Origin of the sequence: Pseudomonas sp. Sample_16 (assembly GCF_004307665.1) — a bacterium.
Lineage (GTDB): Bacteria > Pseudomonadota > Gammaproteobacteria > Pseudomonadales > Pseudomonadaceae > Aquipseudomonas.
Genome location: NZ_RCOB01000161.1, coordinates 1 through 52,579 on the forward strand (window position 1 = coordinate 1; position 52,579 = coordinate 52,579).

49 protein-coding genes are annotated in these 52,579 nt (G+C 59.6%); 28 read left to right on the forward strand and 21 right to left on the reverse strand.

What is annotated here, in order from left to right:
* Positions 1-188 (reverse strand): peptide deformylase (locus D8U69_RS20900; protein ID WP_177434589.1); only part of this gene is annotated, 188 nt, incomplete at its 3' end.
* Positions 189-373: 185 nt separating this feature from the next.
* On the opposite strand from D8U69_RS20900, the gene D8U69_RS20905 reads away from it, so the two are divergent.
* From D8U69_RS20905 to D8U69_RS20915, 3 genes are all read left to right on the forward strand, one after another.
* Complete coding sequence (locus D8U69_RS20905; RefSeq protein ID WP_056854243.1) at positions 374-1,399, forward strand: LysM domain-containing protein; 1,026 nt, start codon at positions 374-376, stop codon at positions 1,397-1,399.
* Positions 1,400-1,480: 81 nt separating this feature from the next.
* On the forward strand, positions 1,481-2,587 hold the full coding sequence (dprA, locus tag D8U69_RS20910) for a DNA-processing protein DprA (protein WP_130908045.1): 1,107 nt from the start codon (positions 1,481-1,483) through the stop codon (positions 2,585-2,587).
* Positions 2,588-2,641: 54 nt separating this feature from the next.
* Positions 2,642-3,199 (forward strand): L-threonylcarbamoyladenylate synthase, encoded by a 558-nt coding sequence (locus tag D8U69_RS20915; RefSeq protein ID WP_056854241.1) that lies wholly within the window; start codon positions 2,642-2,644, stop codon positions 3,197-3,199.
* Between the two features lie 130 nt (positions 3,200-3,329).
* Here D8U69_RS20915 and D8U69_RS20920 read toward each other — a convergent pair whose 3' ends face one another.
* Positions 3,330-4,307 (reverse strand): NADPH:quinone reductase, encoded by a 978-nt coding sequence (locus tag D8U69_RS20920; protein WP_130908046.1) that lies wholly within the window; start codon positions 4,305-4,307, stop codon positions 3,330-3,332.
* 176 nt (positions 4,308-4,483) lie between these two features.
* Between D8U69_RS20920 and hemF the strand changes: the two genes are divergently transcribed.
* Together hemF and aroE are read left to right on the forward strand one after the other, a co-directional pair.
* Positions 4,484-5,398, forward strand: coding sequence for an oxygen-dependent coproporphyrinogen oxidase (gene hemF, locus D8U69_RS20925; protein ID WP_130908047.1), 915 nt, complete (start codon positions 4,484-4,486; stop codon positions 5,396-5,398).
* Positions 5,399-5,411: 13 nt separating this feature from the next.
* On the forward strand, positions 5,412-6,233 hold the full coding sequence (gene aroE / locus D8U69_RS20930; RefSeq protein ID WP_130908048.1) for a shikimate dehydrogenase: 822 nt from the start codon (positions 5,412-5,414) through the stop codon (positions 6,231-6,233).
* 127 nt (positions 6,234-6,360) lie between these two features.
* Here aroE and D8U69_RS20935 read toward each other — a convergent pair whose 3' ends face one another.
* From D8U69_RS20935 to betC, 3 genes are all read right to left on the reverse strand, one after another.
* Positions 6,361-7,929: a SulP family inorganic anion transporter gene (locus D8U69_RS20935; protein ID WP_130908049.1), complete on the reverse strand. Its 1,569-nt coding sequence runs from the start codon at positions 7,927-7,929 to the stop codon at positions 6,361-6,363.
* A 278-nt stretch (positions 7,930-8,207) separates the two neighbouring features.
* Entirely contained in the window at positions 8,208-9,125 is a 918-nt protein-coding gene (choX, locus tag D8U69_RS20940; protein WP_056854236.1) for a choline ABC transporter substrate-binding protein, read from the reverse strand.
* Between the two features lie 16 nt (positions 9,126-9,141).
* Positions 9,142-10,656 carry a choline-sulfatase gene (gene betC, locus D8U69_RS20945; protein ID WP_130908050.1) on the reverse strand — a complete coding sequence of 505 codons (1,515 nt, stop codon included), beginning with the start codon at positions 10,654-10,656 and terminating at the stop codon, positions 9,142-9,144.
* A gap of 114 nt (positions 10,657-10,770) precedes the next feature.
* Here betC and D8U69_RS20950 point away from each other — a divergent pair, with 114 nt between their 5' ends.
* Complete coding sequence (locus D8U69_RS20950; protein ID WP_056854234.1) at positions 10,771-11,721, forward strand: LysR family transcriptional regulator; 951 nt, start codon at positions 10,771-10,773, stop codon at positions 11,719-11,721.
* Here D8U69_RS20950 and D8U69_RS20955 read toward each other — a convergent pair.
* Positions 11,718-12,380 carry an NAD(P)H-binding protein gene (locus D8U69_RS20955; RefSeq protein ID WP_056854233.1) on the reverse strand — a complete coding sequence of 221 codons (663 nt, stop codon included), beginning with the start codon at positions 12,378-12,380 and terminating at the stop codon, positions 11,718-11,720. The genes D8U69_RS20950 and D8U69_RS20955 overlap by 4 nt on opposite strands.
* Positions 12,381-12,466: 86 nt before the next feature.
* Between D8U69_RS20955 and D8U69_RS20960 the strand changes: the two genes are divergently transcribed.
* The 10 genes from D8U69_RS20960 (at position 12,467) to D8U69_RS21005 (ending at position 23,447) form a co-directional block, all read left to right on the forward strand.
* Positions 12,467-12,793 carry a DOPA 4,5-dioxygenase family protein gene (locus D8U69_RS20960; protein WP_130908051.1) on the forward strand — a complete coding sequence of 109 codons (327 nt, stop codon included), beginning with the start codon at positions 12,467-12,469 and terminating at the stop codon, positions 12,791-12,793.
* A gap of 377 nt (positions 12,794-13,170) precedes the next feature.
* A complete protein-coding gene (locus tag D8U69_RS20965) occupies positions 13,171-14,478 on the forward strand; it encodes a CitMHS family transporter (protein WP_056854231.1) in 1,308 nt (435 codons plus the stop codon).
* 84 nt (positions 14,479-14,562) lie between these two features.
* Complete coding sequence (locus D8U69_RS20970) at positions 14,563-15,330, forward strand: TerC family protein (RefSeq protein ID WP_056854230.1); 768 nt, start codon at positions 14,563-14,565, stop codon at positions 15,328-15,330.
* 354 nt (positions 15,331-15,684) lie between these two features.
* On the forward strand, positions 15,685-17,343 hold the full coding sequence (locus D8U69_RS20975; RefSeq protein ID WP_056854229.1) for a Na/Pi cotransporter family protein: 1,659 nt from the start codon (positions 15,685-15,687) through the stop codon (positions 17,341-17,343).
* Between the two features lie 56 nt (positions 17,344-17,399).
* Positions 17,400-18,776: an insulinase family protein gene (locus D8U69_RS20980; protein WP_130908052.1), complete on the forward strand. Its 1,377-nt coding sequence runs from the start codon at positions 17,400-17,402 to the stop codon at positions 18,774-18,776.
* Between the two features lie 75 nt (positions 18,777-18,851).
* Positions 18,852-19,880: a DUF5924 family protein gene (locus tag D8U69_RS20985; protein ID WP_056854227.1), complete on the forward strand. Its 1,029-nt coding sequence runs from the start codon at positions 18,852-18,854 to the stop codon at positions 19,878-19,880.
* 55 nt (positions 19,881-19,935) lie between these two features.
* The gene (locus D8U69_RS20990; RefSeq protein ID WP_056854226.1) at positions 19,936-21,084 is read left to right on the forward strand and encodes an ABC transporter permease; all 1,149 of its coding nucleotides are present in this window, start codon (positions 19,936-19,938) and stop codon (positions 21,082-21,084) included.
* Complete coding sequence (locus D8U69_RS20995) at positions 21,081-21,884, forward strand: ATP-binding cassette domain-containing protein (RefSeq protein WP_056854225.1); 804 nt, start codon at positions 21,081-21,083, stop codon at positions 21,882-21,884. The genes D8U69_RS20990 and D8U69_RS20995 overlap by 4 nt, the downstream gene beginning before the upstream one ends.
* A 1-nt stretch (position 21,885) precedes the next feature.
* Positions 21,886-22,824, forward strand: coding sequence for an MlaD family protein (locus D8U69_RS21000; protein WP_056854224.1), 939 nt, complete (start codon positions 21,886-21,888; stop codon positions 22,822-22,824).
* Positions 22,821-23,447 (forward strand): ABC-type transport auxiliary lipoprotein family protein, encoded by a 627-nt coding sequence (locus D8U69_RS21005; protein WP_130903769.1) that lies wholly within the window; start codon positions 22,821-22,823, stop codon positions 23,445-23,447. The genes D8U69_RS21000 and D8U69_RS21005 overlap by 4 nt, the downstream gene beginning before the upstream one ends.
* 91 nt (positions 23,448-23,538) lie before the next feature.
* Here the strand turns inward: D8U69_RS21005 and D8U69_RS21010 are convergent, their stop codons facing one another.
* The 5 genes from D8U69_RS21010 to D8U69_RS21030 all read right to left on the reverse strand — a co-directional run bounded on the left by D8U69_RS21010 (position 23,539) and on the right by D8U69_RS21030 (position 27,996).
* Positions 23,539-24,768, reverse strand: a complete 1,230-nt coding sequence (locus D8U69_RS21010) for a spore maturation protein (RefSeq protein ID WP_130908053.1) — start codon at positions 24,766-24,768, stop codon at positions 23,539-23,541.
* A gap of 198 nt (positions 24,769-24,966) precedes the next feature.
* Positions 24,967-26,298 (reverse strand): glutamate/aspartate:proton symporter GltP, encoded by a 1,332-nt coding sequence (gltP, locus tag D8U69_RS21015; RefSeq protein ID WP_056854221.1) that lies wholly within the window; start codon positions 26,296-26,298, stop codon positions 24,967-24,969.
* Positions 26,299-27,006: 708 nt separating this feature from the next.
* On the reverse strand, positions 27,007-27,471 hold the full coding sequence (locus D8U69_RS21020) for an inhibitor of vertebrate lysozyme family protein (RefSeq protein WP_056854220.1): 465 nt from the start codon (positions 27,469-27,471) through the stop codon (positions 27,007-27,009).
* Between the two features lie 2 nt (positions 27,472-27,473).
* A complete protein-coding gene (locus tag D8U69_RS21025) occupies positions 27,474-27,638 on the reverse strand; it encodes a DUF1328 domain-containing protein (RefSeq protein ID WP_003170804.1) in 165 nt (54 codons plus the stop codon).
* Positions 27,639-27,708: 70 nt separating this feature from the next.
* Positions 27,709-27,996 (reverse strand): hypothetical protein, encoded by a 288-nt coding sequence (locus D8U69_RS21030; protein WP_056854219.1) that lies wholly within the window; start codon positions 27,994-27,996, stop codon positions 27,709-27,711.
* Between the two features lie 381 nt (positions 27,997-28,377).
* Between D8U69_RS21030 and algB the strand changes: the two genes are divergently transcribed.
* Both algB and D8U69_RS21040 read left to right on the forward strand, forming a co-directional pair.
* A complete protein-coding gene (gene algB, locus D8U69_RS21035) occupies positions 28,378-29,724 on the forward strand; it encodes a sigma-54-dependent response regulator transcription factor AlgB (RefSeq protein ID WP_056854218.1) in 1,347 nt (448 codons plus the stop codon).
* Between the two features lie 10 nt (positions 29,725-29,734).
* On the forward strand, positions 29,735-31,525 hold the full coding sequence (locus D8U69_RS21040; RefSeq protein WP_130908054.1) for a KinB sensor domain-containing domain: 1,791 nt from the start codon (positions 29,735-29,737) through the stop codon (positions 31,523-31,525).
* A gap of 3 nt (positions 31,526-31,528) precedes the next feature.
* Here the strand turns inward: D8U69_RS21040 and D8U69_RS21045 are convergent, their stop codons facing one another.
* The 7 genes from D8U69_RS21045 to D8U69_RS21080 all read right to left on the reverse strand — a co-directional run bounded on the left by D8U69_RS21045 (position 31,529) and on the right by D8U69_RS21080 (position 38,830).
* Positions 31,529-33,142, reverse strand: a complete 1,614-nt coding sequence (locus D8U69_RS21045) for an EAL domain-containing protein (RefSeq protein WP_130903774.1) — start codon at positions 33,140-33,142, stop codon at positions 31,529-31,531.
* Positions 33,143-33,218: 76 nt separating this feature from the next.
* On the reverse strand, positions 33,219-33,998 hold the full coding sequence (locus D8U69_RS21050) for an N-acetylmuramoyl-L-alanine amidase (RefSeq protein WP_130908055.1): 780 nt from the start codon (positions 33,996-33,998) through the stop codon (positions 33,219-33,221).
* Positions 33,999-34,095: 97 nt separating this feature from the next.
* On the reverse strand, positions 34,096-36,132 hold the full coding sequence (locus D8U69_RS21055; protein ID WP_130908056.1) for a GGDEF domain-containing protein: 2,037 nt from the start codon (positions 36,130-36,132) through the stop codon (positions 34,096-34,098).
* The gene (locus tag D8U69_RS21060) at positions 36,129-37,007 is read right to left on the reverse strand and encodes an endonuclease/exonuclease/phosphatase family protein (RefSeq protein WP_056854214.1); all 879 of its coding nucleotides are present in this window, start codon (positions 37,005-37,007) and stop codon (positions 36,129-36,131) included. Before D8U69_RS21060 ends, D8U69_RS21055 begins: the two co-directional genes overlap by 4 nt.
* A gap of 14 nt (positions 37,008-37,021) precedes the next feature.
* Entirely contained in the window at positions 37,022-37,663 is a 642-nt protein-coding gene (gene dsbA / locus D8U69_RS21065; RefSeq protein WP_056854213.1) for a thiol:disulfide interchange protein DsbA, read from the reverse strand.
* A gap of 201 nt (positions 37,664-37,864) precedes the next feature.
* Positions 37,865-38,494, reverse strand: coding sequence for a c-type cytochrome (locus D8U69_RS21075; protein ID WP_056854212.1), 630 nt, complete (start codon positions 38,492-38,494; stop codon positions 37,865-37,867).
* 45 nt (positions 38,495-38,539) lie between these two features.
* Complete coding sequence (locus D8U69_RS21080; RefSeq protein ID WP_046818664.1) at positions 38,540-38,830, reverse strand: c-type cytochrome; 291 nt, start codon at positions 38,828-38,830, stop codon at positions 38,540-38,542.
* Between the two features lie 191 nt (positions 38,831-39,021).
* Between D8U69_RS21080 and yihA the strand changes: the two genes are divergently transcribed.
* The gene (gene yihA, locus D8U69_RS21085; RefSeq protein ID WP_056854211.1) at positions 39,022-39,666 is read left to right on the forward strand and encodes a ribosome biogenesis GTP-binding protein YihA/YsxC; all 645 of its coding nucleotides are present in this window, start codon (positions 39,022-39,024) and stop codon (positions 39,664-39,666) included.
* Positions 39,667-39,988: 322 nt separating this feature from the next.
* Here yihA and polA read toward each other — a convergent pair whose 3' ends face one another.
* A complete protein-coding gene (gene polA, locus D8U69_RS21090; RefSeq protein WP_130908057.1) occupies positions 39,989-42,793 on the reverse strand; it encodes a DNA polymerase I in 2,805 nt (934 codons plus the stop codon).
* Between the two features lie 74 nt (positions 42,794-42,867).
* On the opposite strand from polA, the gene D8U69_RS21095 reads away from it, so the two are divergent.
* Together D8U69_RS21095 and D8U69_RS21100 are read left to right on the forward strand one after the other, a co-directional pair.
* The gene (locus D8U69_RS21095) at positions 42,868-43,158 is read left to right on the forward strand and encodes a DUF2782 domain-containing protein (protein ID WP_015092908.1); all 291 of its coding nucleotides are present in this window, start codon (positions 42,868-42,870) and stop codon (positions 43,156-43,158) included.
* A 50-nt stretch (positions 43,159-43,208) separates the two neighbouring features.
* The gene (locus D8U69_RS21100) at positions 43,209-44,162 is read left to right on the forward strand and encodes a homoserine kinase (RefSeq protein ID WP_056854209.1); all 954 of its coding nucleotides are present in this window, start codon (positions 43,209-43,211) and stop codon (positions 44,160-44,162) included.
* 109 nt (positions 44,163-44,271) lie between these two features.
* Here D8U69_RS21100 and D8U69_RS21105 read toward each other — a convergent pair whose 3' ends face one another.
* Positions 44,272-45,192 carry a zinc ABC transporter substrate-binding protein gene (locus D8U69_RS21105; protein WP_130908058.1) on the reverse strand — a complete coding sequence of 307 codons (921 nt, stop codon included), beginning with the start codon at positions 45,190-45,192 and terminating at the stop codon, positions 44,272-44,274.
* 66 nt (positions 45,193-45,258) lie between these two features.
* Between D8U69_RS21105 and zur the strand changes: the two genes are divergently transcribed.
* From zur to D8U69_RS21125, 4 genes are read left to right on the forward strand one after another with little or no spacing between them, the layout of a single operon-like run.
* Entirely contained in the window at positions 45,259-45,741 is a 483-nt protein-coding gene (gene zur / locus D8U69_RS21110; RefSeq protein ID WP_056854207.1) for a zinc uptake transcriptional repressor Zur, read from the forward strand.
* Entirely contained in the window at positions 45,741-46,526 is a 786-nt protein-coding gene (gene znuC, locus D8U69_RS21115) for a zinc ABC transporter ATP-binding protein ZnuC (RefSeq protein ID WP_056854206.1), read from the forward strand. The genes zur and znuC overlap by 1 nt, the downstream gene beginning before the upstream one ends.
* On the forward strand, positions 46,519-47,307 hold the full coding sequence (gene znuB / locus D8U69_RS21120; RefSeq protein ID WP_056854205.1) for a zinc ABC transporter permease subunit ZnuB: 789 nt from the start codon (positions 46,519-46,521) through the stop codon (positions 47,305-47,307). Before znuC ends, znuB begins: the two co-directional genes overlap by 8 nt.
* A gap of 37 nt (positions 47,308-47,344) precedes the next feature.
* Entirely contained in the window at positions 47,345-48,061 is a 717-nt protein-coding gene (locus tag D8U69_RS21125) for a PA5502 family lipoprotein (protein WP_056854204.1), read from the forward strand.
* Between the two features lie 98 nt (positions 48,062-48,159).
* Here D8U69_RS21125 and katE read toward each other — a convergent pair whose 3' ends face one another.
* Positions 48,160-50,298, reverse strand: a complete 2,139-nt coding sequence (katE, locus tag D8U69_RS21130) for a catalase HPII (protein ID WP_056854203.1) — start codon at positions 50,296-50,298, stop codon at positions 48,160-48,162.
* Between the two features lie 209 nt (positions 50,299-50,507).
* Here katE and D8U69_RS21135 point away from each other — a divergent pair, with 209 nt between their 5' ends.
* The 3 genes from D8U69_RS21135 to D8U69_RS21145 all read left to right on the forward strand — a co-directional run.
* Positions 50,508-51,515: a methionine ABC transporter ATP-binding protein gene (locus D8U69_RS21135; RefSeq protein ID WP_130903782.1), complete on the forward strand. Its 1,008-nt coding sequence runs from the start codon at positions 50,508-50,510 to the stop codon at positions 51,513-51,515.
* Positions 51,515-52,189 carry a methionine ABC transporter permease gene (locus D8U69_RS21140; protein ID WP_056854201.1) on the forward strand — a complete coding sequence of 225 codons (675 nt, stop codon included), beginning with the start codon at positions 51,515-51,517 and terminating at the stop codon, positions 52,187-52,189. The genes D8U69_RS21135 and D8U69_RS21140 overlap by 1 nt, the downstream gene beginning before the upstream one ends.
* Positions 52,190-52,249: 60 nt before the next feature.
* A partial coding sequence (locus D8U69_RS21145) for a MetQ/NlpA family ABC transporter substrate-binding protein (protein WP_241668680.1) occupies positions 52,250-52,579 on the forward strand: 330 nt, incomplete at its 3' end.

Below are 52,579 nucleotides of genomic sequence, written 5' to 3' on the forward strand. Positions count from 1 at the left end.
AGGTCCATCACGACGATACGTTTGTGCACGTTGACCTGGGTCGCGGCGAGGCCGATGCCTGGCGCTTCATACATTGTTTCAAACATGTCGTCGACCAACTGACGCACTTCGTCGTCCACTACGGCCACAGGTTTGGCGATAGTGCGCAGGCGCGAGTCGGGAAATTCGAGGATGTCTAAAATGGCCATAAGCTTGATTACTGCACGTGTGAAGTAAAGTCGGGTCGATGGCCTGGCAGGTCCGAAGATGCAGGCTACCGTTGTAAAACGTAGCTCCCTTCTGTCGACAAGCAAGTTTTGACAAGCCGGCCGGGAGCGAGCCACTGACGGCTCTGGCGTTTCACGCGAACGCACATAATAAAGGGATTCACCGCATGAGGAAATCACTACTCGCCCTGCTCCTTCTGGCTTCGGCCGGTTTCGCGCACGGGCAAGTGCAACTTCGGGAAGGTTTTCCGCAGCGATACACCGTGGTGACGGGGGACACACTCTGGGACATTTCCGCAAAGTATCTCCGTGAGCCATGGCAGTGGCCGCAGTTGTGGCAAGCCAATCCGCAGATCGAAAACCCCAATCTGATCTACCCCGGCGATTCGCTGTCGCTGGTCTACGTCAATGGCCAGCCGCGCCTGACCCTCAGCCGGGGCGAGTCGCGGGGCACCATCAAGCTTTCGCCGCGGGTACGCACCAGCCCGGTAGCCGATGCGATTCCGAGCATCCCGCTGAAATCGATCAACAGTTTTCTACTGAGCAACCGCATCGTCGACAAGGTCGAGGATTTCGACAAGGCGCCGTACATCGTGGCCGGTGATGCCGAACGCGTGCTCAGCGGCATGGGCGACAGAATCTTCGCCCGCGGTCAGTTCGACCTGGCGCAACCGGTCTACGGCATCTTCCGCCAGGGCAAGGTCTATACCGATCCACAAACCCAGGAGTTTTTGGGGATCAACGCCGATGACATTGGCGGTGGCGAAATCGTCGCCACCGAAGGTGACATCGCTACGCTGGCGCTGCAACGCACAACTCAGGAGGTACGCCTTGGCGACCGCCTGTTCAGTGGCGAGGAGCGCTCCATCAACTCGACCTTCATGCCCAGCGCCCCGAGCAGCAAGATCGAAGGCTTGATCATTGATGTGCCGCGCGGCGTGACGCAGATCGGTGCGTTGGATGTGGTCACGCTGAACAAGGGTCAACGCGATGGTCTGGCCGAAGGCAATGTATTGGTGGTGATGAAGACCGGGGAAACCGTGCGTGACCGAATCAGCGGCCAGCCCGTGAAAATTCCCGACGAACGCGCCGGTCTGCTGATGGTTTTCCGCACCTACGACAAGCTCAGCTACGGGCTGGTGCTCAACGCATCGCGTTCGCTGGCGGTGATGGACAAGGTGCGAAATCCATAAGCGTGCTTCACAAGTTACCAACAGAGTTATCCACAGCTTATTCCCGTTTGTACGGGTGCTCATAACGATCAAGGATGATCCATGTCATGGCCTACTGTTACACCGGTTTCCCCTGCGGAGCTGGAAGCTCGTTTGCGTCTGCACCGTTTGCCGGAACTCGGGCCGATGCGGTTCAAAAAGTTGCTCGAGGCGTTCGGTTCGGCATCGAAAGCGATCAGTGCACCGGCCAGTGCCTGGCGCGCGCTGGGTTTGCCATTGGCGTGTGCCGAGGCCAGGCGATGTCCTGAAATCCGCGATGGAGCAAGCCACGCATTGGCCTGGCTGGAGCGTCAGGGCCAGCATTTACTGATGTGGGACCAGGTTGACTACCCGGCGCTGCTGGCGCAAATCAGTGATGCTCCGCCCTTGTTATTCGTCGCGGGCGATCCTGGCATTCTGGAAAAACCGCAGCTGGCGATGGTCGGCAGTCGGCGCGCGTCTCGGCCGGGCATGGATACCGCGGCAGCGTTTTCCCGCAGCCTGGCCAGTGCCGGTTTCGTCATCACCAGCGGGTTGGCGCTGGGTATCGATGCCGCCGCGCATCAGGCTGCTTTGGATGTCGGCGGGCAAACGGTCGGTGTACTTGGCACGGGTCTTGAAAAGTTTTATCCACAGCGCAATCGGCGGCTGGCGGACGCCATGATGGCCTCGGGCAGCGCGGTGCTTTCGGAGTTTCCGCTGGATGCCGGCCCCAGCGCCAGCAACTTCCCGCGACGTAACCGCATCATCAGCGGTTTGTCCCTCGGTGTGCTGGTGGTCGAGGCCAGCGTGGCCAGCGGTTCGTTGATCACCGCACGGCTGGCGGCCGAACAAGGGCGTGAGGTTTACGCGATTCCCGGGTCGATCCATCACCCCGGCGCGCGGGGTTGCCACCAGTTGATCCGCGACGGCGCGGTGCTGGTGGAGACCATTGAACATATTCTCGAAGCCTTGCGAGGTTGGCAGCAACAGCCGTTGTTCCCGGAAACCTGCGAGGTGGCGACGAGTCATCCGCTGTTGAAGCTGCTGCATGCGGCCCCTCACACCAGTGAAGCGCTGGCCCTCGCCAGCGGCTGGGCGCTGCCCAACGTGTTGGCGGCGTTGACGGAACTGGAGATGGGCGGCAGCGCGGTGTGCGAAAACGGGCACTGGTTTGCGCGGGTGAGCTAGGTTTTATAAACAAGATCGGTAAACTGCGCAGAGCCTTATTCTGGAGAGTTTTTCATGGTCAACAGTTGGCGTGTGCAGCAAGCCGCACGAGCAGTTCGCGCAGGGGCGGTGATTGCCTACCCAACCGAAGCAGTCTGGGGCCTGGGTTGCGACCCGTGGGACGAAGAGGCCGTCGAGCGTTTGTTGCTGATCAAGGGCCGGGCAGTGGATAAAGGCCTGATCCTGGTGGCCGACAACATCCGTCAGTTCGATTTCCTGTTCGAAGACTTCCCTGAACTGTGGATGGACCGCATGGCCAGCACCTGGCCGGGGCCGAACACCTGGCTGGTGCCGCATCAGAACCTGTTGCCGCCATGGATCACCGGCGTGCATGAAACCGTGGCGCTGCGCGTGAGTGATCACCCGCTGGTACGGGATTTGTGTGCGTTGGTCGGGCCGTTGGTGTCGACCTCTGCCAACCCGCAAGGCCGGCCGGCAGCTCGTACGCGGCTTCGCGTCGAGCAGTATTTCCGCGGGCAGGTTGACCTGGTGCTCGGCGGGTTGCTGGGTGGGCGCAAGAACCCGAGCGTGATTCGCGATCTGGCGACGGGGCACGTTGTTCGCCCAGGCTGAGACCGAGGCGCCCCCCATCGCTGGCAAGCCAGCTCCCACGGGATTCTGGTCGTTCACATGATTTGTGACCGACCCTGTACGTGTGGGAGCTGGCTTGCCAGCGATGAGGCCTTGGCAGACGCTGAAAATCTTAAGGCAACAGAACCACCGATCCCGTGGTACGCCGTGCCGATAATTCAGTCTGCGCTTTCGCCGCATCCGCCAGTGAATACGTCTGACTGATATCCACCTTCAACTTGCCACTGATGATCATCTCGAACAGTTCATCGGCCATGCGCTGTAGGTTTTCGGCGTTGTTGGCGTAGGTGCCCAGCGTCGGCCGGGTTACGTACAGCGAACCTTTCGCCGCCAGAATCCCCAGGTTGACTCCGTCCACTGCGCCGGATGCGTTGCCGAAACTCACCACCAGGCCCCGAGGCGCGACGCTGTCCAGAGATGTCAGCCAAGTGTCCTTGCCCACGCCGTCGTACACCACCGGGACTTTTTTGCCGTCGGTCAATTCCAGTACCCGTTGTGCGACGTTTTCATGGCTGTAATCGATGGTCGCCCAGGCGCCGTTGGCCTTGGCCAGCGCGGCTTTCTCCGCCGAGCTCACGGTGCCGATCAGCTTGACGCCCAAGGCCTTGGCCCATTGGCAAGCCAACGAGCCGACACCACCCGCTGCCGCGTGGAACAGGATGGTTTCGCCACCCTTGAGTTCGTAGGTCTGGCGCAGCAGATATTGCACGGTCAGGCCTTTGAGCATCACACCTGCCGCCTGCTCGAAGCTGATGGCGTCCGGCAGGTGAACCAGATTGGCCTCGGGCAAGACGTGAACGTCACTGTAGGCCCCCAATGGGCCGCTGCCGTAAGCGACACGATCGCCGACCTTGAACCGCGTGACGTCACTGCCGACCGCCTCGACCACGCCCGCGCCTTCGGAACCGAGCCCCGATGGCAGAGACGGCGGTGGGTAGAGACCGCTGCGGTAATAGGTATCGATGAAGTTCAGGCCGATGGCCTTGTTGGTCACACGGACCTCTTTGGGGCCGGGCCCGGCGGGTTGGTAATCCACATACTCAAGCACTTCGGGGCCGCCATGGGCACGGAACTGAATACGCTTTGCCATCTGCTCTCTCCTGAGATCGATGCTGATTGTGTAAATGCGAAGCGTCCTATCGGACTCCTAAGCTTGATCTTCGTCAACTGCGACGAGCACTTCGGCGGTGTTATGCTACGCGCCCATTTGCGCAGGCCCCGGTCCGATGGAGCGCCGCGTAGCTTTGCCCGATCCAAGGTGATGCCATGACTACCCGCACCGAGGCCGTAAAAGCCTATCTGCTCGACCTGCAAGACCGTATTTGTGCTGCCCTGGAAGCCGAAGACGGTGGCACGCACTTCGTCGAAGACGCCTGGACCCGGCCTGCCGGCGGTGGTGGACGTACGCGGGTGATCGAAAACGGCACGGTCATTGAAAAGGGCGGCGTCAACTTTTCCCATGTCTTTGGCAGTGGCCTGCCACCGTCCGCCAGCGCCCATCGTCCGGAACTGGCCGGCCGTGGCTTCGAAGCGCTCGGCGTGTCGCTGGTGATCCACCCGCACAACCCGCATGTGCCGACTTCCCACGCCAACGTGCGCTTTTTCATCGCTGAAAAAGAAGGAGAGGAGCCGGTCTGGTGGTTCGGCGGCGGTTTCGACCTGACGCCCTACTACGGCAATGAAGAAGACTGCGTGCACTGGCACCGCGTGGCCGAGCAGGCTTGCGCGCCGTTCGGTGCGGACGTCTACCCGCGTTACAAGGCCTGGTGCGACAGCTACTTCCACATCAAGCATCGCCACGAACCACGGGGCATTGGCGGTCTGTTTTTCGATGACTTGAACGAGTGGGACTTCGACACCAGCTTCGCGTTCATGCGAGCTATCGGCGATGCATACATCGATGCCTACCTGCCGATCGTGCAGCGTCGCAAAAACGACACGTTCAGCGTGAAACAACGGGAGTTCCAGGAATACCGTCGTGGCCGTTACGTCGAGTTCAACCTGGTCTATGACCGCGGCACGCTGTTCGGCCTGCAATCGGGCGGTCGCACGGAGTCGATCCTGATGTCCCTGCCGCCGCAAGTGCGTTGGGGTTACGACTGGAAAGCCGAACCGGGCAGCGAAGAAGCGCGCCTGACCGATTATTTCTTGCAGGATCGCGATTGGTTGGCCAAGGCCTGAACGAGGAATGTAGATGGACCGTTATGTTGTATTCGGTAACCCGATTGGCCATAGCAAGTCACCATTGATCCATCGTCTGTTCGCCGAGCAGACCGCGCAGCGCCTCGACTACAGCACATTGCTGGCGCCTTTAGACGATTTTTCCGGCTGCGCGCGGGCTTTTTTCCTCGAAGGCCGGGGGGCGAATGTGACGGTCCCGTTCAAGGAAGAAGCCTTTCGCCTTGCCGATAGCCTGACTGCGCGAGCGCAGCGGGCCGGCGCGGTGAATACCTTGAGCAAAATGGCCGATGGCAGTCTGCTGGGTGACAACACCGATGGCGCCGGCCTGGTGCGGGACCTGACCGTCAACGCCGGGTTCAGCCTCAAGGGCAAACGCATCCTGTTACTCGGTGCCGGTGGTGCTGTGCGCGGTGCTCTGGAGCCCTTGCTCGCCGAGCAGCCGGCGTCGGTGATCATCGCCAACCGCACCGTAGACAAGGCCGAACTGCTGGCGGAACTGTTCTGCGATTTGGGGCCGGTCTCGGCGAGCGGTTACGACTGGTTGCAGGAATCTGTGGACCTGATCATCAATGCCACCTCTGCCAGCCTGACAGGGGACGTTCCGCCGATCGCCAGCAGCCTGATCGAACCAGGCAAAACCGTGTGCTACGACATGATGTACGGCAAGGAGCCGACTTCATTCTGCCGTTGGGCCAGCGAACACGGCGCAGCGGTATCGATGGACGGGTTGGGGATGTTGGCCGAGCAAGCGGCAGAAGCGTTCTACCTGTGGCGCGGTGTACGTCCGGATACTGCGCCGGTGCTGGCCGAGTTGCGCCGACAACTGGCGCTGTAATTCTTTGTGGCGAGGGAGCTTGCTCCCGCTGGATTGCGTAGCGACCCTTAAAATCTGCGGGCGCTTCGCTCCCGAGCGGGAGCAAGCTCCCTCGCCACAGGGATTGGTGTTTTAGCCAAGAATTTGTTCAATCTTCAAATCGGATCGGGCATTTCTCCGGTCCCTCAAGCTTCCTCAACTCTTCCACCACCTGCGGCCGCGCCTGGCGCAAGGTCAGGCTGCGATCCTGGCGCAGCAAGCGCCGGGCTTCCTGATGCAGCATTTCCACCCCTGAATAGTCGATGAAATTGATCTGCTGCGCCTCGATCACCACGCGCGCACCGTGCATGCGTTGCAGGCGCACCTGCAGGTAATGGCTGGCGCCGAAGAAGATCGAGCCGCCGACCCGCAGAATGTCTTCATCGCCGTCGCGTACATGTTGTACCCGCGGTTGCGACGTTCGCTTGAGGTAAAAAAACAGTGACGCCAGCACGCCAGCGTAAATTGCTGTCTGCAACTCCAGCAGCAGCGTGGCGACACAGGTCAGGGCCATGACCACGAACTCGGCGCGACTGACCCGCAGCAATGCGCGAATGCCGCGATGGTCCACCAGGCCCCAGGCAATCAACAGAATACTACCGGCCATGGCCGGGATCGGGATGTGCGCAATCAGACCTGCGCCAAAAATCGCAAACAGCGCCACCCACAACGCCGAAAAAATCCCCGCCAACGGCGAGCAGGCCCCGGCTTCGTAACTCAGCCCGGAACGGGTGAACGAGCCGGCTGACAGCGATCCGGAAAAAAACGCACCGACAATATTTGACAGGCCTTGGGCGCGAACTTCCTGGTTAGCGTCGAGTAGTTGCTGCGAACGTGCAGAGATCGAGCGGGCAATCGACAGGCTGGTCACCAGCCCGAGCATGCCAACGGCCACGGCGCTGGGCAGCAGGCGCAGGATCAAATCGAGATCCAGTGGCAACGGACTGAAGGGCGGTAACTTACCGGTGAACGCGCTGACCAGTTGCACATGACCAAACATGGTTGGCCACAGCCAGACCAGCAATGCGCCCAGCACCAGTGTGATCAACAGCGTTGGCCAACGTGGCAGCCACAGCTTGAGGACCACCCCCACCACCACCGTCGCCAGACCCAACGCCAGCGAGGCCTTGTCCACTTCGCCGAGATGGCGCAATAAAGTGATGAAACTGTCCAGGGCGGTGGCCTGACTTGGCAAGTCCAACCCCAACAGATTGGGTAGTTGACCCACGGCAATCACTACCGCCGCACCGAGGGTAAAGCCGAGCACCACCGAATGGGAGACGAAATTTACCAGCGCGCCAAAGCGCAGCAATCCCAGCAGCCACTGGAAAACCCCCGCCAGGAAAGTCAGCAACAGGATCACCGTGACGTAGTCCTGTGTCGCCGGCACGGCCAGAGGACTGACGCTGGCATACAAGACAATCGAGATCGCGGCCGTAGGACCGCAGATCAAATGCCACGACGAACCCCAAAGACAAGCGATCAACACCGGGATAATAGCCGCGTACAGCCCGTATTCCGGTGGCAGACCCGCGATCAGTGCGTAGGCAATGGATTGCGGCAACGCAAGAATCGCACCGCTGAGGCCGACGATCAGGTCGCGGCCGACGCTGGCTCGGGTTTGCCGGGGCAGCCAGGTGAGGAAGGGAAAAAGTGAATGGCGGCTTGGCAGGGCCATGGGGCCTCTCGGTCGGGGGTTTGCGCAAGGGTAGCAGGACGCACAATCATTTGTGGCGAGGGAGCTTGCTCGCGCTCGGGTGCGAAGCGCCCGCAGGTTTCAGGGCCGCTGCGCAGCCCAGCGGGAGCAAGCTCCCTCGCCACAGAGGATGATCGTTCCCACGCTCCGCGTGGGAACGCCTCAAGGGACGCTCCGCGTTCCAGCTCTCGAAAGGGACGCAGAGCGTCCCGGGCTGCATTCCCACGCGGAGCGTGGGAACGATCATCAACAGAGGATCTCTACAACTTGGCTTTGACTGCCGGCAATGCATCCTTGCCGTCCACGGTTTTCACGCCATCCAGCCATTTATCCAGCACCGCCGGGTTGGCCTTGATCCACGCTTTGGCGGCGTCGGCATTGCTGATCTTCTTGTTCACCACCTCGGCCATGATGCTGTTTTCCATGTCCTGAGTGAACGTCAGGTTGGTCAGCAATTTCCCAACGTTAGGGCAGGCCTGTGCATAACCTTTGCGGGTCAGGGTGTGGACGCTGCCGGTGTCGCCGAAATACTTCTCGCCGCCCTTCAGGTAATGCATTTTCAGCTGCACGTTCATCGGGTGCGGCGTCCAGCCGAGGAAGGTCACGAACTTCTGTTTCTTCACTGCGCGCGATACTTCGGCCAACATCGCTTGCTCGCTGGACTCGACCAATTTCCACTGGCCCATGTCGAAATCGTTTTTCTTGATGATCTCTTGCAGCGAGATGTTTGCCGGTGCACCGGAACCGATGCCGTAGATTTTGCGATCAAACTTGTCGGCGTGTTTGTTCAGGTCGGCAAAGTTATGCACACCCGCGTCCCAGACGTAGTCCGGAACGGCGAGGGTGAACTCGGTGCCATCGAGATTCTTCGCTAACTGCGTGACATCGCCCGTGGCGACGAATTTGTCGTAGAAGCCCTGCTGCGCCGGCATCCAGTTACCCAGAAACACATCGACCTGGCCGTCCTTGAGCCCGCCGAAGGTAATCGGCACCGCGAGGGTGTCGACTTTGGCCTTGTAACCCATGCCGTCCAGGAGAAACCCGGTGATGGCGTTGGTCGCGGCGATGTCGCTCCAGCCCGGGTCGGCCATTTTCACCGTCTCGCATTGATCGGCGAACGCCGATGCACTGCCCAGAGCCAGGAGCCCGACCGTCAGTACTGTGGATAACCTTTGCATGGACTTCCCCTTAACATTATTGGTTTTGGCAGGGTTGTGGATAACGTGCTTTACGCTCCAGATCGTCGAGGTCGATATGGTTACGCATGTACTGCTGACTGGCGTCTACCAGTGGCTGGTGATCCCAGCTCTTCAGCTTGCCGATGGTCAGGGCATCGGCGACGAAACGCCGGCGCCGTTGGCTTGCGAGCACCTGTTGATGGATCGCCGGAATATCCCATTTGGCCCGCGCTTCGGCGAGAAAGTCGTCAAACAGCTGGCGATGCTGCGGCGACTGGCTCAGTTCTTCCAGTTCGCGCGGATCATTGTGTACGTCGAAGAGTAGGCAAGGGTCGTCTTCGCTGTAGATGAATTTGTAAGCACCGCGGCGAATCATCATCAGCGGGCTGATGGTGCCTTCTGCCATGTATTCGCCGAACACTTCGTCGTGACCGCCCTGCCCTTGCAGATGTGGGACCAACGAGCGGCCATCGAGCGGCAGGCCTGGCTCCAGCGAGCCGCCCGCCAGTTCGACGAAGGTCGGCAGCAAGTCGGCGGTCGAGACCGAGGCACTGACACGGCTCGCGCCGAATTGCCCGGGAGCACTTATCAACAGGGGCACGCGAGCGGCCATTTCATACCAGTGCATTTTGTACCAGAGCCCGCGCTCGCCGAGCATGTCGCCATGGTCGCCGGAGAAGACAATGATGGTATCGTCGATCAGGCCGGTATCTTCGAGTGTTTGCAGGAGTTTGCCGACGTTACTGTCGATATAGCTGCAAGCACCGAAATAGGCACGGCGTGCATCGCGGATCTTATCCACAGGCAAGGGTTTATCCCACAGGTCGTAAACCTTGAGCAAACGCCGGGCGTGCGGGTCGAGTTCGTGCTGGTCCGGTGTTATTGGCAAAGGAATGTCGGCATCGTCGTACAGATCCCAGAAAGCTTTGGGAATGGTGTACGGATCGTGTGGGTGGGTCATTGAAACAGTCAGGCAGAACGGCTGGTCGCCATCCTCGCGAATGTGATCGAACAGGTATTGCTGGGCCTTGAAAACCACCTCTTCGTCGAAATCCAGTTGATTGGTGCGCACGCACGGCCCCGCCTGCAGTACCGACGACATGTTGTGATACCAGGTCGGACGCACGTCCGGCTCGTCCCAATTCACTGCCCAGCCGTAGTCGGCCGGATAGATATCGCTGGTCAGACGTTCTTCGTAACCGTGCAGTTGATCCGGACCGCAGAAGTGCATCTTGCCTGACAGTGCGGTGCGATAGCCAAGTCGACGCAGGTAGTGGGCATAGGTCGGTACATCGGCCGGAAAATCCGCCGCGTTGTCGTAGGCGCCGATCTTGCTCGGCAATTGGCCGCTGACCAGGGTAAAACGCGACGGTGCGCACAACGGGCTGTTGCAGTAGGCGGCGTCGAACACCACGCCTTGTGCGGCGAGGCGGCTCAAATTCGGCAACTTGATGGGCGATGGGCCGTAGAACGGCAACATTGGCGCGGCCATTTGATCGGCCATGATGAAAAGAATGTTCTTGCGCTTCATGTGATCGCGGCATTCCATAGTGGATGTTTATGCGAGAGTGCTGGGATCGAGGATGTAACCCATGCACTTTGCGGTAAAGCCCACGCGCAGCAATGACTAGGATAAGCACAGCTTATGTATGACGCTCTTGGTGACCTGTCTCTGGATTTACTTCGCGCGTTCGAAGCCGCGGCCCGTCAACGCAGCTTCACGGCTGCCGCCAATGAACTGGGCACTACCCAACCCGCCATCAGCCAGCAAATCAAGCGGCTGGAAGAACAGTTGGCCACACGTCTGTTCGACCGCATTTACCGCGGTATCGAACTGACCGAGGCCGGAATGATCCTTTTCGAGCAAGTTCAGCTTGGATTGCAGAATATCGATGCTGGTTTGAGTGCGATCAGCGCACAGCAGCAACACGAAGTGTTGCAAGTGGCGACCGATTTCGCTTTTGCTGCCTACTGGCTGATGCCGCGCCTGCACCGTTTTCACGCGGCCAATCCGCACGTGGATGTCAGCCTGGTCACCAGCGAGCGCAGCCACAACATGCTGCGTACGGATATCGATGTGGCGGTGTTATTCGGCGATGGCCGCTTCAAGCAGGGTGAAAGCCATTGGTTGTTCAGCGAAGAAGTATTCCCCGTGTGCAGCCCTCAGCTTCTGAATGAGCGTGCCCTGCCCTTGCCTGCCCAGTGTTTGTTGGAGTTCCCACTGTTGCACCTGCGCGGCGAGAACAGCAGTAACTGGTTTGACTGGAGCGGAGTGTTTCGAGAATTGGGCATCACTTCGCCCCCGGCCCCCGGCCAGTTGCGCTTCGACAACTACACCCTGTTGATACAAGCCGCGATTGGTGGTCAGGGCGTCGCCATTGGCTGGCGACACCTTGTGGATAACTTGCTGACGCAAGGCTTGTTGTGTCGCCCGATTGCGCAAACAGTGATTTCACGCTTGGGCTATTACGTGGTTCTGCCGCAACGCAAACGGCGTGGTGCGTTGATTCAACAGTTCGTCGACTGGTTGATGGAAGAACAGGCCAGTAGCGCGCAATCGCTGAACGGGATGGCGCTGCCCTCCATAGCGGTCTAGCTGTCTGCGGCGATGAAATTGACGTGCTCACCAATGTGCAAATTCAGCTGCAGCTCATCGGCAATCCCCGTGGCAGTGCGTGCCAGGCGTGCGAGCGGTTCGGCCAGGCCCGGTTCAAGGTTGCCGCCAGTCTGGCTGAAATGTTCGATGGTCAGGCCGGCCACTCCCCGTGGCGCGTTCACCAAAGTCCAATGCAACGTGCTGCTTTGCAGTGCTTCACGGATCTCTTCGGCGGCATGTCGTTCCAGGTCGTCTTCTAATTCGGGATCATCGAGAACTTCGAAATCCCCCACCACGAACAAACGGGCAATGCCCGCCGCCTGCATGCCCTCGATCAATGCATCCACTGCCAGCACTTGCTCGACCGGACCCGGCACGATGGATTTTTCCACATGCTCACTGTTGAACGGCAGGCCAGGTGCATCTAACAAGCAAATGACCGCCGAGCTGCCTGCCACACTTTGTTTCACCCGTTGAGCTGCGAAAAGATCGCCGGTCTTGGTGCGCAATCCCGGACGCGGCGCCAGCGCCGTCAGGTCGTCGAGAATGGCGATGACTTCGTGTTGGCGCCGCAGCATTTCAGCCATCAGCGCACTGCCCAGGCTACTCATGGCACCATAAAGCACCACTTTCACCACCGGGGTCTCGGCATTCTTCATGGCTGAACTCCCTTGTTTTCCCGCTTATATGGCGTACGACCTGCGGGAAACGGTGAGGGTTCTACCGGGTTTTAGAGGGATTACCCATGCAACGGATCAAGGGCTATCACGCCCACGTGTATTTCGATGCCAGTTCCATCGATCAGGCGCGGGCCTTGTGCGAGCAAGCTGCGCAATTGTTCCCGCTGAAAATGGGTCGCGTGCACGAACGCCCGGTCGGCCCGCATCCGGACTGGAGTTGCCAACTGGCGTTCGGGCCGGAGCTGATCGGCGAAGTGCTGCCGTGGCTGGCGCTCAACCGCAAGGGCTTGGTGGTGTTCCTGCACCCGGACACCGGCGACGATCTGCTTGACCACAGCGAGCATGCGATCTGGATGGGGGCCATTCGTCCGCTCAATCTGTCTGTTTTTTGATCAGAGCGTTTCTTCGCCTTCGCCTTCACCTCGCAAGTGCTTGCGCAGAGTGCTGTTCTGCCGGGGGCTCGCGAAGGCCGCCATTTGGTCCTGGCCCCGTCCGACGACCGGTTACACATCCGGTCACTGCTTTCATTGCCGAAAGCTGGCTGAAAGCTTCCCCGATTAGGATCGCCCCACTACCGGCAACAGACCGGTCGGCCAATGCCAGCGTTTTATCGCTCGCACAGCCCATTTAACAACAACAATGGTGACCCTGATGTCCTTTGAAACCCGCCGCTTCGCCGCCACTCCGCCCGTACGTCTCGTGCTTCCCGTTCTGCGCTGACCCACCCGGTTCGCCCATTCCCTAGCCGCGCTACGCCTGGAGTATTCCCATGCTGACTTTCCTTGGCTTCGCCATGGTCATCACGTTCATGTTCCTGATCATGACCAAGCGCCTGTCTGCGCTGATTGCCCTGATCATCATTCCAATCGTCTTCGCCTTGTTTGGCGGTTTCGGCCCGAAAATCGGCCCGATGATGCTCGAAGGCATCACCAAGCTTGCGCCGACCGGCGTGATGTTGATGTTCGCGATTCTGTACTTCGCCCTGATGATCGACTCCGGCCTGTTCGACCCGGCCGTGCGCAAGATCCTGAAAATGGTCAAGGGCGATCCGCTGAAAGTTTCAGTCGGCACCGCTGTACTGGCGCTGGTCGTTTCCCTCGATGGTGACGGCGCGACCACCTACATGATCTGCGTGGCCGCCATGTTGCCGCTCTACAGCCGCATCGGCATGAGCCCGCGGATCATGGCCGGTCTGATCATCCTCGCCGGTGGCGTGATGAACATGACCCCATGGGGCGGCCCGACCGCCCGTGCCGCGAGTGCGCTGCACGTGGACCCGTCGGCGATCTTCGTGCCGATGATTCCGGCGATGGCAGCCGGTGTGGTGGCGATCCTGGCGATTGCTTACTTCTACGGCAAGCGTGAACGTGCGCGTCTGGGTGAGTTGCACCTGGTGGGCGATGAGATCGATCACAGCGAAATCAGCGTCTCGCAATTCCCCGATGCCCGTCGTCCGAAGCTGATCTGGTTCAACGGTGCCCTGACCCTGGGCTTAATGTGCACCCTGATCGCTGGCCTGTTGCCGTTGCCGGTATTGTTCATGGTGGCCTTCAGTATCGCGATGATCGTTAACTACCCATGCCTGCAACAACAGAAGGATCGCGTGGCTGCCCATGCTGGCAGTGTGCTGGCGGTGGTCGGGCTGATCTTTGCTGCCGGTATCTTCACCGGTATCCTGTCGGGCACCGGTATGGTCGATGCGATGTCGAAAAGCCTGCTGTCGGTGATTCCGGATTTCCTCGGCCCGTACCTGGCAGTCATAACGGCGCTGGTGAGCATGCCGTTCACGTTCTTCATGTCGAACGATGCATTTTATTACGGCGTGTTACCGGTACTTGCCGAAGCCGCCAGCCATTACGGTATAACCGCGGTGGAAATGGCACGTGCCTCGATCGTCGGTCAGCCCGTCCACTTGTTGAGCCCGCTGGTACCATCGACTTATTTGTTGGTGGCCCTGGCCGGGATCGATTTTGGTGATCACCAGCGCTTCACCCTCAAGTGGGCAGTGCTGGTGTGTATGTGCATACTGGTTGCTGCATTGCTGATGGGGATTTTTCCGCTGTTCAGCACTCTATAAGCCCAAGACTCACCACACCGGGTCCAGGCTTCGTTTTTGAAGCCCGGGCCCGTTTTGGTTTAACAATCGCTCAAAGGAATACACATGGAATGGCTGACCAACCCTGAAATCTGGGTTGCCTTCTTCACCCTGACTGCTCTGGAAATCGTCCTGGGCATCGATAACATCATCATGATTTCGATCCTGGTCAGCCGCATGCCCAAGCACATGCAACAGCGCACGCGGATTTTCGGCCTGGCGCTGGCCATGATCACGCGGATTCTGTTGCTGCTGTCGATCACCTGGGTCATGCGCCTCACCGCCGACTTGTTCGAAGTATTCGGCCAGGGCATTTCCGGACGTGACCTGATCCTGTTCTTTGGTGGCCTGTTCCTGCTGTGGAAGAGCTCGCAAGAGATGTACCACGCACTGGAAGGTGAAGACGAAAGCAACGAAGAACCTTCGGGCAAGGGTGGCAACTTCCTCTACACCATCATCCAGATCGCGATCATCGACATCGTGTTCTCGCTGGACTCGGTGATCACCGCGGTCGGCATGGTGTCCCATGTACCGGTCATGGTGGCGGCGATCGTTGTCGCGGTTCTGGTGATGATGCTGGCCTCGGGCACCATCAGCACGTTCATCGACAAGCACCCATCCCTGAAAATGCTGGCGCTGTCGTTCCTGTTGGTAGTCGGTACCGTTCTGATTGCCGAATCCCTGGATGTGCACGTGCCAAAAGGCTACGTCTACTTTGCCATGGCGTTCTCGCTGGCGGTGGAAGCGATCAACATCAAGATGCGCACCGCGATGGCGAGAAAGCGCAAGCAGCAGGATCCGGTGAAACTGCGCAAGGACATTCCGGGACAGTAACCCGGAGGGCAAAGCTCTGTGGGATAAGAGCTTTTGTGGCGAGGGAGCTTGCTCCCGCTCGACTGCGCAGCAGGCGTAAACGTATCGGACTTGCCGGTATTGGGGCCGCTACGCGACCCAGCGGGAGCAAGCTCCTTCGCCACAGTCACGCTGTGAACAAGGGGACCTTCGGGTCCCTTTTTCATTTTCCGCACGGAGCTGTTTTCATGACAGTTTTGTTTCAATCACGTCTTTAGCTATGCGATGCTGGCGTCCAGACCGTTAGCCAACTACAGCTTAAGTACAGAAGAAGTAGATCGTCGCGCGGCACCGTCAACTTGCTCCCTTTGGAGCGCTACACCACAGGGGGTCTGTATGCTCACCCTGCTCAATCTACTCTCCGCCGTGGCCTTGTTGATCTGGGGCACGCACATCGTCCGAACCGGCATTCTGCGGGTGTTTGGCTCCAACTTGCGCCATGTCATCGGACAGAACATGTCCAGACGCTGGCTGGCGTTCATTTCCGGAATCGTCGTCACCGCGATGGTGCAGAGCAGCAACGCCACCGCGATGCTGGTCACTTCATTTGTCGGCCAGGGCTTGATGGCGCTGACGCCGGCGCTGGCCACCATGCTTGGCGCGGATGTCGGTACGGCGTTGATGGCGCGGGTGTTGACTCTTGACCTGTCATGGCTGTCGCCGCTGCTGATTTTCCTCGGGGTGATTTTCTTTCTCTCGCGCAAACAGACCCGCCTGGGCCAGATGGGCCGTGTCGCGATCGGCTTGGGCTTGATCATCCTGGCGTTGCAGCTGATCGTCGAAGCGGCCACGCCGATCACTCATGCCCAAGGGGTGAAGGTAATCTTCGCCTCGCTGACCGGCGACATTCTGCTCGACGCCCTGGTGGGTGCGCTGTTCGCGATGATTTCCTATTCAAGCCTCGCGGCGGTGCTGCTGACCGCGACCCTGGCCGGCGCGAACGTGATCAGTCTGCCGGTGGCCATCGGCCTGGTGATCGGTGCCAACATCGGCAGCGGCATTCTGGCGTTCCTCAGCACCAGCATGCAGAACGCCGCCGGGCGCCAGGTGGCATTGGGCAGCCTGCTGTACAAACTGATCGGCCTGGTGCTGATCATTCCGGTGCTCGACCCCGTGGTGCATTGGCTCGACAGCCTCGACTTCAGCCCTCAGGAAATGGTCATCGGCTTCCACCTGCTCTACAACACGGCGCGCTGCCTGATCCTGTTGCCCAGTGTCGGGCCAATGGCGAGGTTCTGTGCCTGGGTGTTGCCGGAGCGTCCGCAAGCCAACGGCACCGCCAAACCACGGCATCTCGACCCGACGGCCTTGGCTACCCCGAGCCTGGCGTTGGCCAATGCGGCGCGGGAAACCCTGCGCATGGGCGACCTGATCGACAACATGCTCGAAGCCATGCTCGATGTGTTGCACGGCAAGCAAACCGCGGTGACTCAGGAAGTGCGTCGCTTGGCGGAAGACGTGGAATCGCTGTACAGCGCGATCAAGCTCTATCTGGCGCAAATGCCTCGCGAAGACCTTAGTGACCAGGACAGCCGACGCTGGGCAGAAATCATTGAATTGGCGATAAACCTGAAGCTCGCCAGTGACCTGATCGAGCGCATGCTGCGCAAGGTGCAGCAGCAGAAAACCTCGCAACGCCGGTCGTTTTCCGAGGTGGGCCTGGAGGAGTTGGCGGGGTTGCACAGCCAATTGATTGCCAATTTGCGCCTGGGCTTGTCGGTGTTCCTCAGCGCCGACCCGGAAAGCGCTCGCCAATTGGTCCGTGAGAAACGTCGCTTTCGCGCACAGGAGCGGCGCATGGCCCATGCCCATGTCAGCCGTTTGCAACGCAAGATCGTGCAAAGTCTCGAGACCAGTTCGTTGCACCTGGAGTTGATCGCCGACATGAAACGTCTGAATTCGTTGTTTTGCAGCAGCGCCTACGTAGTGCTGGAAACGTCCGACACCGGAGCGCTGGTTGTCGACGATATGACTGACATCACGCATTCTCCCTGAACGTCCACAGTGGCCTGAAGTCTGTTGAACTCACGCTAGCCGTATGGAAGCTCGTTATGCGTTGCCTGTTGTTCGCCTGTTTGTTGCTCGGCTCATTCCCGTCGTTTGCCCTGGATCGCTTCCAGGTCGAGGGTTATACCCTGCGCAACGGTCTGCAAATTCTGCTCAAACCCGGTGCCGAACGCGGGCATGTGGCAATCCGGCTGGTAGTCGGCGTCGGCATTGATGATTTCGGCTGCGCTGACAAAGAGTTGCCACATCTGCTCGAGCATCTGCTGTTCAGCGGCATCGACGCCAGCGGCGAAGGCGGGCTTGAAGAGCGCATGCAAGCGCTGGGCGGTGAGTGGAATGCGTTCACCAGCAACGCCGACACCACCTTCGTGATCGAAGCCCCGGCGAAGAATCAGCGCAAAGTCCTCGACCTGCTGCTGGCATTGCTGACCCAGACTCACTTCGACGACAACGCCATCAACGCGGCCAAACAAGTGGTCGAGCGCGAAGACGGCGGTCACTACTCGCATTTGCAACGCTGGCTGGATCGCCAGGACCTGGGTCACACCGCCAGCAAGCAACTGGCCGTGGAATTGGGCCTGAAATGCTCCGAGCGCGCCGAAGTCGATCAGTTGACCCGCGAGCAGTTGGAGAAAGTCCGCAAGGATTGGTACGCGCCCAACAACATGACGCTGATCGTGGTCGGCGACCTGGATCGCTTGCTGCCGGCCTATCTGGAGCGCACCTACGGCACGTTGGTACCGATCGAGCCGGGCAATCATCCGCCGCTGCCGCAAATCCAGGCCAGCGCGGCCCACGAGCGCGTGCTGACACGCGGCTTCGTCGGGGGCGGGGCCAAGCTGCATTGGCTGGTACCGGAACCTGTGCTGGAGGATCAGCATGACGAAACCTTCGACCTGCTCAAGGACTATCTGGACTGGGCGCTGTATCGCCAACTGCGGCTGGCGCACAGCTTGTCATACGGCCCATGGGCCGAGCGTGAGGTATTCGGCGGGGTTGGTTTCATGAGCCTCAACGCCGACCTTGAGCGTGACGACGTAGCCGAGGCTCTGACGGTGCTGGATGAATTGAAGGCGCAATTACTCAAGGACGGCCTCAACGCTGAGACCTTCAACCGTCTCAAGCAAGCCGCTATCGCCCGTCAATCCTGGGCCGTGCAAGGCAACAGCGCGCTGGCCGATTACTATTGGAGCGCGTTGGGAGACTATCAGGACGGCCGTTTCGCCAACCCCGCCAAGGAACTGCAAGCGGTATCACTGGCTGAAGCGAACAAGGCGATGCGCGAGCTGCTCCTGCAACCGGGTTACGTGCGGATCGAAAAGCCGTTGCTCAGTGATGACCAAGTGTTGTGGGTAATGGCCGGGGTATTGGGTTTGCTGGTGTTGAGCCTGGCAGCCTGGCGCCTGCATCGCAGAAAATAGCGCTTACCCTCGCCACGTCGTCGTGCCGGCGGTAACCTGTTTGAGATTTTTCCTACGACTAATGTGAATCGCCGAATGTCGACTCTGACCCTTTTTGTACAGCGCATCCTCGAGCTGATGAAGCGCTACCCCGGGGTCATTGCGCTCGGTGGTTTTGTTTCCGGGGTCGGCAGCTTCATTCTGGTCGACCGTCAGCAGGGCTTGGCCAGCTGGATCACCACCATCATGCTGATCAGCTGGATCTGGCTGATGCTGGAAAACAGCCTGACCAAGCTGTTCACGCGGATCTTCAAGCGGGAAATTCCTCAGCCGTTGCTGCGTTACGCGACGCAGATGATCCATCAGGAAAGCCTTTTTTTCGTTCTGCCGTTCTTTTTCATCACCACCACCTGGAACAGCGGCCAGTTGTTCTTCACCGGGTTGCTGGGCATCGCCGCACTGATCTCCATCGTCGACCCGCTTTACTACAAATGGCTGGCGCCGCGGCGCTGGGCGTTCCTCGCGCTGCATACGCTGACATTGTTCGCCGCCCTCCTCACCGCGTTGCCGGTGATCATGCACCTGACCACCTCGCAAAGTTTCAAATGGGCGCTGGGTATTGCCGTATTGCTGTCGTTCCCGAGCCTGGCGTCGATTTTTCCGATTCGCACCGTGCGCAATGCGCTGGCGATCCTGAGCATCACCATCGGGATCGGCGGTGTCGGTTGGGTGTTGCGCTCATGGGTGCCGCCAGCGACCTTGTGGATGACCGACGTGGCCATCAGCACGCAAATGCAGGATCGCACGCCAGGCGCCAGCCTCGAAGAAGTCAGTGCCGAGCAGATTCGCGGCGGTGGCCTGTATGCCTACACCGCGATCAACGCGCCGCGTGGCCTGGACGAGCGGATTTATCATGTGTGGCAGTTCAACGGCAAAGAGGTCGACCGCATTCCGCTGGACATCCACGGTGGGCGCAAAGAAGGCTATCGGGCCTGGACTCACAAACAGAACTTCCCCGGCAATCCGGCAGGCAAATGGCAGGTCCGGGTACTTACCGAAGACGGCCAGCTGATCGGCGTATTGCGCTTCAAAGTGAAGGACAGCACACCGGCCAAAGAAAAGTGAGGCCGTTCGTGGTATTACGTAAGTCAGCGTAAATAGCCGAAAAAGCACGGAGCTTATGACCAGCAGCACATTGGCCGGCAATGCCCATCTGGACACCTCGCTCGCCCCCGCCCGGATCCGGGTGACCGGGGACTGGACGCTTGCCCATTACGCCGACCTCAAGCGCCTGAGCGAAAAGCTTGAAGGCCAATACGATGCCAGCACCCACATCGACCTCAACGGTCTCGGCGCCCTGGATACCGCCGGCGCTTCATTGCTGGTGGAACTGCTGGGCTCCGAGCGTCTGGGGCGATCCGCCGAACACCCTGATTGCACCCTCTCCTCTGCCGACCGTGCGTTGCTGCAAACCGTCTACCAGTCGCTGACCGATTTCTGTGTGCCGGTCAAGGAGCCGGAAATCAGCGTCGGCATTCAACTGTTGACCCGCATTGGCCGCGCGGTGGACGCAGTCTGGCAGGACACCCTGCAACTGCTGGGTTTCGTCGGGCTGATTCTGGAAACCCTCGTCCGTGGCCTGTTCCGCCCCAAACGCTGGCGCATCACGCCAATGGTCGCGCACATCGAGCAAACCGGTCTCGATGCCGCGCCCATCGTTGCCTTGCTGACGTTTCTGGTGGGCGCCGTCGTTGCGTTTCTCGGGGCGACCGTGCTGACCACGTTCGGTGCCAGCGTCTTCACGGTGGACCTGGTGGCATTCGCCTTCCTGCGGGAATTCGGCGTGCTGCTGACTGCGATTCTCATGGCCGGGCGCACGGCCAGTGCGTTCACTGCGCAGATCGGTTCGATGAAGGCCAACGAGGAAATCGACGCCATTCGCACCCTCGGTCTCGATCCGATGGAATTACTGGTGGTGCCGCGTGTGCTCGCCCTGCTGGTCTCGTTGCCAATGCTGACCTTTCTGGCGATGGTTTCGGGGATTGTCGGTGGCGGCGTGGTGTGTGCGGTGTCGCTGGATATCTCGCCGGCAATGTTCCTTTCGCTACTGCAATCGGACATCGGTGTTCAGCACTTTCTGGTGGGGATGGTCAAAGCGCCGGTTTTCGCGTTCCTGATTGCCGCTATCGGCTGCCTGGAAGGCTTCAAGGTCAGCGGCAGCGCTGAGTCCGTCGGCGCGCATACCACGTCCAGCGTGGTGCAATCGATTTTCGTGGTGATCGTGCTCGACGCCGTGGCCGCGCTGTTTTTCATGGAGATGAGCTGGTGAGTCGTTTACCTCGAGCGCCCGCCGAGGCGGTGATTGAAGTCCGTGGGCTGTGCAATCGCTTCGGCCGCCAGAGCGTGCATGAAAACCTCGATCTGGATTTGTACAAGGGCGAAATCCTCGCCGTCGTCGGTGGTTCCGGCAGCGGCAAGTCAGTGTTGCTGCGCAGCATTGTCGGCTTGCGTCAGCCCAGCGAAGGCGTGGTCAAAGTGTTCGGGCAAAACCTGCCGACGTTGCCGGAACACGAACGCTCGCTGATTGAGCGGCGTTTTGGCGTGCTGTTTCAGAAAGGCGCCCTGTTCTCTTCCCTGACCGTGACCGAAAACGTCGCGCTGCCCCTGATCGAACACGCCGGCCTGAGCCGCGACGATGCCGAACATCTGGCCGCGGTGAAACTGGCCCTGGCCGGGTTGCCACTGTCAGCGGCGGATAAGTACCCCGCCTCCTTGTCCGGCGGCATGATCAAGCGTGCGGCGCTCGCGCGAGCCTTGGCGCTGGACCCGGACATCCTGTTTCTCGACGAACCCACCGCCGGCCTCGATCCAATTGGCGCGGCGGCGTTCGATCAGCTGATCCTGACCTTGCGCGATGCCTTGGGCCTGAGCGTGTTTCTGGTGACTCACGATCTCGACACGCTCTACACCATCACCGACCGCGTGGCGGTGCTGGCGCAGAAGAAAGTGTTGGTGGCGGATGCCATCGACAAGGTATCGGAAACCGACGACGCGTGGATTCACGAATACTTCCATGGCCCTCGCGGCCGCGCGGCACTGACGGCCGCTCAACAGCTCAACGAGGTCTGACATGGAAACCCGAGCTCATCATGTATTGATCGGCCTGTTCACTGTGATTGTGGTGGCAGGCGCCCTGCTCTTTGGTTTGTTTCTGGCCAAGTCCAGTGTCGATACCGCGTTCAAGGACTACGAAGTCGTGTTCAACGAGGCGGTCAGCGGCTTGTCCAAAGGCAGTTCGGTGCAGTACAGCGGTATCAAGGTCGGCGATGTGATATCGCTGCGCCTGGACCCGCAAGACCCGCGCCGGGTGCTGGCGCGGATCCGCCTGGGCGGCGACACGCCGGTCAAGGAAGACACCCAGGCCAAACTGGCGCTGACCGGGGTCACCGGGACATCGATCATCCAGCTCAGCGGCGGTACGCCACAGAGCCCGACGCTAAAGGGCAAGGACGGCAACCTGCCGACAATCGTAGCATCGCCCTCGCCTATCGCCCGTCTGCTCAACGACAGCAACGACCTGATGGCCGGCGTGAACATGCTGATGCACAACGCCAACCTGATGTTTTCCACGGAAAACATCGAGCGCATCAGCAAGACCCTTGAACATCTGGAGCAAACCACCGGGGTCATTGCCGACCAGCGTGGCGATATTCGCCAGGCCATGCAGCAACTGTCCTCGGTGGGCAAGCAGGCCAGCAGCATGATGGAGCAAACCTCAGCGCTGATGCGCAACGCCAATGGACTGCTCAACGATCAGGGCAAGCAGATGTTCGGCAGCGCCGAGCAAGCGATGAAGTCGCTGGAACAGAGCAGTGCGACGATCAACACATTGCTGAGCAGCAATCAGGACTCGATCAACAACGGCATGCAGGGCCTCAATGGTCTGGCTCCGGCGGTGCGTGAGCTGCGCGAAACCCTCACCGCGCTGCGCGCCATCTCTCAACGCCTCGAGGCCAACCCCAGCGGTTACCTGCTGGGCAGTGACAAGAACAAGGAATTCACTCCATGAAGCTGACCCTCATCGCCCTCCTCGCCGGTTTCATGCTGGTCAGCTCCTGCTCGATCCTGCCCAAGCCCGAGCCGTTCGATGTCTATCGTTTGCCTTCAGCTCAGAGCATTCCGGCGAACAGTCATGGTGCGGCGCAACGCTGGTCGTTGCGCCTGACCAAACTGCAGGCCAGCGAAGCGTTGAACAGTCCGAACATAGCGGTCATTCCTCAGGGCGATGTGATCAGCAGCTACAAAGGCTCGCGCTGGAGCGACCCGGCACCGGTGCTCGTGCGCAATCGCCTGCTCGATGGTTTCCAGCGCGATGGTCGGGTCTCGCTGTTGAGCACCGATGACAGCATTTTCCAGACGGATCTGGAGCTGGGCGGTGTCCTGCAAGCTTTCCAGACCGAATACCAGGGCACGAACGCCAGCGTGGTGGTACGCGTGGATGCATTGCTGGTGCGCAGCTACGACCAGCACATCCTCGCCAGCCGCCGCTTTGAGGTTCGTCAGCCGCTCAATGATGTAAAAGTGCCGGCGGTGGTGGCCGGGTTCGGCCAGGCCAGCGATCAATTGACGGCGCAGGTGGTGAATTGGGCGGTTGAACAAGGCCAGAAAATTGTGCTTCCCGCGAGACCTTGAAGGTTCTGCGGGCCTTATCGCTGGCAAGCCAGCTCCCACAGAAACTGCGCGGTCCTTGTGGGAGCTGGCTTGCCAGCGATAAATGTTGGATTTACCCAAAGAACCAGTAGCAAACCCCGATGGCACCCAGCACGCCGGCCAGCTCCGCCAACAACGCACAGCCCACCGCATGCCGAGCTCGTTGGATACCCACTGCCCCGAAATACACCGCCAGCACATAGAACGTGGTTTCGGTACTGCCCTGAATCGTCGCCGCCACCAGTGCCGGGAAGCTGTCGACGCCGGAGGTCTTCATGGTTTCGATCAGCATCGCCCGGGCGGCGCTGCCTGAGAACGGTTTGACCATGGCAGTGGGCAGTGCATCGACGAAACGCGTGTCCCAGCCGGCCCACTCCACCAGGTGACGAATGCCGTCCAGGCCAAAATCCAAAGCCCCGGACGCTCGCAGCACACCCACCGCGCAGAGCATCGCCACCAGATACGGCAGCAGGTTCTTCGCCACATCGAAGCCTTCCTTGGCGCCTTCGACGAACGCTTCATAGACTTTGACTTTACGCAGCGCACCGATGATCAAGAACAGCATGATCAAGCCGAATAGCGTCAGATTGCCGAGGATCGACGACAAGCCGGCCAGCGCGGTTGCCGACATGGTTCCCAGCAACGCCATGAACCCGCCAAGGACCAAAGCGCCCGGGATCAGATACGCGAGCACGACCGGGTCCCAGACACGCAGGCGTTGCATGAAGGCCACCGCGAGGAAACCCACGATGGTCGAGCAACTGGTGGCCAGCAGGATCGGCAGGAACACCAGCGTCGGATCAGGCGCGCCTTGCTGGGCGCGGTACATGAAGATCGTCACCGGCAGCAGGGTCAGGGAAGAAGCATTGAGCACCAGAAACAGGATTTGAGCATTACTGGCGATGGTGTCACTGGGGTTGAGTTCCTGCAGGGCTTTCATCGCTTTGAGGCCGATGGGCGTGGCGGCGTTGTCCAGGCCAAGGCCGTTGGCGGCGAAGTTCAGGGTAATGAGGCCGATGGCGGGGTGGCCCGGCGGGACTTCCGGCATCAAGCGCAGAAACAGCGGGCCGAGGGCTTTGGCCAGCCACTCGACAATCCCGGCTTTTTCGGCAATCCGCAGGAAACCCAGCCAGAGGGTGAGGGTGCCGAACAGCAATACCATCACTTCGACCGACAATTTGGCCATGGCGAAAATGCTTTCCACCATCGCCGCGAAGATCCCGGCATTGCCGCCGATCAGCCACTGCGCCAGCGCCGAAATCGCGGCCACGATGAAAAAGCCAAGCCACAGGCCATTGAGCATCAGTCAAATCCCCCAAAAGATGCGCGAATGATAGCGGGGTGGCCGGAAACGACAAACCCCGGATTTCTCCGGGGTTTGTCTGGTGCTGTCATTGACTTGTGTAGGAGCAAGGCTTGCCCGCGATCGGGACGCCTCGGTGTATCAGATGCACCGCGCTTTCATTCATCGCGGGCAAGCCATGCTCCTACAGGGCGCGTGTCAGTTGCTGGAAACTTCGCCGGCCGGCAGCTTCTCTTTGCTGCGCCAGTGCGGCAGGGAGTTCCAGTAGCGCTGGCCCTTGGCATCGTCGTACATGCCTTCCCAGCGGGAAATAACCAGCACGGCCAGGGCGTTGCCGATCACGTTCAGTGCGGTACGCGCCATGTCCATGATGCGGTCGACACCGGCGATGAAGGCCAGGCCTTCCAGCGGAATGCCGACGCTGCCCAGGGTAGCCAGCAGCACCACGAAGGAGACGCCCGGTACGCCGGCGATGCCTTTGGAGGTGACCATCAGGGTCAGGACCAGCAGCAGTTGCTGGCTGATCGACAGGTCGATGCCGTACAACTGAGCGATGAAGATCGCCGCGATGCTCTGATACAGAGTCGAACCGTCGAGGTTGAATGAGTAACCGGTCGGCACCACGAAGCTGCAGATGGCTTTCGGCGCGCCGTAGGCTTCCATCTTCTCGATCACGCGCGGCAGCACGGTTTCGGAGGAGGCGGTGGAGTAGGCCAGCACCAGCTCATCCTTGAAGATGCGCATCAGCTTGATCACCGAGAAGCCGAACAGGCGGGCGATCAGGCCCAGTACCACGAAGGCGAAGAAGGCGATGGCGACGTAAACCAGGATCACCAGTTTGGCCAGCGGCAGCAGGGACGCGAAGCCGAAGTTGGCAACGGTGACCGCGATCAGTGCGAAAACGCCGATCGGGGCGTAGTTCATGATCATGTGAGTGACCTTGAACATGCTTTCCGACACGCCCTGGAACATCGTTACCAGCGGGTCGCGCAATTCGGGTTTGAGGCTCGACAGACCGAGACCGAACAACACCGAGAAGAAGATGATCGGCAGCATCTCGCCACGGGCCATGGCCGCGAAGATGTTCGACGGAATCAGGTTGAGGATGGTTTCGATGAACGCGTGTTCATGCTGCACCTCGGCCGCGGTCGCCTGGTACTTGGAGATGTCCACAGTACCCAGGGTGCTCATGTCGATGCCGGCACCCGGATGGAACAGGTTGGCCAGCAACAGGCCAACGACGATGGCAATGGTGGTGACGACTTCAAAGTAGATGATGGTTTTCAGGCCGATGCTGCCGAGCTTCTTTGCATCACCCACGCCAGCAATACCAACGATCAGCGAGGAAATCACGATCGGGATCACGATCATTTTGATCAGACGGATAAAGATATCGCCTGCCGGTTGCAGGACGTTGCTGATCCACCAGGCTTTCTCGGCACTGAAATGGTTGAGCAGCGCACCGATTGCAATCCCCAACACCAGACCGATGAGGATCTGCCAGGCGAGGCTAAGCTTTGCCTTCTTCATATCTTTACCCTTACTTCAGTTTGACTCGGGCAATCGCGTGAGCGGGTTCGCTTGTGGCGAAAAAGTCACGCAAATGCCCCCGTATAAGGAGCCCCGGAGCGCTTGTTAGTGGCTCTCTGGCAGGCGAAAAAAGGCGCAACTATTCCGATGCAAGGAAGCGACGTCTAATGCCGTAAACGCCTACCCTATGCCGAATCGGCATGAGGTTTTTTAGCTGAAAGCGACGTCGCAATCGGTTCGAATGTGACATTTCGGCAGTCATAAGTGCCGTGAACCGGTCATCACAGCGCTAATTGATTGTTTTTTGACCAGTGAATTCGACGGCGAATTACCGATAAAACCGACCAATCCGCCCATGGAATTGCGCGCGGACGCAGGCAATATTTCTCGATATACGGTCGCAGTGGGGGTTATGACGGCAGGGAATTTTGCAGAGACTGAGGCAGGGGCTTTTAAAAGGTGCGGGGATAAACGGGAAGTACGCTGTCACTTGATTGAGCAAGCTCTCCGCAAGTCCGTCGAGCCTTGATCGACCGGCGAACTTGCGTCGCAGCTTTTCCTGACCCGGCCCTTGCGCAGGTACTCCCTGTACCCGTAGGTCACTCCGCCCCTGAAGCAGGCAGAACGTCCCGACCCCTTGGTCATGCGCCAGCCTTCCTCAGGTGGCGCAGGTGGAGAAAAGCGAGGCTTCTCTCACGTGTCTGAAACCTAGTACCAGTTAGGATCTTTCTTGAGTTGCTCCATCAACAAGTCCTGCATGCCCTGGTCCGGCTTACCGATAAATCGGTAGCTGGCATGTCGGGTCGGCGACTTGTCGGCAGGTAATCCCGCAGGCACCTCGACCAGCATGGCGTAGGCATCTTTTTTGTCGAAGCTGACGGCGACAATCAAGCGTTTGTCAGGGCATGTCGCCTTGGATTCGCACAGCGGCCCCACCAGATACTGCTCGCCATCTTCTTCAACGGCATTCATTTGTTCGGCATCGCCGGACAGGTTCATGACCCATTCCGGCAGGCGTTCCTCTTTCTTGACGACGCCTTGCCAGGTTTCCTGGTACTGCGGGTCGGTCTTCAGCAACTCGTTGACCCGCATCTGCCCGTCATTGGCAGCAATCGCCATGGCACTACCGCCCAGTAGCAGGGCGGCTGCCAGTGTCTTCAACGAAACGCTCATGTTCAACCTCGGCCGCGACGGCCAAAGAAGAAGGAAGCAATGAACATCACCAGGAACACGACAAAGAGAATCTTGGCGATACCCGTGGCGGTGCCCGCGATACCACCGAAGCCCAGTACGGCAGCGACAATGGCAATGATCAAGAATGTGATTGCCCAGCTCAACATGGTGATTCTCCTTACGCTTCTATTTTAGAGGTGCTTGTCCCGGCGCATCGAACGCGCCAAGTTTGTGTAATCAGAAAACCCAGCGCTCTTGACGAGGCATCTCGTTCACAGGTTGTGCCTGGTCGACGTCCATCATGCGCATGGCGGCGGTGTCATTCATGCCGCTGCCGGCCGCGCTGAAGTGGGTTTGGATCGGTTGTTGAAACGACACGCGTGGCGCTGCTTGCTGCTGATCCTGCTCCCAGCGCAAAAATTGTTGACCGGCAATCAGAGTGACCAGCAGCGCAAAAACGCAAAACAAGCCTTGCTGGATGTGCAGTGGCGAGAGACGTAATTGGGCGGCACGTTGACGATTCATTCTGAAGCTCCTCCCGCGTGGGGTGATCTGGTTGAGGGCGTTTGTTGTTGCCCTGCATTGCTCAGATCATTGCAGTCGTCATGCCAGCTTTTTTCATCGAAAAAATACGTTATAAATCAATATGTTAGTGATGATTAAAAAGTCTGTTCGGCGGCATCCTGCACGATGCTGCGTTGCCCGTCCGTGCGTAATGCACGATTTGCCATACGGCATCGCAATCATTTTGAATTGAGAGAAGGACGTGACTGTCAGAAAAAGACGCAACTCATGGTGTTTGCAGATAGCTACCCTGAGACGGCGTTAATAGATCAGAATAAACCATGCAACTTGCCCGATTTTTCCGGGACTAACCTAAGATCATTCATTAAGGAGCGTAGGAAAATGGAATCAGCCACCGAGCATCAAGGCCGTATTCTTCTGGTGGATGATGAGTCCGCCATCCTGCGTACCTTTCGATATTGCCTTGAAGACGAAGGCTACAGCGTGGCAACGGCCAACAGCGCTGCCCAGGCCGAAGCGCTGTTGCAGCGTCAGGTGTTCGACCTGTGCTTCCTCGATTTGCGTTTGGGCGAAGACAATGGCCTGGATGTGCTGGCCCAGATGCGCATCCAGGCGCCCTGGATGCGGGTAGTGATCGTTACCGCACACTCGGCCGTGGACACGGCGGTGGATGCAATCCAGGCGGGCGCCGCGGATTATCTGGTCAAGCCGTGCAGCCCCGATCAATTACGTCTGGCTACCGCCAAGCAATTGGAAGTACGGCAATTGTCGGCGCGCTTGGAAGCACTGGAAGGCGAGGTACGCAAACCAAAGGACGGTCTGGACTCTCATAGCCCGGCGATGAAAGTGGTGCTCGAAACCGCACGGCAGGTCGCCAATACCGATGCCAATATCCTCATTCTTGGCGAGTCCGGTACGGGTAAGGGTGAACTGTCCCAAGCCATTCACGGCTGGAGCAAACGCTCCAAGAAGTCGTGCATCACCATCAACTGCCCGTCGCTGACGGCCGAACTGATGGAAAGCGAACTGTTCGGTCACAGCCGTGGTGCGTTTACCGGTGCCAGTGAAAGCACGTTGGGCCGTGTCAACCAAGCCGATGGCGGGACGCTGTTTCTCGACGAGATCGGCGATTTTCCCTTGGTTCTGCAGCCAAAGCTGCTGCGTTTCATCCAGGACAAGGAATACGAACGAGTCGGTGACCCGGTCACGCGCCGCGCCGACGTTCGCATCCTCGCCGCCACAAACCAGAATCTCGAAGACATGGTCCGTGATGGGCGTTTTCGCGAAGACCTGCTCTATCGCCTGAACGTCATCACCCTGCACTTGCCGCCGCTACGCGAGCGCAGGGAAGACATCATCAACCTGGCCGATCGCTTTCTGGCCCGGTTCGTCAAAGAGTACGCGCGTCCGGCGCGGGGGTTCAGTGATGAAGCCATTGAGGCAATGCTCGGTTACCGCTGGCCGGGCAACATCCGCGAGTTGCGCAACGTGGTAGAGCGGGCGAGCATTATCTGCCCGCAGGAGCGTGTCGAGATCACTCACCTGGGGATGGCGGAAACACCGGTCAACAACGCCCCGCGCATTGGTGCCGCGCTGAGTCTGGACGAACTGGAAAAAGCCCACATCGGCGCGGTTCTCGCCACCGCCGGTACACTGGATCAAGCTGCCAAAACCTTGGGAATCGACGCATCGACCCTTTATCGCAAACGCAAACAGTACAACTTGTGAGTCGCCTCCGATGAAGCTGGCGATGAAGTTGCGGACTCGCCTGTTTTTAAGCATTTCCGCGCTGATAACCGTCGCGCTGCTCGGGCTTTTGCTCGGGCTGGTCAGCGTGATGCAGATGGCCGGAAGCCAGGAAGCACTGGTACGCAACAACTTCGTCACCCTGGATATTGGCCTTAAATTGCGCCAGACGCTGGGCGATCAGTTGATCATCATGCTCAGCGAGCGCCCTGATTCCCAAGCCTTCGAAGCCTCCAAACGGCGTTATTTCGAATTGCTGGACCAGGGAATCGCCCAGGAAGCGCAGTCCGAAGGAAACGAGTACGGATTCAAAAAGGCCAAGGCGGATTACCTCAGCTTTATTCGGGCCTATGAAGTTTCGCCCGATCATACTCATGTGCTGTCCGGCAACGATGAACTCACGGAAAGATTCAACGCGCTGCGCAATGGTTTGATCATTGAACACAAGCGCGCCCTGGATAACATCGGCGCGACCGAGCGCAAGGCTCGCGAGCGGGCGCTGTTGGTCGCCGGCCTGCTGGGGTTGGTCGGGTTGGCGGTGTTGATCATCGGCTTCGTGACCGCTCACGCCATCGCCCGGCGTTTTGGCGAACCCATCGAGGCGCTGGCACAAGCGGCGGATAACATCGGGCAGGGGAATTTCGATGTCTTGCTGCCGGTTTATTCCGCCGTCGAGCTCAATCAGCTGACCCGGCGCTTCGGCATCATGGCCGAGGCACTGCGCGAGCATCAGGCGACCAACGTCGATGAGCTGCTGGCCGGTCAGCAACGTTTGCAGGCGGTGCTCGACAGCATCGACGATGGTTTGCTGATGATCGATCGTCAGGGCCATCTGGAGCATCTCAACCCGGTGGCTCAGCGTCAGTTGGGCTGGGACAGTGATCGACTCGGGCAAGGCCTGGGCACAGCGCTGGAGCGTCCTGAGCTTGATGAGCAGCTGCAATTGGTTCTGCGTGGCGGCACGCTGGAGCGGGCGCCCGAAGATCTGAGCATGGAGGTCGATGGCGAGACGCGGCTGCTGACCTACAGCCTCACGCCAGTTAGCCATACCCAGGGCCATATTCTCGGCGCGGTCATGGTGTTGCATGACGTTACCGAGCAGCGTGCCTTCGAACGGGTGCGCAGCGAATTCGTGCTGCGCGCCTCCCATGAATTGCGCACACCGGTCACCGGCATGCACATGGCGTTCGGCCTGTTTCGCGAACGCGCGCACTTCCCGCAGGATTCCCGTGAAGCCGATCTGCTGGACACGGTGAACGAAGAAATGCAGCGCCTGATGCAGCTGATCAACGACCTGCTGAACTTCTCCCGTTACCAGAACGGTCTGCAGAAGCTGGTGCTGGCGCCTTGCTCCATCGAGGATCTGTTGGAGCAGGCGCAGCTTCGCTTTGCCAGAGGTGCCGAAGAGAAGGGCATTGAGCTGTTGATTGAGGTGCAGGGGCCGTTGCCACGCTTGCAGGCCGATCAACCACAGTTGGACCGGGTGCTCGATAATCTGATCGACAACGCGCTGCGCCATACCGCTGCCGGCGGGCTGATCCGCTTGCAGGCGCGGCGCCATGGCGATCGGGTGATCATCAGTGTCGAGGACAACGGCGAAGGCATTGCCTATGGGCAACAGGGGCGGATCTTCGAGCCTTTCGTCCAGGTGGGCCGCAAAAAAGGCGGAGCCGGGCTCGGCCTGGCGTTGTGCAAGGAAATTGTGCAATTGCACGGCGGACGGATGGGCGTTTATTCGCGGCCGGGGCAGGGCACCCAGTTCTACATGGCACTGTCGGTGTAGGCTTCAGGCCTCGTCATCCAGGCGCCGGTTGGTCAGCCGGCGCCCGCGGGTAATCAGTTCGATGAACTGCACGGCGCTCAGCGCGTGGGCGAACAACCAGCCTTGGCCGAACTTCACACCTTCACTGCTCAGTAACGCTGCCTGGGCTTCATGCTCAATGCCTTCGGCAATCACCTTCAGGTGCAGTGATTGCGCCATGTGGATGATGTGCGGGGCTACGCCACTGCTTGCGGCGTCATGGCCCAGCGCATCGATGAAAGCCTTGTCGATCTTCAGGCAATCCACCGGCAGGGTTTGCAAGTAAGCCAGGCTGCAATAGCCGGTGCCGAAATCATCGATCAGCACTTGATGCCCGACATCGCGCAAGGCTTGCAGGTTCTCCCGGGCGACCACCACATCGATCAAACCCCGTTCGGTCACTTCAAAGGCAATCTGCTTGGCTGCCACTCGATGCAACGTCAGCAGGCGCGCCATCACCTGGCCGATGCGCGGAACCATCACATCGCACGCCGCCAGGTTGACGGAGATGTACAGCTGCGGATTGGCCCGAAGCAGTTGCCCAAGTTGTTCAAGCAGGCGTTGCAGGACGAAGTCGGTCATCTGGCGGATCTGCCCGGTGTTCTCTGCCATCGGGATGAACAGGTCGGGGCTGGTCAGCGTGCCATCGGGTCGTCGCCAGCGCAGCAAGGCTTCGGCGCCAACGCAGTTGCGGCTGTCGAGATCGAAGATCGGTTGATACAACACCTGCAATTCGCCCCGGCGTATGGCCCCGGTCAACTCAGCATCCAGCGATTGGCGTTGGCGCACCAGCAGGAACACCAGGAAACCCACGCAGGCTGACAGCAACAGACACACAGGGAGCAGCCACCACCATACGGGCGGAATGTGCGTGCCGGTGCGCGGGCTGATCAGGACCAATTGGTATTCCGGGTTGTCGGTGGGCATTCGGTAAATCAGGCGGGTGTGCGTGACGAGCAAGGCATCGCGGGTCTTTGGTGGCCAGGATACCGTCGGTGGCCACACCTGGGACACACCGAGCACTGGTATCGCCCGCGTGCCGTGGTCAAGGATCACCAACAGGCTGCTGCCCGGTGACAGGTCGACCATGTCGGTCAAATGGCCGCGAGAAGTGGCCACACGGAAGTTGCCGCGGCCGAGCATCAGCGCGGCGCGGTTTTCATCGGGTTCGGTGGTGGTGTTGAGCCAGTAGCTGTAGGTCGGTCCTTTGATGTCCGGTGCCCGCACCAGCGACAAACCTTCCTGGCGGGGGCGGTTGGAGCAGATACGCGAGGCGTCCATATAGGCCGCTTCGTATACGAACCGATAGTTGAAGCTCACTTGCTGCAACGTCGCGATCATTTCGTCATCGCAACTTCGCAGCGGTTGGGCTTCCAGGTCGTCGAGGCTTTCGCGTAGTTGCCCAAACAATTGTTCCAGGCGAGCGAGAAAACGTTCGCCCTGGGCGTTCATTTCCCGGCTTTCTTCTTGCTCGAGCTGGTGGATGGCGATGAAGTAACTGCCCGCCATCATCATCGTTGCGCTCAGGACAGCAGCCAGCATCGCCAGAAACCACGGGCGATAGAACCAACTACGAAATGTCTCTCGAGCAGCAGGCATTGTGGAATATCCGAAGAATTACCAATGAGTTATAGCTGCTGATGAAAAAAACGCGCTGACCGTCGGGCGGCCGTCATTATTTTGTCTGATTCAATACCTGTAACAGCGCAGCAGTTTGTGCGTCCGGCGTGCCATCGAAACGGGACGGGCGGAAATGCATTTGAAAGGCTGCAATGACATGCCGTGTGGCGACGTCCAGTTCGCCAGTCTGTGGTGTTTCGTACCCCGCGCGTGCCAGCTGCGCCTGATACCAGGAGATGCTCGGTAGCTGCGTCTCGAATTGCATTTGCTGCCGGGCGACCGCCTGTTCGTTTGGCCAAATGCCAATGCCTTCGGCGGCGAGGCGTTTCCAGGGGAATAGCGGGCCGGGATCGAGTTTACGCAACGGCGCGATATCGCTATGGCCGACAATGCTGCGAGGGCTGATTTTGTAGCGCTGGCTGATGTCTTTGAGCAAGACAATCAACGACTGGACCTGCGCTTCTGTGTAGGGATACCAGAGGCGTCCGGTCGGAGTGTCCTTGAAACCCGGGTTGACGATTTCGATACCAAGGGAACTGGAGTTCATCCAGGTGCGGCCTTGCCATTGGCTTTCCCCGGCATGCCAGGCCCGCAGGTTTTCATCCATCAGTTTATAAATGGTCGCGTTTTTGTCGTCGCCGATCAGGTAGTGGGCGCTGACTTCGCCGTGGGTCAGTAATTGCACCGATCGCTCCATTGATGTGGAGGTGTAGTGCAGCACCACAAACTGAATGCGACTGTCGTGGTTGGCAGATGGATAACGGGTGTCGTAGCGGGGGCCACTGGCGCAGCCAGCCAGCACAACGAGCGATACGATAAGGGCAAGATATTTCATGGCGAAAGCACGCAAGACAGTAATGCAACAGTGTAACGTACTGCCTTGCATGCCGCGGGCAATCGCGATCATTTAAACAAAATGGAACAATTGGTCTTCAGCCCAGCTCCACCCGGTTGCGTCCGGCATTTTTTGCCCGATACAACGCCTGATCGGCTCTTTTGAGCACCAGATCGCTGTGTTCGCCGGGCTTGAAGGCGGCAAGCCCCATGGAAATCGTGATCGTGACCCGCTCGCCCTTGAAGTGGAACGGGCAAGCCTCGATCGATGCTCGCAGGTGTTCCAGCAGTTTCAGGCCGGCCGCCGGGACTGTCGACGGTAATAACAGAACAAACTCTTCTCCGCCAAAGCGGGCAATGAAGTCTGTCCCGCGCAGTCGCTTGCGCAGCACCGTGGCGATGATTTTCAGCACTTTGTCCCCCGCCAGGTGACCGTAGTTATCGTTGATGCGTTTGAAATGATCGAGGTCGAGCATCGCCAGCATCAGCGTATTGCCATGTTGCTGCCATTGGCCGATCTCGTGATCCAGGCGTTCGCTCCAGGCGGCGCGGTTGGGCAGGCCGGTGAGCGGGTCGATCAAGGCTTTCTGGCGCTGCTCTTCGAGGTGTTCGCGAAAACCTGAAGCTTCCTGCTCCATATGTGCCACCCGTTCGGCCAGGCTTTGCAGGCGAGCGGCCACTTCCTGCTCGCGTTCGTCGCGTTGCTTGCGATGCTCGTCCATGGTGCCGAGCAAGCCTTCGAGATGGTTTTCCAGAACGTGCTTCAGACCTTCCAGGTCTGCAGCTTCGTGCATGCTGGTTTGCAGGCCGCCGACCTGTTCGCGAATTTGCGTGTCCAGCGCATGCGCGGCCGTGCGGCTGTCGGCGTGATCGGCGCTGGCAGCTTGCAGGTTGCTCTGGAACGACTCGAGACGCTCGTTGAGGCGTTGCAGATAGGCTTCGAATTCATGCTGGCCGCTGTCCGAAATCGCTAGCATCAAGGTTGCCAGATCGTCGAGGATCGGCAGCAATTCGTACCAGTTCAGACCATTTTTCAAGCGATCACGCATCGACTCTGCTTGAGGCCGATGGCGTTCAGGTAACGTGAGATCGTCAAGCAAGCCGAGCAGGGTTTGCTCAATGTGTTTGGCCACCGAGCTGTAGGACGGCTCGGGAGAGTCCGGCAGCGCGTAAAACATATCGTGCCCGACCTGCCCGGAATCGCCTGTTGCCGCGCTTGGAGGCAACAACGCCGCCTCGGGTAAGGGAGCGGGGGTAAGTTCGTCCGGATTGGTTTGCAGCTCATTCCCGCTAGCGGGCTCGACCATGCCAGTAGGGGGTTGTTCAACGTACACGGCGCGATCAGCTTCGGGGGCATCGTGCGGTTCATTGAAGGATGGAACGAGCGGTGCGGCGACGTCGGGCTCTATCGCCACTGCAGGGGTCGGGCGTGGCGGGTGGGCGACGACTGTGGAGGCGTTGGCCGGCGGTTCCACAGGCATTGGTTCGGCCGTGAACAGGATTTCGCTGGTTGTTTCAGCCGTTGTGGCAACCGCAGGTACCGCCACGGTCACGGCCAGAGGCGCACTGGCGGCTGGGTCGGCTGTGGCCGTGACTTGTAGATCATCTGAGTCGCGGTGACCGAACAACCGCTGTAGCAGGCCTGGACGTTCGGGTTCTGGCAGGCTTTCCAGCTGACTCAGGGCCTTGCCTTGCAGACCGCTCAGTTCACTGAGCAGCAGTGGGATTTCGCGAGCCTGACTGACCCGGCTGTCCAGTTGCTTGGCAAAATTCTTGAGCGGGCGACTGACTTCTCGAGGCAGCGGTAATGTTTGCAGTTGAGTGACCAGCGCGTTCAACGCGGCGCTGGTCTGGTTGACCCGGGTTTCCCGGCGCTGTTCGGAGTCGAGTACGGCTTTTTCCAGGCGCGGGAGCAGGGCGGCCAGACCGGCGTCCATGTCGTCGGTGCGCACCACCTCGCGCATTTCCTTCATGCACTGGTCAACGGCGCGATCGGTGCCTTCTGCGGCCAGGGTGCTGCGCACCAGCCCGCGACGCAACAAATCGAGCCGGGCGTCCCAGCGGCGTTCGAGCTTTTCCTGGTGTTCGATGCTTTTGAGGTACTTCTCTTTCCAGCGCTGTGTTTCGTCGCTCATTCAGGGGTTCCGCGAAGGGCAGGACTCAACGCGGGCAATGCATCAGCCGTGAGCGAACCCGGCAGACGAATCTCTACCGCGACCGGCAGGTGATCGGAAATGGGTTGGGCCAGCACCTCGACCTTTTCGAGGGTCAGGGACGGGCTCAGCAGAATATGGTCCAGGCAGCGCTGCGGACGCCAGCTGGGGAATGTCGCTTCGAGTTGAGGGGCGAGCAGGCCAAGGTCGCGCAACGGCGAGTGTTGCAGCAGGTCGCTGGCATGGGTGTTCATGTCACCCATCAGCACCTGATGTTTGTAACCGCCGATCAATTCGCGGATGTAGGCCAGTTGCATGCTTCGGGCGCGTGCACCCAATGCCAGGTGCATCATGACCACCACCAGCGCTTCCGGTCCTTCGCCGAAACGCACCAGAATCGCTCCGCGACCCTTGGGCCCCGGCAGCGGATGATCCTCGATCGCCCACGGGCGCAGGCGGCTGAGCACGCCATTGCTGTGCTGGCCGAGGCGTCCGAGATTGCGATTGAGTTGTTGATACCAGTAGGGGAAGGCGCCGAGCTGGGCCAGGTGTTCGACTTGATTGACGTAGCCTGAGCGCAGGCTGCCACCGTCGGCTTCCTGCAAGGCGACCAGATCGAAGTCGCCCAGCAGATTGCCGATTTTTTGCAGGTTATCGGCCCGCCCGGTATGGGGCAGCAAATGCTGCCAACCACGGGTCAGGTAATGCCGATAGCGCTCGGTACTGATGCCGACCTGAATATTGAAACTGAGCAAGCGCAGACGACTGTCTGCGGGCAGGCCCGTGGATTCCAGATGATGTTCGTTGACCCGCGGATCATGCAGGCCAACGACGCGTTCAGTACCCCAGCGGCGCATGGCGGGTACTGCCCTTAGTTGGCGGCAGCCTTGGTAGCCGCTCGCTCTTTGTCGATCAGTTTGTCGGCCAGTTGCAGCGCTTGTTCGGCACCGCCGGCGGAGCCCACATCGAAGCGGTACTTGCCGTTCACGACCAGGGTTGGAACGCCGGTGATTTCATACTTCTTGGCCAATTCACGGGCTTGAACAACCTGACCCTTGATCGCGAAGGAGTCGAAGGTGGCCAGGAATTTTTCCTTGTCTACGCCTTGCGTAGCCAGGAAGTCGGCCATGTCATTCTTGTCGGTCAGCTTCATTTTCTTGTTCTGGATTGCGTCGAACACCGCGGCATGGACCTTATGCTCGACACCCATGGATTCGAGGGTCAGGAACATCTGGCCATGAGCGTCCCAAGGACCGCCGAACATCGCTGGAATACGCTTGAAGTTCACGTCCGATGGCAGTTTTTCAGCCCATGGATTGATGGTCGGTTCAAAGTGATAGCAGTGAGGGCAGCCATACCAGAACAGTTCCACCACTTCGATTTTGCCAGGCACGGCTACCGGAACCGGATTGCTCAGTTCTACGTAAGGGGCGGCTGGGGCTTCGGCGGCCTGGGCAGTCATGCCGAACAGGCTGGCAGCGGCAAAAACGGCGCTGATAATCAGATTACGCATGCTTTACTCCTGGACAAATTTTATCGCCTCGCGCGACCTGTTTTTCAGACAGATCCTGGCGGGCCTGAGTTCTGTAGTGTAACGGCAGCGGCCACAAAAAAGGGCGGCCAAAGCCACCCTTTTTATACTTGCTGCGACGGATTAATCGAGCGTTAACGTTGCAAGAGACGTACGCCTTGCGCAACGCTCGATTCGCCGGCCTTAGTGCAGGCCCTGAATGTAGCTGGACACTGCGGCGATGTCTTCGTCGCTCAGCTTTTTGGCAATGCTTTGCATTGGTTTGGTGTCGCCATCGTTGGTGCGTCCACCGTCTTCCTTGCGGAAATCGGTCAATTGCTTGGCGATGTATTGAGCGTGCTGACCACCCAGGTGCGGGAAGCCGGCGGCTGCGTTGCCTGCGCCATTTGGCGAATGGCACCCGGTGCAGGATGGCAGGCCCTTGGCCAGATCGCCGCCGCGGAACAGATTCTCACCGCGCTTGACCAGTTTTTCATCGGCGGCGCCCACACTGCCTTTCTGGCTGGCGAAGTAGGCGGCCATGTCGGCCAGATCCTGATCGCTCATGTTGGTCAGCAGGCCGGTCATTTCCAGAACAGTGCGCTTGCCCGACTTGATGTCGTGCAACTGCTTGGTCAGGTAGCGCTCACCCTGGCCCGCCAGTTTCGGAAAGTTCGGCGCCATGCTGTTGCCATCCGGGCCATGGCAGGCCCCGCATACGGCGGCTTTTGCCTGGCCGGCTTTTGCATCGCCCGGCTGTACTGCCTCACCTGCAGCATTGGCCATGCCGGAGATGCCCACGGTCAACAGCAGACTCACGATCAATTTCTTCATCAGCTAATCCAACTACGGCTAAGGGTTAAGAGTTATGGACCGGGTTTACTCGCTCATCCACTGGATGATGGCTTGGTAATCCTCGGCACTGCAGTCCATGCACAAACCACGCGGCGGCATCGCCTTGAAACCCTGGGTCACGTGTTGCACCAGCGTCTCCATACCTTTCGCCAACCTCGGCGTCCAAGCTTCCTGATCGCCCTTGCGGGGCGCCATGGGTAGTTGGCCGGAATGACAGGCACCACAAACACGGTTGTACACAGCTTCCGGATCCTGTGTAGCCTGAGCGCTGTAAAGCGGTATCAGGACACCGGCAGCTAGCAGCCATTTCGTCATAAAACGACCTTTTCAGGGTTGAGAGCGTTCTGCGTTCTAATGCGCAATCAAGGTCTATCGCTCCCGTGAACTTCATCCTGCGTTGGGACAAAGCGCACACAAAATCTGCGGCATTATATACTGGCGTCACTGAAACGGAAGCGACACTGCTTGCCGCACCCATTCCTGGCGCCGCCCACATCGGAAATCCCATGCAACTCAAGAATCCCATCCTCGGTCTGTGCCAACAGTCCACCTTCATGCTCAGCGCCGCCAAAGTCGACCAATGTCCGGATGACGAGGGCTTCGAAGTCGCCTTCGCCGGGCGTTCCAACGCCGGCAAGTCGAGTGCACTCAACACCCTGACCCACGCCAGCCTGGCGCGTACCTCGAAAACTCCGGGGCGCACACAGCTGTTGAACTTCTTCAAGCTAGACGATGAACGCCGTCTGGTCGACCTGCCGGGCTACGGTTATGCAAAAGTACCGATCCCGCTCAAGCAACATTGGCAGCGTCACCTGGAAGCCTATCTGGGCGGTCGCGAGAGTTTGAAAGGTTTGATTCTGATGATGGACATCCGTCATCCAATGACCGATTTCGACCTGCTCATGCTCGACTGGGCCGTAGCCGCTGGCATGCCGATGCACATTTTGCTGACCAAAGCCGACAAGCTGACCTACGGCGCCGCCAAGAACACACTGCTGAAAGTGCAGTCGGAAATCCGCAAGGGCTGGGGTGATCTGGTGACTATCCAGCTGTTTTCGGCGCCAAAACGCCTGGGCCTGGAAGAGGCCTACACGGTATTGGCAGGCTGGATGGAGCTGGCCGACAAGGGTGCCGAGGCCGAGGCCCAGTAAGCGTCGAAAACTGCCTGTGGCGCGCTCAGGCAGTTTTCTACGGGCAAAAAAAACCCCGGACTTCTATGGGGAGGGGGAAGTTCCGGGGTTCAAGTTCTAGACCGCTAGGGCGGGGTCCAGATATCTGCCAACACTTAACACAACATAGGAGCATCGAAGGGCTTCACCAGCCATTCAGTAACTCTGAGTGGCATTTCTCCAGATTAGTTCAGATTTTTTTCAAATGCTTTGGAATAACCCCGAGCATTTTCCGGACTAAGCGCTCTTCGAACCGCCCGCCGCGGCACTATGCCGCAGCAGGCGTGGCTCTTTTTTCATTGGCTCAGTGCGCCTCATCCCAGTTATTGCCTACGCCGACTTCCACCAGCAGTGGAACATTGAGCTGCGCGGCACCACTCATGTGCTTACGAATGTCAGAGCTGACCTGATCGACCAGGTCTTCACGTACTTCAAGAACCAATTCATCGTGCACTTGCAGAATGACTTTGGCGTCGAGGCCGGACGAAGCCAGCCATTCGTCCACGGCCACCATGGCTTTCTTGATGATGTCCGCCGCCGTACCTTGCATCGGTGCGTTGATTGCCGTGCGTTCGGCGGCGGCGCGTTCCTGTGGTTTATTGGAGTTGATCTCGGGCAGGTACAAGCGTCGTCCGAAGAACGTCTCCACATAACCTTGCTCCGCCGCCTGAGCACGGGTGCGGTCCATGTATTGGCGAACTCCCGGGTAACGGGCGAAGTACGTATCGATGTACGCCTTGGCAGTCTTGGTATCGACGCCAATGTCTTTACCGAGTTTCTGCGCACCCATGCCGTAGATCAGGCCAAAGTTGATCGCCTTGGCGCTGCGACGCTGATCGGAGGTCACGTCAGCAAGCTCGACCTTGAAAACTTCGGCGGCAGTGGCGGTGTGCACGTCCAGATTGTGGCGGAAAGCGTTCATCAAGCCTTCGTCGCCCGAGAGGTGGGCCATGATCCGCAATTCGATCTGCGAATAGTCCGCCGCCAGCAATTTGTAGCCGGTCGGCGCCACGAACGCCTGGCGGATGCGCCGTCCTTCAGCGGTGCGCACCGGGATGTTCTGCAGGTTCGGATCGCTGGAAGACAAGCGCCCTGTAGACGCCACCGCCTGATGATACGAGGTGTGAATCCGCCCGGTACGAGGGTTGATCTGCTCCGGCAGGCGGTCGGTGTAGGTGCTTTTCAGCTTGCTCATGGAACGATATTCCATCAGCACTTTAGGCAACCGGTAATCGTCCTCGGCCAGTTTCGCCAGCACTTCTTCAGCGGTGGACGGCTGACCCTTGGCGGTTTTCTTCAGCACCGGCAGGCCGAGTTTTTCGTAGAGAATCACCCCCAGCTGCTTCGGCGAACCCAGGTTGAATTCTTCGCCGGCAATCTCAAAGGCTTCGCGCTCCAGCGCGACCATCTTGTCGCCCAGTTCGATGCTCTGCACGCCAAGCAGCGCAGCGTCGACGAACGCGCCTTGGCGTTCGATGCGCGCCAGCACCGGTACCAGCGGGATTTCGATGTCGGTCAGCACGCTGGCCAGGCTCGGGATCGCCGTGAGCTTCTCGAACAGCGCCTGATGCAGGCGCAACGTGATGTCGGCGTCTTCGGCGGCATACGGGCCGGCCTGTTCCAGAGCGATCTGGTCGAACGTCAGTTGTTTCGCGCCTTTGCCGGCAATGTCCTGGAAGCTCACGGTGGTGTGATCCAGGTACTTCAGGGCCAGGCTGTCCATGTCATGGCGGGTGGCCGTGGAATTGAGCACGTAGGACTCGAGCATGGTATCGAAGGCAATGCCGCGCACGGTGATGCCATTGGCCTGATCGCCGCCGATGGCGCAATTGGCCAGGATGTTCATGTCGAACTTGGCGTGCTGGCCGACCTTGAGTTTGTTCGGGTCTTCCAGAATCGGCTTGAGCGCACGCAGGACGGTATCGCGATCCAGTTGCTCGGGCACGCCGATGTAGGAGTGGGTCAGCGGGATGTAAGCCGCTTCGTTAGGCTGTACCGCGAACGACAGGCCAACCAGTTGCGCCTGTTGCGCATCGATACCGGTGGTTTCGGTGTCGAACGCGAACAATTTGGCATTGTTCAGTTTCTCCAGCCAGACATCGAAACGCGCCTGATCGAGGATGGTTTCATAAGCGGCTTCGGCGACGGGGGCCGGTGCTTCGACTTCGGGTGCGCTGAACAGATCAGCGACTGGCGCAGGTTCGGCGGCACTACTCAGTTCGAGTCGTTTGGCGTCGCGATCGAGGTCATTCAACCAGCTTTTGAATTCCAGCAGGGTATACAGCTCGTAGAGTTTGTCTGGATCTTCCGCGCCCATTTTCAGGTCATCAAGGCCGATGTCCAGCGGCACATCGACCTTGATGGTCGCCAGTTGATAGGACAGGAATGCCATCTCCTTGTGCTCTTCGAGCTTGGCCGGCAGGGTCTTGGCACCGCGAATCGGCAGGGTCGGCACGATGTCGAGCTGCGCGTAGAGCTCGGTCAGGCCACCGTTGACGCCGACCAGCAGGCCGGAAGCGGTCTTCGGACCGATGCCCGGAACGCCCGGAATGTTGTCGGACGAATCGCCCATGAGCGCCAGGTAATCGATGATCTGCTCGGGAGCGACGCCGAATTTCTCCTTCACGCCCTCCACGTCCATGCTGCTACCGGTCATGGTATTGACCAAGGTAATGTGGCCGTCGACCAGTTGCGCCATGTCCTTGTCGCCGGTGGAAATGATCACCGGGCGATCTGCCGCGGCGCTGCTGCGGGCCAGCGTGCCGATCACGTCATCGGCCTCGACGCCTTCGACGCACAACAGCGGGAAGCCCAGGGCGATCACGCTCTGGTGTAGCGGCTCGATCTGTACGCGCATGTCATCGGGCATGCTCGGGCGGTTGGCCTTGTACTCGGCGTACATGTCATCGCGAAAAGTCCCACCCTTGGCGTCGAACACCACGGCGAACGGACTGTCCGGGTACTGCTTGCGCAGGCTCTTGAGCATGTTCAACACGCCCTTGACCGCACCGGTCGGCAGGCCTTTGGACGTGGTCAGCGGTGGCAGCGCGTGAAAGGCGCGGTACAGGTAAGAAGAACCGTCCACCAGGACGAGGGGGGCTTGGCTCATGAGCAGGATCAACCTTTTCGGCGGGTCCGGCGCTAGAATAGCGGGACCGTTGACGACAAAGGGACAAGGTTATCATGCGCACACTAAATCGCCTGTTGCTGGCTGGCTTGTTTGCAATCACTCCATTGGCTGTTATGGCGGCGGACGATGCGCCATCGCCGGAACCGGATGTAACCATCCGCACGGAAGGCGACAACACGATCAAGGAATACCGCCAGAATGGCTTCCTGTATGCCATTCAGGTCACGCCGAAGGGCGGAAAACCGTACTTTCTGGTGCGCGCCGATGGATCGGACGGTAACTTTATCCGCTCGGATCAGCCCGATATGCTGATTCCGTCGTGGAAGATCTTCGAGTGGAAGTAGTTTCTTAATTTCAATTGGCGCCCACCAGCGCCCGTACTGGCAGCTTAAACATGTCTGTGTTCACCCCCCTGGCTCGGCCTGAGCTGGAAGCTTTTCTCGCCCCTTATGGCCTCGGCCGCCTGCTTGATTTCCAGGGGATTGCCGCCGGTAGCGAAAACACCAATTTTTTTATCAGCCTGGAGCAGGGCGAGTTTGTCCTGACCCTGGTCGAGCGTGGCCCGGTGCAAGAAATGCCGTTCTTCATCGAGCTGCTCGACGTGTTGCACCAAGCCGATCTGCCGGTGCCATACGCCATCCGCACCACGGACGGCGTGGCGTTGCGTGAGCTGGCTGGCAAGCCTGCATTGTTGCAACCGCGCCTGGCCGGCAAGCACATCAAGCAGGCCAACGCGCAACATTGCGCGCAAGTGGGCGAGTTGCTGGCGCATCTGCACCTGGCCACCCAAGCTGCAAACATGATCAAGCGCAAGACCGATCGTGGCCTGGACTGGATGCTGGAGGAGGGTACGCAATTCCTTTCGCACGTGAATGCCGAGCAAAAGGAACTGTTGCAGCGAGCGCTGGAAGAAATCACCCGGCAGAAAGAGAAAATTCTGGCGCTGCCTCGCGCCAACATCCACGCCGACCTGTTCCGCGACAACGCGATGTTCGAGGGCACGCACCTGACCGGGCTGATCGACTTCTACAACGCGTGTTCGGGGCCGATGCTCTACGACGTGGCGATTGCCTTGAACGACTGGTGTTCCGATGACGATGGTCTGATCGACGGAGCGCGAGCGCGAGCGCTGTTGGGCGCTTACGCCGCACTGCGTCCGTTCACGGCGGCCGAAGCCGAGTTGTGGCCGACCCTATTGCGGGTGGCGTGCGTGCGGTTCTGGTTGTCGCGCCTGATCGCGGCCGAATCATTCGCCGGGCAGGACGTGCTGATTCACGACCCGATGGAGTTTCAATTGCGCCTGGCACAGCGGCAGACGGTCAATACCCCGTTGCCTTTCGCTCTTTAAATTGTGGTGAGGGAGCTTGCTCCCGCTGGGTTGCGAAGCGACCCCTTCTTGGGGCCTGCTGCGCAGTCCAGCGGGAGCAAGCTCCCTCGCCACAGGGTTATTGCATTAATTAAAGCGACTCCAGGCACCCCGCCAAATCATTCCCCAACTTCTCCAGCACTTGCTCATAACCTTGAGCCGTCGCGGGTGTGTAACCGCCCAACGCATCCAGCTCCGCCAATTTCACCGGCAGGCCCGCTACCAGGGTTTCGGCCAGGCGCGGGCGCAGCGGCGGCTCGCTGAAGACGCAGGTCTTGCCGACTTCCTGCAACCGCGCACGCATCGCCGCTACGTGCTGGGCGCCGGGCTGTACTTCCGCGGCAACGCTGAATACGCCCGCGTGCTTAAGGCCGTAGGCGTCTTCGAAGTAGTCAAAAGCCTCGTGAAACACGAAGTAAGGTTTGCCTTCAATGCCTGCCAGGCGTTTCTTCAGCCGCACGTCGAGCGCATCCAGACGCTCATCGAACGCCTTGAGGTTGCTCTGATAGCGCGCAGCATTGGCAGGGTCGGCGGCACTCAGGTCAGCCGCCATTTTGGTGGCGATGACTCGGGCATTGATCGGCGACAGCCACAAGTGCGCGTCGAGGCTGCCCGGGCGATGATCATGATCATGTTCGTCAGCTTCTTCGGCGTGTGAGTGGTTATCTTCGGCGAAATGGCGGAGCTTCATCCCTGGCAAAACCTGAACGGAAACGCTAGGCAAAGTACGACCATTGAGTACTCGCGGCAGGAAACCTTCCATGTCCGGACCGATCCAGTACAGCAGATCGACCGACTGCACCTTCCGTACGTCGGAAGGGCGCAAGGCATAGTTATGCGGCGAGGCGCCTGGCGGCAGCAGCACTTCCGGAATCGCCACGCCGTCCTGCACGGCAGCGGCGATCAGTTGCAGCGGCTTGATGCTGGTGAGGACTTTAACCTCGGCTTGCGCTGAACCCATCAGCAGAAAACTGGCGATAAATGCGACAAAGATAGAAAAAATTCGGGACACGATGACCACTCAAAGAGGCGAGAACGGGTAACATAATAACGTCTCTCACAAACCTCGTCGCCGCTCATGCCTAAAACACCGATTGCCAGCCGTCCCCACGACCACTCTCATTGCGTGCATAGCGCTCTGTCTGAGGCCGATGCTTTGTGCGCACGTCAGGGCCTGCGCCTGACCGCGTTGCGGCGGCGGGTGCTGGAGCTGGTTTGGCAAAGCCACAAGCCATTGGGTGCCTATGACATCCTCGCGGTGCTCAGCGAACAAGATGGCCGCCGTGCCGCGCCGCCAACCGTGTACCGCGCACTGGATTTCCTGCTGGAAAACGGCCTCGTTCACCGCATCTCATCCCTCAACGCCTTCATCGGCTGCAATCATCCGGAGCACGCGCATCAGGGTCAGTTCCTGATCTGCCGTGAATGCCACGCCGCCATTGAGCTCGAACAGAAATCCATCAGTGACGCGATTATCGCCAGCGCCGAGGATGTCGGGTTCGTCGTTGAGGGCCAGACCGTCGAAGTGATCGGTCTCTGCTCGGGTTGCCAGGGGGCTTGATGAGCAACGCGCTGATCCGACTCGAACAGGTTGCCGTTACGTTTGCCGGGCAACCGGTGCTGGACAATATCGAGCTGAGCGTCGAGCCAGGCCAGATCGTCACCCTGATCGGTCCCAACGGCGCGGGCAAGACCACGCTGGTGCGTGCCGTGCTTGGCTTGTTGAAACCCGACAGCGGCAGCGTCTGGCGCAAGCCGAAACTGCGGGTGGGCTACATGCCGCAAAAACTCCATGTCGATCCGACCCTGCCGCTTTCCGTGCTGCGCTTCTTGCGCCTGGTGCCGGGTGTGGACCGCGCGATGGCCCTGGCCGCGCTCAAGGAAGTCGGCGCCGAACAGGTGATCGACAGCCCGGTGCAAAGTGTTTCCGGTGGTGAAATGCAGCGTGTCTTGCTGGCTCGCGCGCTGTTGCGTGAGCCGCAACTGCTGGTGCTCGACGAGCCGGTGCAAGGCGTCGACGTCGCTGGCCAGGCCGAGCTCTACAGCCTGATCACCCGTCTGCGTGACCGGCACGGCTGCGGTGTATTGATGGTTTCCCACGATCTGCATCTGGTCATGAGCACTACCGATCAGGTGGTGTGCCTCAATCGCCACGTCTGCTGCTCCGGCCACCCTGAACAGGTCAGTGGCGATCCGGCATTCGTCGAGCTTTTCGGCAAAAACGCACAGAGTCTGGCGATTTATCACCACCATCACGACCACGCCCACGATCTGCACGGTTCGGTCGTCAAGGCGCCCGGGTCGGGCCATAACCATGTTCACGGAGATAGCTGCAAGCATGGCTGATTTTCTGCTCTACGCCCTGCTTGCAGGTTTGGCTCTGGCTGTGGTCGCGGGTCCGTTGGGCTCCTTCGTGGTCTGGCGGCGCATGGCCTATTTCGGTGACACCTTGTCACACGCGGCGTTGCTGGGCGTTGCGCTGGGTTTCCTGCTGGATGTCAGCCCGACTGTCGCCGTGACCGTAGGCTGCTTGCTGTTGGCGGTGTTATTGGTGACCTTGCAACAGCGCCAGCCGCTGGCGTCCGACACACTTTTGGGAATTCTCGCACCGAGCACCCTCTCTTTGGGATTGGTGGTACTAAGCTTCATGCACGAAGTGCGGATCGACCTGATGGCCTATCTGTTCGGCGACTTGCTGGCGATCAGCCCGACCGATCTGGCCTGGATTCTCGGTGGCAGCGCGGCGGTGCTGGCTTTGCTGGTTACCTTGTGGCGGCCATTGCTGGCGATTACGGTGCATGAGGAGCTGGCAAGGGTCGAAGGTTTGCCCGTGGCAGGTTTACGCATGGCGCTGATGTTGCTGATCGCCGTGGTGATTGCCGTGGCGATGAAAATCGTCGGCGTATTGCTGATTACTTCGTTGCTGATCATTCCGGCGGCTGCGGCACAACGTCACGCCCGCTCTCCGGAACAGATGGCACTGGGCGCGAGCCTGTTGGGCATACTCGCCGTGTGTGGCGGGCTGGCGCTGTCCTGGTTCAAGGACACCCCGGCCGGTCCGTCGATTGTTGTGACGGCCGCCGCACTGTTTCTGCTGAGTTTTGTTCTGCCCCGTCGAGGGGTGTAGACTTGCTCGTTTTTTGCGCAAATAGAGAGTCGCAGGAATGAAGTCGTTCGCCGCCCGTTATCTGCTCCTTGTCGCATTTTCCTTGCTGCTGGGCGCCTGCCAAAGCACGCCACCGACGGCCACCGAGGTCCCGGATGCGCGGGCCACGGCCATTGCACAGCTTGAGCAAAGCCTGGCCAGCAGTGAGCTGGCCACGGCCGAAGGTCAATTGGCAGCCTTGCAGGCCGAGTCGCCCAATGATCAATCCCTTGAGCAATACCAACGGCAACTGGCCGAAGCCTACTTGCTACGTAGCCAGATCGTGCTGCAAAAGGGTGACGTAAATGCGGCCGCTACGGCCCTGGCCCGTGCCCGTGCATTGATGCCCAAGGCGCCAGCATTGACCGGTGGCGTCAACGGCCCTATCGCTGAGGCCCGCAAAGCGGAACTGGAAAAAGCCGAAGCAGCACTCAAAGCCGCGGAAGCCATGCCCAAAGCCAAAGTCATCGACCCGACGGCGGAAAGCACGACGGTGGCGCTAAACATCAACGACATGGGCAAACTGCGTCGTCAACTGGACGCCATCGCCGCCGATGTTGTGAATTACCAGTGCGATGTGAGCATTCAGGCGCCGCGTACCGATGATTACCCGTGGTTGGCAAACCTGCTGACCAAACGCGTGAAAAAGCTCGACCCGCAATTCGACCTGAAGCTGGAGCGGCAGATTCTGCGCAGCGTACCGGCGCAAATGGTACTTAGCCCTCGTAAATCTTGAAAAGCTTCGCGGGCAAGCCTCGCTCCCACAGAGTTTCGATGACCCTCTGTAGGAGCGAGGCTTGCCCGCGAAGGCGCCTTCTCAAACGAACCAGAACCTCAGGCCGGAATCGCCTTGGCCTTGGGCTCCCTGTCCCACACCCGATGCTGACCGATCGCAGCAAAAAACGCCTTGAACAGTTTGGCATCCGCCCCGACGATCAAACCCGCATCAGCCTCCAGCTTCAACACATCCAGCAACTGCTTCGCCTCACCGTGCAACGCAATCGCTTTCAGGTGCTTGTAAGCCTCCAGCACGTAATGCAGCGCCACGCCATCGGCACTCAGCGCCTTGATCGACGCTGCGCCGCCGGGCACAAACACCGCGTCGAATGCCACTGAAGGCAAACCTTCCATGGATGCATCCACTGGCAACGCCTTGCCGTCAGCGGTTTTTACCGGCGCCGAGGTCGGCCCCAGCAGCTTGGCGTGAGCGCCTTCAGCTTCCAGCGCTTTCTTCATGGCATCAATTGCGGCGCCGTCGACACCATCGGCAGCAAGGATCGCCACTTTGCGGGTTTTGATATCCCCGGGCAGCAAGTTGGCCTGGCTCAACGCAGGCGAGCGCTCCAGAGAGGTTTTCGGCACCTCCACCGTTCCAGCCGTCGGGGCCGGCAAGCCAAGGTTTTGCGCCACGCGCTTGGCCAGTTCCAGATCGATATTGGCCAGAATCTCGTTCACCTCACGGGCACGGATGAATTCCCGTTCGACCTTGCCCAGCTCAAAGCTGTACGCCGCAATGATGTGTTCCTGTTCGTGCTTGCTCATGCTGTGGAAAAACAGGCGTGCCTGGGAAAAATGGTCACTGAATGATTCGCTGCGCTGGCGAATCTTGTTGGCGTCGATGCGTTCCTGATAGCTCTCGAAGCCGCCATCCTGCGCGGCAGGCGGGGTTTCCTTCGGCCAGCCGCCGTCGATGGAATTCGGTTCGTAGGCTGCACGGCCCTTATCGATGGTGGTTCGATGCAGCGCATCCCGCTGACCGTTGTGGAACGGTGCTACCGGACGGTTGATGGGGATCTCATGAAAGTTCGGTCCGCCGAGTCGGCTGATCTGCGTGTCGGTGTAGGAAAACAACCGGCCTTGCAGCAGTGGGTCGTTGGAAAAGTCGATGCCCGGCACGATATGCCCCGGGCAGAACGCAACCTGTTCGACTTCTGCGAAGAAATTGTCCGGGTTGCGGTTAAGCACCATCTTGCCCAGCGGCGTGATCGGCACGATTTCTTCGGGAATGATCTTGGTCGGGTCGAGAATGTCGAAGTCGAAGTCGTGCTCGTTTTCTTCCTCTACCACTTGCACGCCCAGTTCCCATTCCGGGTAGTCGCCCATCTCGATGGCTTCCCAGAGATCCCGACGGTGGTAGTCGGTATCTTTACCGGCGAGTTTCTGCGCTTCATCCCATACCAGCGAGCAGGTACCGGCGGTGGGGCGCCAGTGGAATTTGACGAAGCGCGATTTTCCTTCGGCATTGATGAAACGGAAGGTATGGACACCGAAGCCCTGCATGCTGCGCAGACTTTTCGGAATCGCCCGATCGGACATCGCCCACATCACCATGTGCGCCGATTCCGGTTGCAGCGAAACGAAGTCCCAGAACGTGTCATGGGCTGAGCCGCCCGTAGGGATTTCGTTGTGCGGCTCGGGTTTCACCGCGTGTACGAAATCGGGAAACTTGATGGCGTCCTGGATGAAAAACACCGGCATGTTATTGCCCACCAGGTCGTAGTTGCCTTCGTCGGTGAAGAACTTCACCGCGAAACCTCGTACGTCGCGAACCGTATCGCCTGACCCGCGTGGGCCTTGTACCGTGGAAAAACGCACGAATACCGGGGTCTGCTTGCCGGGATCCTGCAAAAATCCGGCTTTGGTCAGTACGCTATGGTTTTCGTAGGACTGAAAGTAGCCATGGGCGCCGGTGCCGCGAGCGTGAACGATGCGCTCGGGTATGCGCTCATGGTCAAAGTGCGTGATTTTCTCACGCATGATGAAGTCTTCCAGCAAGGAAGGTCCGCGGGCGCCGACCTTCAGGGTGTTCTGATTGTCCGCGACTTTCACGCCTTGATTGGTGCGCAAGGCCTGGCCGGTGGCGTCAGAGCGGAAGTTTTCCAGGCTGTCGAGTTTGGCATTGCTGTTGTTGCGGTCCAGGGTATCAGTCCCGGCCATCGCGCTCTTGGTCGCGGCAGGCTTCTTGGTACTCATCAGGCATATCTCCTCGGGGTATTTTCGAGTTGCCTAAGTAGTGACTGACGGGGTTTTTAGCCGTTCCTTTTATCTGACCTTTGATCGCGTTATTGCCAAATGGCTGGATGAATGCGAAATAAATGCTAAGAACCTCTATACGGACAGGCTAAAATGCGCGCCCGGCTAACCGCTGACCCTTTTCCAACGCGCCCCACAAGGTTCGCTACGTGATCGAGTTTCAAAACGTCCATAAAACCTACCGCGTCGCCGGTAAGGATATCCCCGCCCTGCATCCGACCAGTCTGACGATTGAGAACGGTCAGGTTTTCGGCCTGATCGGCCATTCCGGTGCGGGAAAAAGTACCCTGCTGCGTCTGATCAATCGCCTGGAAAGCGCCAGTGGCGGCAAGATCTTTGTCGACGGCGAAGAAGTCACCGCGCTGGACGCCAATGGCCTGCGCCGTTTCCGACAGCAAGTCGGGATGATTTTCCAGCACTTCAACCTGCTGGCATCCAAGACCGTGGCCGACAACGTCGCCATGCCGCTGACGCTGGCCGGTGAACTGTCGCGTAGCGAAATCGACCGGCGAGTGGCTGAGTTGCTGGCGCGGGTTGGTCTGTCCGACCACGCCAAAAAGTACCCGGCGCAATTGTCTGGCGGCCAGAAGCAGCGTGTCGGCATTGCCCGCGCCCTGGCGACCAAGCCCAAAATCCTGCTGTGCGATGAAGCCACCAGCGCCCTCGACCCGCAGACCACGGCGTCGGTCCTGCAATTGCTGGCCGAGATCAATCGCGAACTGAAACTGACCATCGTCCTGATCACCCATGAGATGGACGTGATCCGCCGGGTCTGCGACCAGGTTGGCGTGATGGACGCAGGCGTGATCGTCGAGCAGGGCTCGGTGGCCGATGTGTTCCTGCATCCCAAGCATCCGACCACCAAGCGCTTCGTACAGGAAGACGAGCACATCGATGAAAGCGAGCAACGTGACGACTTCGCTCACGTGCCGGGCCGCATCGTGCGTCTGACCTTCCAGGGCGAAGCGACCTACGCGCCGCTACTGGGTACCGTCGCCCGCGAAACGGGTGTGGACTACAGCATCCTCGCCGGTCGCATCGACCGCATCAAAGACATCCCTTACGGGCAACTGACCCTGGCCGTGACCGGTGGTGACATGGAAGCGGCCTTCGCCCGCTTCACCGCCGCCGACGTCCACATGGAGGTGCTGCGCTAATGGAAGCCCTGACAAGTTTCTTCGCCAATATCGACTGGTTCGAAATCTGGCTGGCCACCGGTGACACCCTGCTGATGCTCGGCGGTTCGTTGTTGTTCACCGTACTGCTCGGCCTGCCACTGGGCGTATTGCTGTTCCTCTGCAGCCCGCGCCAGTTGCTCGAAGCCAAAGGCGTGTACGCCATGCTGTCGCTGGTGGTGAACATCCTGCGTTCGCTGCCGTTCATTATTCTGTTGATCGTCATGATTCCGTTCACGGTGCTGATCACCGGCACCTCGCTCGGGGTTGCCGGCGCGATCCCGCCGCTGGTGGTGGGCGCCACGCCGTTCTTCGCGCGACTGGTGGAAACCGCCCTGCGTGAAGTGGATCGCGGCATCATCGAAGCAACACAGGCCATGGGCGCGACCACGCGGCAGATCATCACCAACGCCTTGCTGCCGGAAGCCCGCCCAGGCATCTACGCCGCTATTACGGTGACAGCCATTACACTGGTGTCCTACACGGCCATGGCCGGTGTGGTCGGTGCCGGTGGTTTGGGCGACCTGGCGATCCGCTTCGGTTACCAGCGTTTCCAGACTGACGTGATGGTCGTCACCGTGGTGTTGCTGCTGGTACTGGTGCAAATACTGCAAACCGTCGGCGACAAACTGGTCGTCCACTTTTCCCGTAAGTAAGACATGAGCCGGCCATTCGCTGGCAGGCGCCAAACGGGCGCCTCACATGGAGTTAGCTGAATGAAAAAACTACTCGTCGCCTTCGCTGCCGTTGCCGCGTTTTCCGCCCACGCTGCCGACACCCTGACGGTCGCCGCAACGCCAGTCCCGCACGCGGAAATCCTCGAATTCGTTAAACCGGCCCTGGCCAAAGAAGGCGTCGACCTCAAGGTCAAAGTCTTCACCGACTACATCCAGCCAAACGTACAGGTTGCGGAAAAACGCCTGGACGCCAACTTCTTCCAGCACCAGCCGTACCTCGATGAATTCAACAAGGCCAAGGGCACCCACCTGGTGTCGGTCGCCGGCGTGCACCTGGAGCCGCTGGGCGTTTACTCCAGCAAGTACAAA

Excerpts from the sequence above, each read along its gene's own strand:
- D8U69_RS20905 (WP_056854243.1), top strand. The coding sequence starts at position 374 with ATGAGGAAATCACTACTCGCCCTGCTCCTTCTGGCTTCGGCCGGTTTC.
- dprA (WP_130908045.1), top strand. The coding sequence starts at position 1,481 with ATGTCATGGCCTACTGTTACACCGGTTTCCCCTGCGGAGCTGGAAGCT.
- D8U69_RS20915 (WP_056854241.1), top strand. The coding sequence starts at position 2,642 with ATGGTCAACAGTTGGCGTGTGCAGCAAGCCGCACGAGCAGTTCGCGCA.
- D8U69_RS20920 (WP_130908046.1), bottom strand. The coding sequence starts at position 4,307 with ATGGCAAAGCGTATTCAGTTCCGTGCCCATGGCGGCCCCGAAGTGCTT.
- hemF (WP_130908047.1), top strand. The coding sequence starts at position 4,484 with ATGACTACCCGCACCGAGGCCGTAAAAGCCTATCTGCTCGACCTGCAA.
- aroE (WP_130908048.1), top strand. The coding sequence starts at position 5,412 with ATGGACCGTTATGTTGTATTCGGTAACCCGATTGGCCATAGCAAGTCA.
- D8U69_RS20935 (WP_130908049.1), bottom strand. The coding sequence starts at position 7,929 with ATGGCCCTGCCAAGCCGCCATTCACTTTTTCCCTTCCTCACCTGGCTG.
- choX (WP_056854236.1), bottom strand. The coding sequence starts at position 9,125 with ATGCAAAGGTTATCCACAGTACTGACGGTCGGGCTCCTGGCTCTGGGC.
- betC (WP_130908050.1), bottom strand. The coding sequence starts at position 10,656 with ATGAAGCGCAAGAACATTCTTTTCATCATGGCCGATCAAATGGCCGCG.
- D8U69_RS20950 (WP_056854234.1), top strand. The coding sequence starts at position 10,771 with ATGTATGACGCTCTTGGTGACCTGTCTCTGGATTTACTTCGCGCGTTC.
- D8U69_RS20955 (WP_056854233.1), bottom strand. The coding sequence starts at position 12,380 with ATGAAGAATGCCGAGACCCCGGTGGTGAAAGTGGTGCTTTATGGTGCC.
- D8U69_RS20960 (WP_130908051.1), top strand. The coding sequence starts at position 12,467 with ATGCAACGGATCAAGGGCTATCACGCCCACGTGTATTTCGATGCCAGT.
- D8U69_RS20965 (WP_056854231.1), top strand. The coding sequence starts at position 13,171 with ATGCTGACTTTCCTTGGCTTCGCCATGGTCATCACGTTCATGTTCCTG.
- D8U69_RS20970 (WP_056854230.1), top strand. The coding sequence starts at position 14,563 with ATGGAATGGCTGACCAACCCTGAAATCTGGGTTGCCTTCTTCACCCTG.
- D8U69_RS20975 (WP_056854229.1), top strand. The coding sequence starts at position 15,685 with ATGCTCACCCTGCTCAATCTACTCTCCGCCGTGGCCTTGTTGATCTGG.
- D8U69_RS20980 (WP_130908052.1), top strand. The coding sequence starts at position 17,400 with ATGCGTTGCCTGTTGTTCGCCTGTTTGTTGCTCGGCTCATTCCCGTCG.
- D8U69_RS20985 (WP_056854227.1), top strand. The coding sequence starts at position 18,852 with ATGTCGACTCTGACCCTTTTTGTACAGCGCATCCTCGAGCTGATGAAG.
- D8U69_RS20990 (WP_056854226.1), top strand. The coding sequence starts at position 19,936 with ATGACCAGCAGCACATTGGCCGGCAATGCCCATCTGGACACCTCGCTC.
- D8U69_RS21000 (WP_056854224.1), top strand. The coding sequence starts at position 21,886 with ATGGAAACCCGAGCTCATCATGTATTGATCGGCCTGTTCACTGTGATT.
- D8U69_RS21005 (WP_130903769.1), top strand. The coding sequence starts at position 22,821 with ATGAAGCTGACCCTCATCGCCCTCCTCGCCGGTTTCATGCTGGTCAGC.
- D8U69_RS21010 (WP_130908053.1), bottom strand. The coding sequence starts at position 24,768 with ATGCTCAATGGCCTGTGGCTTGGCTTTTTCATCGTGGCCGCGATTTCG.
- gltP (WP_056854221.1), bottom strand. The coding sequence starts at position 26,298 with ATGAAGAAGGCAAAGCTTAGCCTCGCCTGGCAGATCCTCATCGGTCTG.
- D8U69_RS21020 (WP_056854220.1), bottom strand. The coding sequence starts at position 27,471 with ATGAGCGTTTCGTTGAAGACACTGGCAGCCGCCCTGCTACTGGGCGGT.
- D8U69_RS21025 (WP_003170804.1), bottom strand. The coding sequence starts at position 27,638 with ATGTTGAGCTGGGCAATCACATTCTTGATCATTGCCATTGTCGCTGCC.
- D8U69_RS21030 (WP_056854219.1), bottom strand. The coding sequence starts at position 27,996 with ATGAATCGTCAACGTGCCGCCCAATTACGTCTCTCGCCACTGCACATC.
- algB (WP_056854218.1), top strand. The coding sequence starts at position 28,378 with ATGGAATCAGCCACCGAGCATCAAGGCCGTATTCTTCTGGTGGATGAT.
- D8U69_RS21040 (WP_130908054.1), top strand. The coding sequence starts at position 29,735 with ATGAAGCTGGCGATGAAGTTGCGGACTCGCCTGTTTTTAAGCATTTCC.
- D8U69_RS21045 (WP_130903774.1), bottom strand. The coding sequence starts at position 33,142 with ATGCCTGCTGCTCGAGAGACATTTCGTAGTTGGTTCTATCGCCCGTGG.
- D8U69_RS21050 (WP_130908055.1), bottom strand. The coding sequence starts at position 33,998 with ATGAAATATCTTGCCCTTATCGTATCGCTCGTTGTGCTGGCTGGCTGC.
- D8U69_RS21055 (WP_130908056.1), bottom strand. The coding sequence starts at position 36,132 with ATGAGCGACGAAACACAGCGCTGGAAAGAGAAGTACCTCAAAAGCATC.
- D8U69_RS21060 (WP_056854214.1), bottom strand. The coding sequence starts at position 37,007 with ATGCGCCGCTGGGGTACTGAACGCGTCGTTGGCCTGCATGATCCGCGG.
- dsbA (WP_056854213.1), bottom strand. The coding sequence starts at position 37,663 with ATGCGTAATCTGATTATCAGCGCCGTTTTTGCCGCTGCCAGCCTGTTC.
- D8U69_RS21075 (WP_056854212.1), bottom strand. The coding sequence starts at position 38,494 with ATGAAGAAATTGATCGTGAGTCTGCTGTTGACCGTGGGCATCTCCGGC.
- D8U69_RS21080 (WP_046818664.1), bottom strand. The coding sequence starts at position 38,830 with ATGACGAAATGGCTGCTAGCTGCCGGTGTCCTGATACCGCTTTACAGC.
- yihA (WP_056854211.1), top strand. The coding sequence starts at position 39,022 with ATGCAACTCAAGAATCCCATCCTCGGTCTGTGCCAACAGTCCACCTTC.
- polA (WP_130908057.1), bottom strand. The coding sequence starts at position 42,793 with ATGAGCCAAGCCCCCCTCGTCCTGGTGGACGGTTCTTCTTACCTGTAC.
- D8U69_RS21095 (WP_015092908.1), top strand. The coding sequence starts at position 42,868 with ATGCGCACACTAAATCGCCTGTTGCTGGCTGGCTTGTTTGCAATCACT.
- D8U69_RS21100 (WP_056854209.1), top strand. The coding sequence starts at position 43,209 with ATGTCTGTGTTCACCCCCCTGGCTCGGCCTGAGCTGGAAGCTTTTCTC.
- zur (WP_056854207.1), top strand. The coding sequence starts at position 45,259 with ATGCCTAAAACACCGATTGCCAGCCGTCCCCACGACCACTCTCATTGC.
- znuC (WP_056854206.1), top strand. The coding sequence starts at position 45,741 with ATGAGCAACGCGCTGATCCGACTCGAACAGGTTGCCGTTACGTTTGCC.
- znuB (WP_056854205.1), top strand. The coding sequence starts at position 46,519 with ATGGCTGATTTTCTGCTCTACGCCCTGCTTGCAGGTTTGGCTCTGGCT.
- D8U69_RS21125 (WP_056854204.1), top strand. The coding sequence starts at position 47,345 with ATGAAGTCGTTCGCCGCCCGTTATCTGCTCCTTGTCGCATTTTCCTTG.
- katE (WP_056854203.1), bottom strand. The coding sequence starts at position 50,298 with ATGAGTACCAAGAAGCCTGCCGCGACCAAGAGCGCGATGGCCGGGACT.
- D8U69_RS21140 (WP_056854201.1), top strand. The coding sequence starts at position 51,515 with ATGGAAGCCCTGACAAGTTTCTTCGCCAATATCGACTGGTTCGAAATC.